Source organism: Tautonia sp. JC769 (genome assembly GCF_040717455.1).
GTDB lineage: Bacteria > Planctomycetota > Planctomycetia > Isosphaerales > Isosphaeraceae > Tautonia.
Window position 1 is genome coordinate 57,672 of the sequence record NZ_JBFEFH010000025.1, and the last position, 52,397, is coordinate 110,068.

Genomic DNA, 52,397 nt, shown 5'->3' on the forward strand with positions numbered 1-52,397 from the left:
AAGATCCACACCGACCTGGCCCGCGGGTTCATCCGGGCCGAGGTCACGGCGTACGACGACCTGATCCGGGCCGGCTCCGAGAAGGAAGCGAAGGCCCAGAACCTCCAGCGCCTTGAGGGCAAAGGGTACATCGTCCAGGATGGGGACGTGATGTACTTCCGCAGCAGCGTGTGACCCCCTCTCCCGGGAGGAGCAACCCATGGACCTTCGATCCGCCCTCGCTTGCCTCGTCGTCGTGCTCGGACCCGTGACTGGATCGGCCGACGGGCCGGAACGTCCGGGGGGAGCCCAGGACTGGCCCCTGGTGGGCATCTCGGACTTCGAGTCGCAAGGGCTCGAGGGCTGGACCTTCACCGACCCCGGCGCCTGGCGGATCACAGAGGTCGATGGTCGGAAGGTGTTGGAGCAGCACAAGCGTAGCGACTATCAGCCCGAGGTCCGATCACCCTTGAACATCGCCCTGGTGGAGGACCTGCAGGTCGGCTCGTTCAAGATGGATCTGGAGGTCCGCTCGACGACCCGAGACTACGGGCACCGGGATCTCTGCCTCTTCTTCGGCCACCAGGACCCGAGCCACTTCTACTACGTGCACCTTGGGAAAGAGGCCGACCCGCACGCGCACAGCATCTTCCTGGTCGACGGCGAGCCCCGCGTCTCGATCGCGAAGGAGCGGACCGATGGGACGCCGTGGACCGACGATTGGCACCGTGTTCGGCTCGTCCGTGACATTGAGGACGGGACGATCGCCGTGTATTTTGACGACATGGAGACGCCGATCATGACCACCGAGGATAAGACCTTCGGGGCCGGTCGGATCGGCGTCGGGTCGTTCGACGACTCGGGGCAGTTCCGGAATATCCGGATCTGGGGGAATAAGGGCGGCCGGCCGGCGGCGGAATGATACCGAATCGCCTGGATCAGTCTTCGCTCGTAGGGTCCGCTGTGCGGACCGATCCCTCGACCCTGCCTGGAGATCGGTCCGCACAACGGACCCTACAAAGGCAACTCTTTCCGGGCGAGTCGGAATGAGACGGTGGTGAGGCCAGGCCACCGGCCCGGCGTTCAGGGCGAAGGGGGAGAGGAGCGGGGGCGGATCGGCCGCCAGTGCTCCCGCCCGTGACTGCGCGAGGAGTCAGGGGTCGCTTCGGGGGCATCGAGGAGCGGCGGAGGCTGCGGGGCCTTTGGGATTGGGCTGGGACGCGCCGTCGCATCGGGTAGGCTTGTGCCCTGCTCGTCGGGCGGGTGCTCCTTGACGGGGAACGGGTCCGCAGTCGGCTCGGTCGTCGGCACCGGGGCTGGGGCCGGGGCCGAGGCGGGGACTTCGGTCGGTACAACCGGGTCTTCGGTCGGGGCGACCAGGGGCGCGGTCGGCGGGGCCAGCGGCTCGGACGGCGCGACCGGGGACGGCTCGGCGACCGGGGGAGGGTCGTCGGGAACGGCGGCCGGGAGGGCCGGGTCGGCCCGGCGGGCGGTGCCGGAGAGGGCCACCGCGGCGACCAGGACGATGGCGAAACTGAGCGGCATGCTCAGGATGGCCTGGCGGCTCATCGGTCTCGACTCCGAAGATCCATCACGGGTGGGCATCACGTCGGCAGCGGGAGCGGGGGGATCGGGCGAAGGACACTCGTCGGGGTCCGATCGCCACCAATGCCCCGTCTGAAGCATACACGCCGGATTGCCCAGATTTCCCGAATCTCCGAGCTTTTCGATCGACAGGGAAGGAATTCGGAGTGATCAGAAGTCTTCTCGCACAATTCGCGGGATTGTGCGTACAATAACCATGTTCTGGATCGAGGGGGTCGGCTACGGGCCGGCGTCCGAGACCGGAGCCCGCCCGTCGGCGTTGGCCATTGGGAGGTCTGCGTCGCGTTGATCGGATCAGGTGGGAACGGATCGTCCCGCCCCACTCGCAATGGTGTTCGTCACGCGATCGTAACGGGAGCCGCCTGTATGCCCCGGATTTCACGACATCGGTTCAAAGGTATTGCGGCGGCCCTCGGGGTCGTCGTGGGCGTCTCGGCGATGCTGGGCGCGCAGGACGCGAAGATCGACCCCTCGCAGGCCGACCGGATCACGGCCCGGATCGTGGCCGAGCTGATCGAGCGGGCCCACCTCTCGAAGCCGGAGATCGACGACGAGGTCTCGGCCAGGTGGTACGAGAAGTACATCGAGTCGCTCGACCGCGGCAAGCTGTTCTTCACGAAGGACGACCTGGCCGAGTTCGAGCCGTTCAAGGACGAGCTGGACGACCAGATCCGGCGCGGGGATCTCTCGTTCGCCCAGATGGTCTTCGAGCGGTTCCGGACCCGGCTCGACGAGCGCTTCGAGGCGATCAACGAGCTGCTCGACGCCGGCTTCGACTTCGAGGTCGAGGAGACCTACATCGACGACCCGGATCTGCTCGACTACCCGGCCGACGCCGAGGAGGCCCGGGAGCGCTGGCGGAAGGAGCTGAAGTACCAGTTGCTGGTGCAGATGCTCAACGACACCGAGTACGACGAGGCCGTCAAGCGGCTGAAGATCCGCTACAAGGATAATCTCTACAGGTACTTCCGCCAGTTCGAGATGCTCGAACTGATGGAGTTCTACCTCTCGGCCCTCTCGCAGTCGATCGACCCGCACAGCGAGTACATGGGCTGGAAGAACCTGGAAGACATGATGAACCAGCAGCTCCAGCTCTCGCTGGAGGGGATCGGCGCGTCGCTGACGATGGAAGACGGCCTGCCGGTCATCAAGGAGATCATCCCCGGCGGCGCCGCCGCGAAGGACGGCCGCCTGAAGGCGGAGGACAAGATCCTGGCCGTCGAGAAGGAAGACGGCGAGATCGAGGACTTCTACGAGAAGAAGATCAGCGACGTCGTCCGGGTGATCCGCGGCAAGCGCGGCACGACCGTCAAGCTGATCGTGCAGCCGGCCGGCACCAAGGAGCGGAAGACGTACGACATCGTCCGCGAGAAGATCGAGCTGGCCGACCAGCACGCCAAGGGTGAGGTGATCGAGGCGACGGCCCCCGATGGCACCCCGTTGAAGATCGGCGTGATCAACCTGCCGAGCTTCTACGGCGACACGGCCGCCGTCCGCCGGGGCGACGCCAACGCCGTCAGCGCGACGGGCGATTGCAAGAAGCTGCTGGCCGAGTTCGAGGAGCAGGGGGTCGACTGCGTGATGATCGACCTGCGCGGCAACGGCGGCGGCCTGCTGCTGGAGGCGATCTCGCTGTCGGGCCTGTTCATCGACACCGGCCCGGTGGTCCGGGTCCGCGACGCCGACGGCATCCTGCCGTACAACGACGAGGACGCGGGCACGGCGTATGACGGCCCCTTGGCCGTCTTGATCAGCCACACCAGCGCGAGCGCCTCGGAGATCTTCGCCGGGGTGATCAAGGACTACGGCCGGGGGCTGGTGATCGGCGATTCGAGCACCTTCGGCAAGGGGACGGTGCAGAGCATCATCGACCTGAACAACTGGCTCCGCAACCCGGAAGGCTTCCCGAACCTGGGTGCCCTGCGGCTGACGATCCAGCAGTTCTACCGGGCCAACGGCATGAGCACGCAGGTGCGGGGCGTGACCCCGGACGTGCACATCCCGAGCGTCGCCGACCACATCGAGAAGCTCGGCGAGGGGGAGATGGACAACGCCCTCGATTTCGACGAGATCGACCCCCTGCCGCACGAGCACTGGGGCCGTGTCTCGCCGGAGCTGGTGTCGCAACTGATCGACCGCTCGGCCAAGCGTCGGGAAGCCGACGAGAAGTTCCAGAAGCAGGCCGAGGCGATCCAGAAGTTCATCGATCGGCAGACCCGCAAGGACCTGCCCTTGAAGAAAGACCTCTTCATCGCCGAATTCAAGAGCGACGAGGACGACGAGGTCGAGGAGATGATCGAGCAGCCCGAGGCGATGGCCATGCCCGGGGCCGACGACAAGAAGGTCTGGAATCGCGAGTCGTTCTACAACAAGGAGGTCGAGAAGATCGTCGGCGACTACGTCACGATCGGCGCGGAGGTGGTGGCCTCGGCCCCCGTCCCCGCGGGCGAGCGTGACGGCAGGAACTGACCCGACGGATCGAGCATTCGCCCTCTGACACGCCCCGCGGGGGAGCGGCTTCGACCGCCTTCCTCGCGGGGCGTTTTGCGTTGGCTTCGGGCAGCACGACGGGGAGCCGAGGCGATCGGGATTGGCCCGATCGGGATTCGAGACCGGTTGAACCGATCGGCCCGGAGGTCATAGCATGGAATCGCGCGGCGGCGGCCCCTTGGCTTCGTCGGAGCGAAGCTCGGGGCGTGCCATCGCCGGCCATTGAAGGAGAGCGACCGCATGACCTTTGGAATTGATTCGCGGGACATCGCCCTGGCGGGGGCCGCGTTGGCCCTGTTGCTGGGGCCGAGCCTGAGGGCGTCGGAGCCGATCGACCCGGGGCGGTTCGAGACGCTCCATCGGACGATCCAGCCGAGGCCGGATGAGGAGCGATGGCTCCAGATCCCCTGGGAGACGAGCCTGTGGGAGGCGAGGCGGAAGGCCTCGGCCGAGGGGAAGCCGATCCTCCTCTGGGAGATGGACGGCAACCCGCTCGGCTGCACCTGAAACAACGGGGTCCTGGGCCGTGCGCTCAGCTTCTCGGATCCGGAGATCATCCGGATGGCTTCAGAGGATTTCATCCCGGTCGTCGGCGACGACTGGTATCAACGGCGGCGGCAGGACGCGGAAGGGGAGTTCCTCCGCAAGGTCGCCGGACAAGGGCCGCGAGGCGGCCAGGGGGGCACGCTCCAGGGGATTTACACGCTGACCCCCGATGGAACCCTGCTCGCCTACAAGAATGCCGGACAGGCCCCGGACGTGATGCGGGAGGTGCTCCGCAACGCGCTCGACGCCTGGAATCGGCTCCCCGAATCACGACGCCGGTCGGCGGCGATCGCCTCGGAGGACCTGGGGACGGTCGACGCCCAGTACGATCGCACCCCTCCCGAAGGCGGCTTGATCGTCAAGGTGTTCACCCGGGCGCTGGAACGGGATGAGTCGGGGGACGATCCCAACGTCTACTCCTGTGCCCCCGGCCGAGGGGGCGAGGCCGCTCGGGATCACCTCTGGCTGACGGAGGAGGACTGGAAGGCCTTGATCCCCGAGGACCCGACCCCGGGACAGATGATCTCGATCCCCGATCGGGTCGTCCGGCGCATCGTCCGCTTCCACCTGGTCGACAATACCCGGGGCGAACCGCCGTTCTGGGGCGACGAGGAGGTCCGGGAGGCGACGATGACCCTGACGGTCGAGGACGTTTCGCCCGATCGGGTGCGCCTGCGGCTCGTCGGGAACGCCTTGCTCGCCACCTCGGCCGACGTCTCGCAGGCCGATCGCGGCTACGACGCGAGCCTGCTCGGCGTTGTCGAGATTGATCGCCCGTCCCGTTCGATCACCCGGTTCGATGTGGTCGCCCTGGGCGATCACTGGGGCGAGGGCCCGTATACCCGAGGGGCCCGGCCGGGGCGGTCTCCGCTGGGGGTGGCCTTCATGCTCGTCGACGGCTCGAACCCGGCCGACCGGATCGCCCCCCAGGCGAGCCGGTTCCTGCCGGGGTATCTGGAGCCGTAACGCTTGGGTTTGAGTGACGATGAGGGGCGATCGTCATCGATCGCCCCTCGTTGGTCAAACCGGGACCGATAACGATTCGCCCGGATCGGTGTCCTGCTCGTAGGGGCCGCAGGGGACCGATCTCCTGACGAGGTCGAGGGATCGGTCCGCACAGCGGACCCTACGAAGGTCACTTTCCCGATCAATGCGGGATGACCTCGACCGGCTCAGCCGCCGGAGAGGCTCTTGAGGTAGGTGATCAGGTCGGCCATCTGCTCGACGGAGACCTGCTCCTCGAGCCCCTCGGGCATGAGGGACTGGCCGGTCGAGACCAGCTCGTCGATCTGGTCGCGGGGGACGACGTCGGTGACCCCTTCGGCGCGCTTGAGCGTGATCGAGGTGGGGGTCTCCGAGGCGATCTGGCCGCTGAGGATGCGGCCGTCGACCGTGGCGACGTTGTAGTTGAGGTACTGGGGGAGGACCTCGAGGTTCGGGTCGAGGATGTGGATGATCAATCCTTCCTCGTCCCGGTTGGTGACGGTGGCCAGGTCGGGGCCGACCTCGGCGCCGAAGCCCTCGGCCTTGTGGCAGGTGGCGCAGGCGGCTCGGAAGACGACCTGGCCGCGGTCGGCGGCGCCGGAGAGGGCGAGGGCCCCCTTGTAGGTCTCGACCACCTCGGCCCGGGAGGAGGAGCCGATGTTGGCCAGCAGCAGCTCGGCCCGGGCCCGGAGCTTGGCGTCCCGGGACTGGAGGAGCTGATCGCGGCGGGCGGGGTCGAGCTGCCCGGCGGGGATGTCGCCGGCCTCGATCGCGTCGAGCAGGGCGACGATCCGATCGGGCCGGGCGAAGAGGACCTCGGTGGCCTCGCGCCGGGCGGCCGGGCTGAGGGCCCGCCAGGCGGCGGTCAGGATCGGGCCGACCTCGGCCTCGGACCGGTCGCCGAGCGTCCGCAGGGCGGCGAGCTGCACGGGGGCGGGCTGGCGGCCGTCGATCAGGTCGGGGAGCACGTCGATCGCCAGGTCGCTCGGGGCGAGGGCGAGCAGCCGGACGGCCTCGACGCGGTCGCCGCCGCCTTCGCCTTCGCCCAGGGCCGTCTCGGCGGCCCGCTCGAAGACGGGGATGAGCGCGGTCCCGGCCTCTCCGGCGAGCAGGGTGGCGGCCGAGCCCCCCGAGCGTCGGAGACCCTCGCCCAGGCCGGTCAGGACGGCGAGGACGACCGAGGGGCGGGCGTCGGGCTCGGCGATCCGGGAGAGCAGGGCGTCGAGGGCCTCCGGGTCGGCCGAGGCGCCGACGAGCAGGGCCAGCTCGCTGATCCAGGCCGAGGACTCGGGTTGATCGAGCACGCCCGGGCGGTCGACCAGGGCGGTGAGCAACCGGTCGGCCCGGCCGGCCAGGGAGCTCATCACGGCCGATCGGGTCCAGCGGTCGTCGATGTCGCGCTCGACGATGGTGGCGAGGGCGTCGATGGCCGAGGCGTCGGCCACGGCGCCGATCGAGAAGGCGGCCTGGAAGCGGACCATCGGGTCGTCGTCGTCGGCCAGGGCGAGCAGGGCCTCGCGGAGATCGGGGCTGTCGGCGACGATCGGCTCGGCGAGCTTGGCCGAGGCTTCCCGGACGCGCGGCTCGTCGTCAGACAGGGCGGGCAGGAGGTCGTCGCCCGCCAGTTGGCCGAGGGCGGCAAGGGTCCAGAGGGCGTGCATCCGCCCCAGGGCGCTCGGGCGATCGGCGGCCATGGCGCGGAGGGCCGGGGCGACCTCGACGGCGTTGCGCTCGATCAAAAGCCGCTGGGCCGTCTCGCGCCACCAGGCGTCGGGGTCGGCGAGCAGGGGGACGAGGTCGGCCGAGGCTGCCTGGCTCAACCGGGGCGGCTCGCGGCGGGTGAAGCCGGCGGGGACGAGGTTATACAGTCGGCCGCGGTCGTAGCCGCTGGTCAGGTCGAGGTGCTTCTTGATCGGCTCGGGGATCGAGGCGGGGTGCTCGATCGTCTCGCGGTACATGTCCATGACGAGCAGGGTGCCGTCGGGCGTGTTGCGGAAGCCGACCGGGCGGTGCCAGTTGTCGGTCGAGGCGACGAATTCGACGTCTTGCTCGGCCCGGGTGGCCTTGAAGGCGGCGCCGTCGACCTCCATCGTCTTGCGGTGGATGAGGTTGCCGCCGACGTCGCCGATGAAGGCGTTGCCGAGGTACTCGGGGCCGTAGGCGGACCCTCGGTAGATGGTCACGCCGGTGGCGGAGGTGAAGAAGCCGGCGGGGACGAGTTCGTTCGGGGGCAATCGGCGGCGGAACTCGGGGTCGGCGGCGCGCTGACGGGTGCGGACGATCCGCCAGGGTTCGACCGGGCTGATCCGGAAGACCGGGGCCGCGGGCCCCTCGACGGCGATGTCGGCCACGGGGGTGCTGGCGGCGTAGTCGGGGTTGCGGGCGAGCGAGTCGGCCGGCAGGACGATCTGGCGGATGTGGTTGCTGTTGGAGCAGGTGAAGCGGTGCCCCCAGTCGTCGAAGCTGTGGCCGTGCTGGCCCCCGCCGGAGATCGGCTCGAAGACCGAGGCGTCGGGCTTGAAGCGGAAGTCGCGGCGGCCGAGGGGGATGGGCGGGTCGTTCGGCCTCGTGTGGTTGACGACCTCCTCGGCGCCGTTGGAGCTGGCCACCCCGTAGATCCAGCCATCGGGCCCCCAGAGCAGGCCGTTGAGCAAGCCCTGGACGTTGCTCAGCCCGAAGCCGGAGAAGACGACCTTGCGGACGTCGGCCACGCCGTCGCCGTCGGTGTCCTTGGCGTAGATGATGTCGGGCGCGACGGTCAGGTAGATGCCGCCGTCGTAGGGGGCGATGCCGGTCGGCCAGGAGATGTCGTCGAGGAAGGTGGTGCCGGAGTCGTACACGCCGTCGCCGTCGGTGTCCTCAATCAGGCGGATGCGGCCGGTGGGCACGTCCTGGGGGTACGGATAGCCGCGCATCTCGACCACGTAGAGCCGGCCGTCGGCGTCGTAGCAGACGTCGACCGGGTCGGTCACGAGCGGCTCGACGGCCACGGGGACGAGCGAGAAGCCGTTTTGAATTTCGAAGGTGGCCAGGGCGTCGGCCGGTTCGGTGGCCGGGAGGCGGGGCAGTTCTCGGGCGAGGTCGTCGTCGTTGACGGCGTCGTCTTGAACAACCGGCGCGGCCGAAACCGCGACGCAGAGCAGGAGGGCCGGGGAGAGGAGGGCCCAGCGAAACCGATGCTGCATCGGAGATCCCTCGGAGGGTAAGGAGGCTCCCCCCGGCTTCAGTTCTCGTTGTGACGGAGAGCAAGGCGGATCGAAGCCGGGGGGTCAACGAAAGGCAGAGGCGGGACGGCCGGGAAGGCCCGGCCAAACGTTGGCGGAGGGCGCTACCCCTGGATCGCGTTGGTGCGTCCCAGGGCGATGTCGAAATCGCTGACCGCCGGGATCAGCATCGACAGCAGGGCGAACGAGTAGACCGCCAGGCTGACCAGGAAGGCCGCCCCGAAGTCTCCCTGCAGGATACTGATGATGCAATAGAAGCTCCAGAAGGGGGTGAGCAACGCCACCAACCCGATCGCCGGCGACGGGTTCTTCGCGCCGAGCGACCCGTAGAGCGCCACGCTGCCCGCCCCGATGAAAACCAGGAAGCTGAGCAACTGCCGGGCGAATTCCTGTCGGCTCTGGATGATCAGGGCGGCGCAGAAGAGGATGCCGAGCATCAGGAAGAAGATCGTCCCCAGGCTGTTGGCCACCGCCTGCCGGCTGTTCGTGTACGTGATGGCCGCGTGCAGGCCGAGCATCGCCGAGAAATGGACCAGAACGGCGAAGTTGATGAGCACGAAAATCAGGGAGTCGAGCTTCATGTAGCCCATCGCCCAGATGCCGATGGCCAGGGCAATGGGCAAGACGACCATCTCCTTGGCGTTGTAGAGCACGCCGTAGAGCTTGCCGTAGATGAATTGCTGCGGAGACAGCTCGGTGACGAGCAGCAAGTCAAGCGCGCCGGTGTCGCGCTCGCTGGTCAACGCCGTCACCCCCTGAGCATTGATGAGGATCAGGCTGAGCACCGCCAGCAAGGCCGGGATGGCCGCCTTGGCCCCGTCCCAGGGGCCGGAACCGGGGCCGATGCCGCCGAAATAGGCCGCGACGCCGAGGGCGAAGGCCAGCACGTAGGCCCCCTTGATGATCAACGGCTTGGTGCCGTAGGCCCGGGTGCGTAGCTCTCGCCAGAGGATCGGGTTCGACCAGACCTCGCGATAGGGTCGGAACTTGCGGACGACCCGGCGATGGGTCCGGCGGGGGACGTGCAGGCCGGTCGACTCGCGCCGGACGTACTGCTCGGCATCGGCATCGGCCATGACGTCGCCCGGGGCGACCGGCCCGCCGACCCCGAGGCCGGGGGAATCGGGGCGATCGCCGCGGGCCTCGGACACCTGCTCGGCGATGACGGCGCCGACGGCCGCGGGGGAGCGTCGGGCCGACTCGGCCAGGGCCTCGGCCTCGTCGACCTCGTAGAGCTGCTCGACGACCTCGACCTCGCCCTCCTCGTCCCCTTCGCGCTGCTCCCGGGGCTCGTTCTTGCCCGGATTCCAGACGCGGAGCTTGACGATCGAGGCGAGGACGATCAGGCCGGCGGCCGCCAGGTAGATGCCGGTGAAGACGAGGCTCGACCCGCCGAGGGGGCCGACGAGGCGCTCGGGCCGGGGTCGGATCGCCTCGGCGATCGCCTGGAACGGGCTGAGGGCCGAGGTGATCCAGACGGTCTCGGGGAGGACTCGGGCGGCGGCCTCGCCGAGAATGAGCACAAGCACGACGAGCAGGACCGTCAGGGCGATCGACTGGAACGTCCGGTCGCGCCAGAGGGCGACGATCATCCCCAGGGCCCCGCCGAAGAACCCGGCGGCGAAGGTGACGAGGAAGACGTCGATCACCTGGCCGAACGAGACGCCGCCGAGCAGCAGGCACAACGAGAAGACCGGCAAGGAGGTGAGCAGTAAGGTCAGGATCTGGAGCAGGCTGGCCACGAGCTTGCCGACCACGATCTCGACGTCGCGCAGGTCGGTCATGAGTAAGAGGACGAAGGTGCGTCGATCCTTCTCGTGGGCGACGGCCGTGGCCGCGGCGATCGGCGCGAAGAAGAGCATCAGGGTCAGTTGGAGATAGGCGAAGAATGAGAACAGGATGGCCCCGAATCGGGAAAGGATGCTCAGCGCGTTCCCCTCGTCCCAGCCGACCAACACCTGCCAGACCGTCAGCATGACGATCAGCAGGCCGCCGGCATAGGACGCCCGGGCGGCATAGTAGCGCGGCGGCCGGGGAGCGGTCAGCAGTTCTCGGGCGATGATGGGTCCGGCGAACAACGCGTGGTCCTCCTCGGTGGGCGGCAGAACGAACACAACAACAGGCGATGCGACGGCTCATTCCCGGCCGTGGGGCGGGGACTGATCGAGGCGGCGCTCGGCCCACCTCATGACCCCCCAGGATAGCATAAGCGCGGCGGGAGGGGTCGAGTCGGTCGGGGCGGATTGCCCAGAATACCGGCCTCGGCCGAGTCGCGGGGCATCGTCGGGCGGGACCGGCCGGGGCGGGGCCGACGGGGTGGCCCGGCCCCGGCGTCTCGGGAATCGTCCTTGACTTCGGGCGGCCGGGTTCGCAGACTGAAGAGTTGTGAGTGCACGTCTTGCCCAAGCGTCTCGTCGAACGATGTTGAGATCGGAGCCGATCCCGGTGCCCGTGCTGACTCCGAAGGCCCGGCACGCCCTGATGCTCGCCGCCCTGCTCGGGTGTGCGCTCGCCCTGGGTCCGGCCCGAGATGCGACGGCGGCCTCGTGTCACGTGGACGATCGGCCGGTCTTCGGCCTCTCGAACGGCCCGAACGAACATCAACAGCAGCACCAGGTGACGATCGCCGACACGGTGATCGTCGAGGCGTCATCGGCTCCCCTCGAACTCGAACGCCGATGCCCTTCGAATGATCCCGACCGGCCGCCGTCGCGGTCCCTAGTCTCGGCCGGAGACTCGTCCTTCCCCTTGCCGGCCCGGATCGACCCGATTGAGCAGGAGCCTTCGACCCTGCTCCGCCCGGGACCGGCATCGGCCCGGCCGATTCGCCGGTGTGCGCGGATCGATCGCCCTCCCCGATCGCGCTGAGACACCGATTTCCGCCCGTTGATGCGATGCGTCGATGGTGGGTGGTCGCCGGCCCCGGCGACGGCCGGCCGCCGACGGCGTCGACGCGGCGCGACCAGGACGCCGGGCGATCGCGGCCCGGCGGGTGTTTCATCTCGTCTCGTCGGGCCGAAGAACGATTGCGAGGCGGCCCAGGCCGCCGGGGAGGGTTTGCCTATGTCTGCGACCGAACGTCCCGCGCCTCGACCGATGCGCGACCGCCGAGGGTTCGTGTACACGCCGGCCATCGGCAGCGGCCTTCGGCCGTTGCTCTGGTCCGTCCTGATCGGCTTCGCCGTGCTCGGGGCCACGGGCATCTACATGGCCAGCGTCACGCTGTTGACCTGGCTCAGTGGGGCGCCCCAGGACACGTATTTCTACATGCTGATGGTGGCCCTGCACCTGTTCCTGGGCTTCGTCCTCATCGTCCCGTTCATCGTGTTCGGCCTGGGGCACCTGGTGACCGCCTGGAACCGGCCGAATCGGTCGGCGATCCGGCTGGGGTACTGGCTGCTGGGCATCTCGGTCGTGGTCCTGGTCTCGGGGGTCGTCCTGATCCGGATCGGTGGATTCGAGGTCCGCGACCCGGTCCTCCGCGAGATCGGCTACTGGCTGCACCTGATCACCCCCCCGCTGGCCATCGTGCTCTACGTGCGGCACCGGTTGGCCGGGCCCCGGATCAAGTGGCACTACGCGAGGCTCTGGACGGCCGTGGTGGGGGTGGTGGTCGTCCTGATGGGGATGATGCACGCCTTCGACCCGAGGGAGACGAACAAGGTCGGCCCCCGCGAAGGGGCGCAGTATTTCTTCCCTTCGGAGGTGAAGACGGCCGACGGCAACCTGATCCCGGCCGAGACCCTGATGATGGATCAATACTGCATGGACTGCCATCAGGATTCGTACGACGGCTGGTTCCACTCGTCGCACCACTTCAGCTCGTTCAACAACCCGCTCTACCTGGCAAGCGTCCGGGAGACGCGGGAAGTGTCGATCACCCGGGACGGCACGACGAAGGCCGCCCGGTGGTGCGCCGGCTGCCACGACCCGGTGCCCTTCCTCTCCGGCAAGTTCGACGACCCGGAGTATGATGACGTGAACGACCCGACCGCCCATGCCGGCATCACCTGCACCTCGTGCCACTCGATCACGCACGTCAACAGCACGAGGGGCAATGCCGACTACACCATCGAAGAGCCGCAGCATTACCCCTTCGCCCAGAGCGACAACGCGGTCCTGAAGTGGATCAACCACACCCTGGTGAAGGCCAAGCCGGAGCTGCACAAGCAGACGTTCCTCAAACCCTTGCACAAGACGACCGAGTTCTGCTCCACCTGTCACAAGGTCAGCTTGCCGTTCGATCTGAACCACTACAAGGACTTCACCCGGGGCCAGAACCACCACGACTCGTACTTGCTCTCGGGGGTCTCCGGGCACGGGGCGAGGAGCTTCTACTACCCCGAGGTGGCGAAGACGAATTGCGCGGAATGCCACATGAACCTCATCCCGTCCGATGAGTTCGGCGCCCGCAATTTCGACGGCGAGGCCGGCCGGGAGATCCATAATCACCTGTTCCTCGGCGCCAATACCGGACTGGCGGCAGCCCTCGGCGATGAAAAAGCGCTGAAGGCCCACACCGAGTACCTGCAAGACAAGAAAGTTCGCGTCGATCTGTTCGGCGTGATCGAGGGAGGCACGATCGACGGGCCCTTGATCGCCCCGCTCCGGCCCGAGCTGCCGGAGCTGGTGCCGGGCGAGTCGTACCTGATCGAGGTCGTGGTGCGGACGCTCGGCGTCGGCCACCATTTCTCGCAGGGGACCGTCGACTCGAACGAGATCTGGGTCGAGCTGACGGCGTCGAGCGACGGCCGGGTGATCGGCAAGTCGGGCGGGATGGGGGACGACGGGCACGTCGACCCCTACTCGCGGTTCATCAACGTGTACATGCTCGACCGCGACGGCAATCGGATCGAGCGGCGCAATCCCCAGGACATCTTCGTCCCCCTGTACAACCGCCAGATCCCGCCGGGGGCCGGGCAGGTGGTCCACTTCCGGATCGACGTGCCGAGCGAGGGGATCGTCGGGCCGATCGAGCTGGAGGCGAAGGTCAACTACCGCAAGTTCGACCGCACGTACCTCGACTTCGTCTATGGCGAAGGCCAGTGGCCCGACCCCGACGGCGACGGCGAGCCGGACCCCTTGCCGGTCATCGTGATGGCCCGCGACACGATCAAATTGCCGGTCGCCGGCGGGCCGACGCCGGAGAATCCGCCCTCGCCCATCGAGCAGGAATGGCAGCGCTGGAACGATTACGGGATCGGCCTGTTCCTGGAAGGGGGCGAGACGGGTGCCCAGAAAGGCTTGCTCAAGCAGGCCGAACCGGTCTTCCGGACCGTGGCCGAGCAGTACGACAAGGCCGACGGCTGGATCAACCTGGCCCGCGTCTATCGCCGGGAAGGCCGGATTCCGGAGGCGCTTGAGGCCCTTGAGAAGGCCGCGGCCGATCCCGAGTTCCGCGCCTCGTGGACGATCAACTGGCTGACCGGACTCATCAACCTGGATCAAGGGAACCTTGATGCCGCCATCAAGAACTTCGAGGACGTGCTCAGCACCCGAGATCCGGCGAGGAAGTTCGATTTCAGCAAGGATTATGTGGTGATCAACGACCTCGGCCGCGCCCTCGACCGCCGGGGCCGGATCGAGCCGCTCGATAGCGAGGAGCGGCTTGCGTACATGAGCCAGGCCATCGCCGCCTTCCGCCGCACCCTGGCGCTCGACACCGAGAATGAGGCGGCTCATTTCGGGATCGGCCAGGCGTATGCCGAGTTCGCCCACAATTCCTCGACGCTCGAACCGTGGGAGGGAGAGCCGCCGTCGCCCGCCTCGCTCGTGGAGCAGGCCGAGGCGATCGCCGCGGACCTGGATCAGGGCGACGGGCGCTCCGTCCTGGCGGAAGGGGAGGCTCGATCGGATCGCTCCCGAGAACTGACCCGTTCCATCAAGGCCTTCGTCGAGGGTCAACGCCCGCCGTATGCGACCCGGGTCGGGATCCTGATCGAGGTGACCGAACACCTCGGCTCGGCCTGGCAAAACGAGACGGATCCCTCCGCGCGATCCGAGCTGTCTCGCGCGCTCGAAACCGCGCACAAGGCCCTGCATAACTTTGTCCGACCGGACGAACTGGCGGTGGGTCGCGCCATCCGGATCGCCCGGGAACGTGATCCCGCGGCCGACATGAACGCGCAACCGATTGTGATCTATGATCTTCATCGTCCGGGTGCCCCGGGGCTGCCTGAACCCGCCGGCCGAACCGCTTCCGATGATTCTCAAACCAGCCGAGAGGTGACGGAATGACTCCCCATTTGAACCAGCACTCCGGCGGGTCGACGCTTGAAATCATGAACTGGGCCATCATCGTCGCGGTGCTGGGTACGATCGCCCTGTCGCTGACCGGCTGTCGGAGCGAGGGGAGTACCGAGTACGTGCCTGAGGCGACGGCTCCCGAGCGGGCCCCCGTGGTGGAAGCCGAGGCGTTGCCTTCGGTCCGATTCGTCGAGATCACCGACGCGAGCGGCATCGACTTCGTGCACGAGAATGCCGCCGAAGGCAAGAAGCTCCTGCCCGAGACGATGGGGTCGGGCGTGGCTGTGCTCGATTACGACACCGACGGCCTGCCCGACCTGCTCTTCGTGAACCAGCTCCCCTGGGATGCCGGAGACGGCGCCGCCGGTGCGCCGACGATGGCCCTGTACCGGAACGAGGGGGAGGGGCGTTTCGCCGACGTCACCTCGTCGGCCGGGCTGGCGATCCCGATGCACGGCATGGGGGCGGTGGTCGGCGACATCGACAACGACGGCGACCCCGATCTGTACATCACCACCGTGACCGGCGGACGGCTGTTTCGCAACGATGGCGGCACCTTCGTCGACGTGACCGAGGGGGCGAACGCCGGGGCCGGCGACGGCTGGCTCACCTCCGGGTCGTTCTTCGACATGGACAACGACGGGTTCCTCGACCTGTTCCTCTGCTGCTATGTGGAATGGTCGGAGGCGTTCGACAGCTCCCAGGGGTTCCAGCTCACCGGGACGGGTTCGGGGCGGGCCTACGGGCCGCCGACCGCCTTCCGGGGGGATCACAACGTCCTGCTCCGCAACAACGGCGACGGGACGTTTACCGATGTGAGCGAATCGGCCGGCATCCGGCTCGTGACCCCCGAGCTGAAGGACCCGATGGCCAAGTCCCTCGGCGTGGCGCCGTTCGACGTCGACGGCGACGGATTCGTCGACCTCGCCGTGGCGAACGACACGGTGCGCAACTTCCTGTTCCGGAACAAGGGGGACGGCACGTTCGAGGAGCTGGGGATCGTCTCCGGCGTCTCGTTCGACCCGTCGGGGCAGGTCCGGGGGGCGATGGGGATCGACTGGGCCCACTTCCGCAACGACCGGTCGCTGGCGCTGGCGATCGCCAACTTCGCCAACGAGATGACGGCCTTCTACGTGGCCGATGACCCGACCCGGATGCAGTTCATCGACCTGGCGAACGTCTTCGGCCTCGGGGCGCCGACCCAGCCGCCGTTGAAGTTCGGCCTCTTCTTCTTCGACTACGACCTCGACGGCCGGCTCGACCTGCTGTCGGTCAACGGCCACCTCGAATCGGACATCGAGAAGACCCAGGCGAGCGAGACCTATCGCCAGTCGGCGCAACTGTTCTGGAACAGCGGCCGGAAGGGCTCGGCCCTGTTCACCCAGGTGAAGGCCGAGACGGCCGGGCCGGACCTGTTCACGCCGATCGTCGGCCGGGGCAGCGCCTACGTCGACCTCGACGGCGACGGCGACCTCGACGTGGTGATGACCTCCAACGGCGAACGCGCCCGGATCTTCCGCAACGACGGGGGAAATGAGAACAACTGGGTGCGCATCGAACTGATCGGGCGCGAGTCGAACCGCGACGGCATCGGCGCCAGGCTGGCGCTGAAGGCCGGGGGGGTCGAGCAGCTCCGGCAGCACTTCCCGGGCAAGGGGTACTTGTCGTCGGTCGAGTTCCCGATCACGTTCGGGCTGGGCGAGGCCGATCGGGTCGAGTCGCTCCGGATCGACTGGCCCTCGGGCGCCTCGACCGAGCTGGGCGACCTGGAGCCGAATCGTTCCTACACGATCGACGAGGCCGAGGGGATCGTCTCGTCCGTCGCGCCGGAGGGCGAGCCGGGCGAAGGCTGACCGTCGCGGGGTGGCCACGCCGGCAAGTCTGATTCGGACGGCCGCGACGGGCCGCCCGAATCAGGCATGATCAATCAGGCCGAGGCCGTCGCGCTGGTGGCCTCGGCGTACACCTCGGACGCGGCCGCCAAAGCGGCGCCCGGCTCGATCGAGACGCCGGAGTCGCGGAGGCAGGTTTCGAGGGCGGCGAGGACGAGCGTGACCGACTCGCGGCGGGAGCCGTAGCCCATCAGGCCGATCCGCCAGGCGCGGCCCTTCAGGTCGCCCAGGCCGCCGCCGATCTCGACGTTCCACTCGTTGAGCAAGCGCTTGCGGACGGCCAGGTCGTCGACCCCCTCGGGGATGGTCACGCAGTTGAGCTGCGGCAGGCGGTGCCCCTCGGCGGTCACGTAGTCGATCCCCATCGCCTTCAGGCCGGCGGCCAGCGCCCGGGCGTTCAGGGCATGGCGGGCGAACCGGGCGTCGAGCCCTTCTTCGAGGACCAGCGCAAGCGCCTCGCGCAGGGCATAGTTCATGTTGATCGGCGCCGTGTGGTGGTAGAAGCGGTCGGAACCCCAGTAGCGGCCGATCATGGTCATATCGAGATACCACGACTGGACCTTGCTCTTGCGGTTCTTGATCGCCTCCATCGCCCTCGGGCCGAACGAGACAGGCGCAAGGCCCGGCGGGCAGCTCAGGCACTTCTGGGTGCCGGAGTAGACGGCGTCGATGTCCCAGGCGTCGATCTCGACCGGGACGCCGGCCAGCGAGGTCACGGTGTCGATGGCGATCATCGCGCCGTGGTCGTGGGCGATCCGGGCGATCTCCTGGACCGGCTGGTGGGCGCCGGTCGAGGTCTCGGCGTGGACGATGCCGACGAGCTTCGGCTTGACCTTCTTGATGGCGTCCTCGACCTCCTGGGGGTCGAACACCTCTCCCCAGGGGCGTTCGATGGCGGTGACCTCGGCCCCGGCGCGCTGGGCGACGTCGACCATCCGGCCGCCGAAGACGCCGTTGACGCAGACGAGCATCTTGTCGCCCGGCTCGATCACGTTGACGACCACCGCCTCCATGCCGGCCGATCCCGTGCCCGAGACGGCCAGGGTCATCAGGTTCTCGGTCCGGAAGACCCGGCGGAGCATCCCCTGCATCTCGTCCATCAGGGCGACGAACTCGGGGTCGAGGTGGCCGACCAGGGGCATCCCCAGCGCCGAGAGCACACGAGGGTGCACGTTCGACGGCCCGGGGCCGAGCAGGACTCGGGGAGAAGGCTCCAGGGACTTGGCGGCGGGTGTCGTCACGGGAAGAGTCCTTACCTTCGGGGAAGAATGGAGAGGTCGGGGGCAATACCGAGGGGATTCGATGGAGGGCGGTACGAGTGCCGCGAGGCCGGCCCGCCGACCCGGCTCACTCGTCCTCGTCCGGGTCGGTGTCCTTGGGCCGGGGGCGGTCCTTGTGCTTGTCTTTCCGCTTGCGGGGGGGGACGAAGTCTCGGACGAGGGCGCTGATGGCCTTGAATTCGGGGCGATCGGCCGTCTCGGCCCACTCGAACAGGACGGCCTCGGTCGTCGTCAGGACGGCCCCGGCCCGCTCCATGCGCCGCAGGGCGAATTCCCAGTCCATCCCGTTCCGGGAGCCGACGGCGTCGGCCGGCACCTGCACCCGGAACCCGCGGTCGATCAGTTCGAGGGCCGTCTGGGCGACGCAGACATGGGCCTCGATGCCGGTCAGCGTGATGTGGCGGACGTCCCGGGCACGCACCTGGTCTTCGAGCCCCGGGACGCCGAGGCAGTGGAAGGTCCGCTTCGCAGGGCGGTCGGGGACCAGATCCTGGACCTCGGGGACCGTCGGGCCGAGCCCTTCGGGATATTGCTCGGTGGCCCAGACGGGGACCGAGAGCAGCCGGGCGCCTTGGATCAATCGGACGGCGTTGGCCACGACGAGGTCGCCGTAACGCATCGTGGCCAGGAGCTTCCCCTGGAGATCGATGACGAGCAGGCCCCCCTCTCGGGCGGTCAGGCGGTCGGGAGAGGACATGGGGTGCGCCCTTCGATTTTTTTTTCCGAAGCCGGCTCACGAGCGGCGTTTCTCGACGGATCTGACGCCGATGCTAAGGGCAGCCGATCGGACGTGTCAAGCAGACGGGACCCGCCGGGGCGGCCCGCCGTCGCGGCCCGGGAGGCCGCTCGGCAGGTGGCTTGTCCGATCGGGCTCGGCTGCGTTAGGATGAGTCCGAACCGGGGGATCCTCTTTTTTTTCCGTTTTCGATCTGCTTGAAGACCATACGCCCAAAGGCGTGCTTTGGCGTCGAGGTTCGAGTGCGTTGCGGTGCCAAGGAGGTCGTCTCGCGTGTCCGAGAAGCCTCGTGTCCTGGTGATCGATCGCGAGTCCGACCCTGCCTGGCTCTCTCGCTCGGCCTTCGACGACTCTTACGAGGTCGTCCAGGCCCGCAGCATGGCCCGGGCGTTGTACTTGCTGCGCGAGGAGCACTTCGAAGGGGTGTTCGTCACGGCCTCGCAGCTCCCTCCCTTGCGGTGGGCGGGGATGCTCCTTCAGTCGGATGAGATCCTCGAGGCCATCGCCGACGGCGTGGCCGTGGTCGAGCCGGAGAGCCAGCGGGTGCTCTGGTACAACCCCGAGTTCCGCAACCTGGTCGCCACCGAGGGCGACCCGATCAACCGGCCCTTCTTCGAGGTCCTGGCATTCCCCGAGCGCTGCGAGCCGGACGTCTGCCCCTTCCTGCAGTCCCAGGTGACGAAGCAGCCGGCCGGTTGCGTCCTGAAACTGGGCACGGGCAACTACTTCCGGCTGAATGTGACGCCGATCCTCGACAACGAGGGGGGGCTCCAATCGCTCATCGCCCTGACCCGAGACATCACCGACGAGGTCCTGCAGGAGCAGAAGGTCCGCGCCATCAACAAGGCCGGCGAGGAGCTGGCCGACCTGACCCCCGAGGAGCTGGCCGCCCTCCGGGTCGACGAGCGCAGCGACGTCCTGAAGTTCAACATCGTGCGCCACATGCGCGACCTGCTCGGCCTGGATTTCATCGAGATCCGCCTGCTGAAGCCCTCGGGCAAGCTCGAGCCGCTGCTCACCGAGGGGATGACCCCGCTGGCGGCCGATCGGGAGCTGTTCGCCTCCGAGACCGGCAACGGCGTGACCGGCTACGTGGCGGCGACGGGCAAGGGGTATCTCTGCGACGACACGACCCAGGACCCGCTCTACCTGGAAGGGGCGGTCAACGCCCGAAGCTCGTTGACGGTCCCCCTGGTGCGGCACGGCCGGGTGATCGGCACCCTGAACGTCGAGAGCCCGAAGCCGAACGCCTTCGATCGGCGCGACCAGCAATTCCTCGAAATTTATGCCCGCAACATCGCCTCGGCCCTGACGACGCTGGAGCTGCTCGAAGCCGAGAAGGTGAGCACGGCCCGGGCCTCGGTCGAGGCGATCGTCAAGGAGCTGGCCCTGCCGCTCGACGACATCCTCGGCGACGCCACGACGGCGCTCGACCGCTACGCCGGGCACGACGAGGACATCGTCAACCGCCTGCGCCACCTGCTCTATCGGGCCAGGGAGATCCGCGGCCTGATCCGACGCGCCGGGGCGACCGTCCTGCCCGAGGGCTCGCGCAACGCCCGGCCGCCGAAGCGCCTGGCCGACGCGAGGGTGCTGGTCGTCGACGCCGACGAGTCGATCCGATGGGCCGCCCACCAGCTGCTCGAACAGCAAGGGGCGACCGTCGAGACCGCCCGGGACGCGCTGGAGGCCATCGCCCTGGCCCGGCAGACCCCCTATGCCGCGGCCCTGGTCGACATCCGGCTGCCCGACCTCGACGGCTACGAGGCGTTCCGCCGCATCCGAGAGGTGCAGCCGGGCGTCCCCGTCATCCTGATGACCGGCTTCGGCTACGACCCGACCCACTCCATCGTCAAGGCTCGCAAGGAAGGCTTGCGCACGGTCCTGTACAAGCCGTTTCATGTCGATCGGCTCATCGACGCCGTCGAGCACGCCGTCCGGTCGCCCGAGCCGATCCCGCCGGCCGACGGCTTCCCGCCGGCCCACGGCTGATGCCGGGGCCCTTCGCCCGATCACGCGGCCGGATCGCCCGAGTGCCGAACCTGTGACGCGTTTGGATCTGATTGGACACGTTTGAGGTCAACCATGATCGATGGCTCGATCCTCCTGGTGGTGGCCGTGGGGCACCTCTGCCTCGCCGTGCTGGCCGTCAACGTCTTCCACGGGCTCGGGGTCCCGGAGGGGACGCCGGCCCGGGTGGTCAAGGGGCTCTGCCTGGGCTTCCTGACCTCCATCTCGCTCGTCCTGATGGGGTTGTTCCTGGCCCTCCCCTGGGGAGACTGGCCGACGATCGCCCGCGCCTATACCTTGCTCTGCCTCTTGATCGGCCTGGTCGGCCTGCCGCTGGTCACGCTGGCCCGGCTCCGCAGGAGGTTGCCGGCGGGCGTCTCGGGGCATTCCCGGTCGGTCGACCTGACCGATTCGGTCGCCCGAGCCGACCTGATCGGCACCGCCTGGGATTCGTTCTGGCTCCGGTTGCCGGGCAATCAGGCGTTCCACCTGACCCTGACCGACTGGCAGATTGAGCGCTCGGGGTTGCCCCGGCCGCTCGACGGGCTCCGGATCCTCCACCTCACGGATTTGCACCTGACGCGGGCCTACTCCGACCGCTTCTTCGATTCGATGGTCGCCCAGGCCGAGGCGTTCGACGCCGACCTCGTCGCCTTCACGGGCGACCTGATCGACGACTCGGAGCTGCTCGACCGGGTCGGGCCGCTGCTCGGGCGCTTCCGAGGACGCTACGGCCAGTTCGCGATCCTGGGGAACCACGACTACCGGACCGACGCCCCGGGGGCGTTCGTGGCCCTGCGATCGGCCGGCTACACGGTGATCGAGGGGGCCTGGCGGCTCATCGAGGCCGACGACGGCGCCCGGGTGGCGATCGGCGGCACGTCGAACCCGTGGGGGCCGCTCCCCGACCCGGCCGCGATGCCCGAGGCCGACGTCCGCATCCTGCTCAGCCACTCGCCCGACCCGCTCGCCTGGGCCGCCCGACAGGGGATCGACCTGATGCTCTCGGGACACACCCACGGCGGGCAGTACCGCCTGCCGGTGATCGGGTCGGTCTTGCTGCCGAGCCGCTACAGCCGCCGCTACGATTGCGGGTTCTTCCGGCGCAACGAGACGCTGCTGTTCGTCTCCCGGGGGATCGCCGCGCAGCACCCGTTGCGGGTCAACTGCCCGGCCGAGATCAGCCGATTGACGCTCCGGGCCTCCTCCCGGGTCGCCCCGCCGGCCTCGTCGCGGGCCCCGGCCCGGGCGATGACCGTGCAGGGGCCCGGCTGATCGAGGCCGCGGCCCTTTTCTCAGATATAAACGCGCCGGTTGTAGACATACCACTCCACCAGCACGAAGCCGAGCGCGGCCATCGCCAGCCACCACCAGCGGTCGAGCCGGGCCGGTCGCGAGGTGCGGGTGCCGGCGACCTCGGTATAACCGATCTTGATGAGATACGGCTCGGCCTCCCGGCCCGTCACGCCCTCGGGCGGGACCCCTCGGGGGGCCAGGTTGCTCTCCCGAGGGTCGAACAGGTTGACGGCGAAGACGCTCCGCTCGATCGCGTCGCCGCTGCCCCAGGAGAGGCGGTAGAGCCCCGGCTCGGTCGCGTTGTTGTAGACGAAGGTCCCCAGGTCGGAGCGGCCGACGTCGCTCGGCGGCCCCTGGGGTGGGTCGATCGTGATCGCGTCGGCCGTCGGGGCGGCCCGCAGGACCACCGGCTGGCCGGGACGCTGCACCTGGTCGCCGAGCCCCTCCTCGACGTTGCCGAGGAAGCGGAGCGTGTTGTAGAGGAAGACCGGGAAGCTGAGCTTCGTGTGCCAGTCGGTGTTCAGGGCCCGCTCCTCGCCGTAGATCGAGAAGCCGACGACCGCGTCGGAATAGCCGTCGCGGGGGGTGATGAAGGCGAGCGGCCCCTTGTCGCTCTCGATCAGGGTCGTCGAGCCGGGGGGAGGGTCGACCACGCGGGCCTCTCGGATCAGGACGAGCGGCAAATCGCGGACGTATTGCAGCATGGGATGGCCGATGTCCCAGTCGAGCACGATCGGCGCCTCGACCAGCCGGGCCTGGTCGAACGCCTCGCCGGGGGGCATGGCGCCGAGATAGAGCGCGTTGCCGACCGGGGGCTCGGCCGGCGCCACCCGATCGAAGACGATCAGGTCGTACAGGCCGGCGAGCAGGGCGCGCCGGATGTCGTCGGTCTCGAGGTCGTCGGGGCGGATCTCGACGACCTCGGCGGCGTCGCCGGCGGTGGCGGTGGTCATGGCGTTGAGCAGGTAACGATTCCCGGACGTGACCACGAGGACCCGGGCCTGACGCGGGCGACCGATCGCGGCATAGGCATGATTGTCCTGCTCGAGGTCGTCCTGCAGGTCGAGCCGGACCTCGAGCCCGACCGGCCCCGGGTCGGGCAGGTCGAACTTGAACGAGCGGGCGCCCCGGGCCGGCAAGGAGACCTCGATGGCGTCGATCAATCGACCCTCGCCGATCGGTTGGTCGAGTTCGTGGCGGAGCAGCCGGGCGACCGCCTCGGCCGGCTCGTCGCGATAGTTCCGCACGCGGCCGAAGAGCTGGATCTGATCGGGCCGTTCCTCGTTGCGGGCCGTCTGCAGGGCGAGGATGGCGACGTTGTTCGAGGGGGGGACGCCCGGATCGCTCGCCTCCTCGGCGGTCGTGCCCGGGGTCGACTGGGCCTCGCTCGGCGGTTCGCCCAGCACCACGATTTCGGGAATCAGGTTGCCGAGACTGAAGCCCTCCACGTCGGGGAAGCCGCCGTCGGTGTAGATCATGAGCCGAGGCGGTTGGACCTCGCTGGCGATTTCCCCCTCGCCGAATTGCTTCGACGGGTTGGCCAGCCCGGCGGCGACCTCGAGGGCGTCTCGCAGCGAGGTCCCCGATCGGGCCGGGCGGACGGAGGCGATCCGGTCGCGGAGCTGGGCCTTGTTCCCCGTGTAGGTCGAGACGACCCGGGCCGACTCGGCGAACGCGATCACCATCGCCAGGTCGTTCGACCCCATCGAATCGACCAGTTCGAGGGCCCGCGCCTTGGCCTCGTCGAGCCGGTTGGGGCGGACGTCGGTGGCCGACATGCTCGCCGAGGTATCGAGGGCGATCACATACCGCTGGCCGACGCGGGTGCTCCCCTTCATCTGCGGCCCGAGCAGGGCAAGCATGACGAGCAGGACCGCCATCAGTTGCAAGAAGAGCAGGAGATTCCGGCGCAAGCGTTGAAAAAGACTGTTGACATGAAGATCCTCCATGCTCCGCTTCCAGAGGAACGTGCTGGGGACCTGGACCGGCTTGCGGCGCAGCTTGAGGAAATAGAGCAGGATGATCGTGACCGGCACCCCGACCAGGGCCATCCAGAAGGTCGGCCCCCAGGCCGACGACCAGGGGACCGGGGGGTCGAACTGGAGGTTCAGGCCCCCCACCGGGTTCGCCTGGGCCAAGGGCAGGAGCATCGGGCCAATCTCCGCGATCGTCGTCACTTGACAAGCCCCCGCTCACGCAAGTAATTCAGGATCAGCTTATCGAACGGCGCGTGATTGGTCGTGAAGATGTGCGAGATGCCGCGCCGGGTGCACCACTCGCGGAAGCCGCCGACGTAGGCGTCGAGCGTCTCCTTGTATCGCTTGATGAGCGGGGCACTCACCGTGATCTCGGCCTCGTCGTCGTCCTCGCAATCGACCAGGCGGAGGTCGCCGGTCAGCTCCGGCTCGACCTCCTCTCGGCTGAGCACCTGGACGACGTAGATGTCCATGTCGCGGGCGAGGAGATAGCGTAGGGCATCTTCATAACCGCGCTTGTCCATGAAGTCGGAGATGACGACCACGATCCCCTTGCCGGGGTGCTTGATGGCGAACGACCGGGTGGCGGCGGTCAGGTCGCTGCCGCCGTGGGCCTGGAGCTGGTCGAGGTACTGCACCACGCGCCACATCTGCGACCGGCCGCGGACGCTGGAGAGGCCCGGTTCGAGGGCGCTGCTGAAGGAGTCGAGGACGATCCGGTCGTGGTTGACCAGGCCGATGAACGACAGGGCGGCGGCGACCTGCTTGGCGTAGTGCAGCTTCGTCGGGTCGCCGAAGTCCATCGAGAGGCTCGTGTCCACGAGCGTGTAGAAGTGCAGATCCTCTTCTTCGAGGAAGAGTTTCAGGAAGAGCTTGTCGAGCCGGCCGTAGACATTCCAGTCGATGTGGCGCAGGTCGTCGCCGACGGAGTAATTCCGGTGATCGGCGAACTCGACCGACGAGCCGCGCCGCCGGCTCCGGCGCTCGCCCTTCATCCGGCCGACGAAGATCTTCCGGCTGATCAGCTCCAGTTGTTCCAGCTTCGTGAGGAACTCGGGGTCGAGCAGCGGGGAGGGGGTCGCGGTGGACATTCGAGGAACCGCCTGACTCCAAGGGGTGTTTTCGTCGCATGCCTCGCCAGCTTGAGGGCATGCTCACGCGGCGATGTCCGTCAGCACGAATAGCCCGATCATCAGGGCCGCCGCCAGGCCGAGGCAGACGACCCAGGGGACCAGGGCCGCGAGGATGATGACCACGCGCTGCCAGGTCTGGTCGGTCGGCCTTCGGGACAGGAACCCGAGCGCCGTGTACCAGCTCTCCAGGACCACGAGCGACCCGCCGATGAGGACGAGGATGCCCAGCAACGCCTCGAACAGGAACGCCACCGCCGTGCCGATCAGCACCAGCGTCCCCAGCACGAGCAGGCACGCCAGGTCCGACCGGGTGAAGGTGAGCGGCTCGCTCCTCGGCGGCAGCCAGGAGGTCCCCGAGGGGGGCGGGTCGTAGATGTCGTGCTGGCTGGTCATCGGGGCAGGGTTCACGCGGGGGTGTCGATCGGGGATCGCCGGGGTGGCCGGCTCAGGCCGCGGCGACGGGGTCTTCCGCCTTCTCGGAGACGGCCCCCAGCACCTTCAGGAGCAACTCGTCGGTGTCGATCCCCTCGGCCTGCGCCTCGAAGTTGAGCAGGACGCGATGGCGGAGGCTCGGCAGGTAGACGCGGCGGATGTCCTCGAAGCTGACATTATACCGCCCGTCGAGCAGGGCACGGACCTTGGCGGCCAGGACGAGGGTCTGCACGCCTCGCGGGCTGGTCCCCCACCGGATGTAGCGGTTCGTCACCTCGACGGCGAAGGGGCCGTCGGGGTGGGTCGCCAGGGCGAGCCGGATGGCGTAGTCCTGCACGTGGGGGGCGATCAGGACCTCCCGGACGAGCGCCTGGCACCGGATCAGGGTGTCGCCGTCGATGACCTTCTCGGCGTGGGGCGTCTCGCCTCGGGTCGTGCGGTCGAGGATCGTGGCCAGTTCCTCCCGGGTCGAGTAGCCGACGACGAGCTTGAACAGGAAGCGGTCGAGCTGGGCCTCGGGCAGGGGGTAGGTCCCCTCCTGCTCGATCGGGTTCTGGGTGGCGAGCACGAAGAACGGCTTCTTGAGCTGGTGGATCGTGCCGCCGACGGTGACCGACTTCTCCTGCATCGCTTCGAGCAGGGCCGACTGGGTCTTCGGCGTGGCGCGGTTGATCTCGTCGGCCAGGATGATCTGCGAGAAGATCGGCCCGCGCTGGAATTCGAACATGCGGCGGCCGTCGGGCGTCTCCATCACCACGTTCGTGCCGAGGATGTCGGCCGGCATCAGGTCGGGCGTGAACTGGATGCGGTTGAAGTCGAGCGAGACGGCGTCGGCCAACGTCCGGACGAGCAGGGTCTTGCCCAGGCCCGGCACCCCTTCGAGCAGGGCATGGCCGCCGACGAACAGGCAGGTCAGGACGCCGTGGACAATCTCGTCGTGCCCGACGATCACCTTGCCGACCTCGTCCTTCACGCGGCGGTAGGCCTGGCGGAAGGCGTCGGCCCGGGCTTCCATCGAGTCGTTCGTCGCGGTGTCGCTCATGATGCGGTTCCGGTTGCGGGGTCGGGCTGAGTGGGGAATCGGGGCCTTGATGGTCCGCCGGGGCCTGGTGGGGCGGCCTCACGACTCGGGGCGCTTGTCACCTCGGCGAGTCCTGATCCTTGCCCCTGTCCTGATCGCGTTCTTCCCAGACCTTCTTCTTGGCCTTGAGCAGGCGGTTGGTGTACGTCTCCTCGCCCGGCTTCGGGGGCGTGGCATCGACGCCCAGGCCGCTGCCGGGCCGGGCCTCGCCGGCCGATCGGGGGCGATCGCCGGGCCGGTCCGGCCGCGATCCGGGGTCGGCGGTCGGGCGGCTCGCGCCGGTCGAAGGGGGGGGCGGCACGTCGGGGGCCTCGAACCGGGTGGCCCCTCGCGACCGGTCGATCTGCTCGCCGACCTCTCGCTTCCGGCTCCGGAGCTTCTCGATATATTCGTCGCGGGGGGCGACCTCCTGGCCCCGGAGCGTCCTCAAGGCGTCGGCGACGTTGCGGCGCATCCGGGCGAAGTCGGGGGCGATCCGGCGGACCCCCACGTCGCCGACGAAGACGATCGCCGCGGTGAAGAGCATCCAGTGCCAGATCGGCCGGTAGGTCCGCGGGGGCTGGACGTTCGGGTCGCGCCGGAAGACGTCGGCCCGGGCGGCGGTCCGCTCGCCGCTCGGGCGGCCGTCGGGGCTGTTGATCCACGAGAAGACCTCGCCCCCGGTGGCATCGGCCAGGCTTTCGAGCAGGACCGGGTTCGAGCGCAGGTCGCGGTACTCGTCGGAATAGGGGACCGAGAGGCCGGTCGTCAGGACCCCCTGCGCCCCGTCGGGGCCGCGATAGCCGAGGGTCACGAAGTAATTGCCGCGGGCCTCGGCGTTCTCGACCGTCCCTTCGTACTTGCCGGGGGCCACCTGGACCAGCTCGACCGATTCCCCCGGGGCGTTCAGCTCGCGGTTCGGCCGGTTGACGATCCCCTGGAACTGGAGGAAGTTGAGGAAGTCGTTCTCGGCGTCGACGGCATCGACGACCACCTTGATCCGCCCCTCCTCGCGGCGGAGCGAGACGGTCAGGTTCCCCCGATCGACCGGACGGAGCGCCCAGCGGACGACCTGCGACCAGAAGGCCGAGTAATTCTCCCAGCCGGCCCACTGCGTCGCCCACTTCTGGCCGGCGTCGGAGGTGAACGCCACCGATCGCCCCAGGCCGTAGTTCCAGTGGGCCAGGACCGGGTTGAGCTGGCCCGTCGGGTTCGGCGAGACGATCGGGACCTCGACCAGCTCGTTCTCCTTCACGCTGCTCAGGACCAGGCCGCTGATCGGCGGCAGGTCTTGCGGCAGGCCGAGCAACGGCTCGCTCTGGTAGACCATCGTCGGCGTCCAGGCCGGGGGAGGCCCCTCGAAGATCAACGGCCGGGAGATCAGGCGCGCTTCTTTCTGATAGATCCGGGGCAAGGCCTTCGGGTTCGTCACGTTGTAGAAGCGGCCGTTGGTGGCCTCGGCCAGTTGCTGCATGACCTGGAGCGACCGCAAATCGTTGCCGTGCGCGGCGGTCAACACGGTCGTCACCGTGATCTTCGCGGCCTTGAGCTGATTGACGACCTGGGCCGTCGGCGCCGCCGGGTCGCCGTCGGAGATGACGACGATGTGCTTGGACATCGCGTCGGTCTTCTGCCGCAAGCCACGCAGCGCCATGACGAGCAACGGGTTGAAGTCGGGGGCGTCGCCGGGGGTCATGCGGTCGATCGCCCGGAGCATCGCCGGCTTCGACGGGCCGATCTCGCGGAGGGTGAACAGCCAGGCTTCCTGCCCCGACCAGTAGGTCAGGCCGGCGTAGTCGTAGCTGGAGAGGGTCTTGAGCGCCTCCTGGGCGACGACCGCCTGCCAGTAGTTCCCCTCGGGGATCTCGCTGGCGTGCATGATCATCACCATCGCCGCCTTCCCCTTGACCTTCAGGGAGGGGATCTGCATGTCCACCGGCAAGGCTTTTTCGATCGGCGTGTTCATCCAGCCGCCGGCGCCGAAGGAGCGGTCGCCGCCGACCATGATCAGGCCGATCCCCTGGTCCTGCACGGCGGTGCTGATGAGATCCTGCTGCTGATCGGTGAAGGCGTCCTTGGGGACGTTGGCGAGGATGATGGCGTCGAACTTCTGAAGCTCGGACAGGTCGGTCGGCAAGGGGTCGCCCCCCACCAGGCCCGCCCCGGTCACGTCGCCGGCGGCCAGGGTCGTGACGGCCAGCTCCTTCGACCGCAGGGCCTCGACCAGCGATTCATGCTCGTTGGCCGTCCCCTCGATCAGGAGGACGTTGGCCTCCCCTCGGTACTGGGTGAACGCCTCGGCCATGTTGTTCATGGCGCGATCGGCCCGGTAGCCGCGGCGGAGGTCTTCCTCGGGGATAAACTGAGCGAGATACGTGTAGAAGTTCGGGTCGGTGATGTCCTGCTTGATCCGGAAGACGTTCACCCCGCGCTGCAGTTGGACGTCGTCGAGCGTGTCGATCGGGATCGTCGAGTTGTCGGCCTCCTGGTAGACCTCCAACCGGCCCCGGGCGGGGGCCGAGGCCCGGACGACGACGTTGATGTTGACCGTCTCCCCCTTCTTCACGTCCGGGGGCAGGGCGATCTTCTCGACCAGGATCTCGCGGTCGTAGACGTAATCAACCGGCAAAACGTCGATCTGCACGTCGAGCCCGGCGGCGGCCAACGCCTGCTCGTAGGCGGAGCCGCGGTTCTCGTTGCCGTCGGAGACGACGACGATCCGCCGGGCCGAGTCGTCGGGGAAGGTCGCCAAGGCGAGCTTCAGGGCCGAGCCGAGGTCGGTGTACTCGGTGTCGATCGTGCTCTGGATGCCGGTCAACGTCTCCGTGTACGGGGCAGGGGGGCTCTCGACCTTCGACTCCTTGCCGAAGACGACCACGCCGGCGCGGTCGCCGGGCCGCTGGTGCTGGCCGACGGCGCGGTTGATGAAGTCGAGCATCGGCCCCTGCAGGTCTCCCGGGATCGACCGGGAGGCGTCGAGCAGGAAGATCGTCGTCAGCGACTCGTTGCGCCGGACGAGCTGCGGGTCGGCCAGGGCCAGGGCCAGCAAGGTCACGACGCTCCCCCGGAGCAAAATGGCGATCAAGCGGCGGACGGAGCCGAGGCCCGACAGGCTCCTCGCGCTGAGCAGGACGAGCGGCGGCAGCAAGACGGGGATCAAGAGCAACCACCAGGGCTCCAGGAACGTGAGCCGGAGCGTCCCGAGGCTGTCGAGCATGGCAAGAACCCCTCTCGTCGTCGGTCAACATCGGCCGAGGGCCGGTCGCGGCGCGGTCAGAACCGGAATCGCTGGACGCGGTGGTTGTTCGAGTCGATCACCGAGACGGCCCCGAGGCTGTCGACGGCCAGGGCCCACGGGTTGTTCAGCTCGCCGGGGCCGCGCCCGGGGCGTCCCCAGGTGCCGAGCGACCGGCCGTCCTTCGTGAACTTCTGCACGCGCGAATTCGCGTATTCGCAGACACACAGGTGGCCATCCGGCCCGATCGCCACGTCGTAGGCGTAGTTGATCTGCCCCGGCTCCGAGCCCCGGGAGCCCCAGAGGTCGATCAGCTCCCCCCGGGTGTCGAAGATCTGGATGCGGTGGTTGCAGGCGTCGGCCACGTAGAGGCGATCGTCCTCGTCGATGTCGAGCGCCGCCGGCCGGACAAACTGGCCGGGGCGGTGGCCGTGCCCGCCCCACTGGCGGAGCCATTCCCCCTCGGGGGAGAAGACCTGGATCCGGTCGTTCTCGCCGTACTCGCTCACGTAGAAGCAGCCGTCGCGGTCGATCACGACGTCGGTCGGGTAGTCGAACCGGCCGGGGGTCGACCCCTGGACGCCGTCGCCGATCTGGAACAGGAGCGTCCCGTACCGGTCGTAGACCAGGACCCGGTAGAAATGCGTGTCGGCCACGAGCACGCGCCCGAGGCGATCGACCGTCAGGCCGCTCGGGCCGTCGATGTTCAGGTCGGGCGTCCGCCAGTGGCGCAGGAAGGTGCCGTCGCGGTCGAAGACCTGGATGCGGTCGGTCAGGTCGGCGATGTACAGGTGGTCGTCGGCGTCGAAGGCCGCCACCCGGGGCTTCTGCAACCAGCCGGGTTTGGTCCCGTGGACGCCCCAGACCAATTCCGGGTACGATTCCCGGCCGAGGTCGCACCCCGAGACCCAGGGTGTCGCCGCCGAGGCGAGGAGGCTCCCCAGGAATCGGCGGCGCGACGGCATGGCGTCCTCAACGAGGCGGGACATCGTACGAAGGGATCGTCACGCCCCTTACGATACCGAAGCCCCGGTCGGATCAGCAACTCCGAAGCGTTTCGTTCTTCCGAGAATCATCGGCCCGATCCCGGGGGCGGAGACCTTGGCACGTCCGCTGGCCGTCTGTCGCGTCGACGAGATTCCCGAGGGTCGCGGCCGGGTGGTCTGCCTCGACGATCGGCCGATTGCCCTGTTCCGGGACGGCGACCGCATCGTCGCGATCGACGACCGCTGCCCGCACGCCGGGGCCTCGCTCGGTCGCGGCTGGATCGAGGGTGGGGCGGTCGTCTGCCCCTTGCACCGCTGGCGATTCTCGCTGGGCGACGGCCGATGCCTCTGGGGAGGGGGGCCTGGCGATCGCGTCCCCCTCCTCCCGGTCGAGGTCCGCGAGGGCTGGGTCTGGCTGGTGGAGTCCTCAGGGGGCGACCGCTCGTGACGCCCCCCGATCGGGCCGGTCTGGTACGGGCCGTCAGAGCCAGATCTTGACCCGGTCGCGGAGCCCCTCGGGGAGGGTCCGGGAGACGATCTTCTGGATCAGGTCCGGGTGCAACCGGGTCGAGAAGTGCGAGGCGATGATCCAGTCGTTCTTGAACCGGTCGGCGCGGGCCACGAAGTCGTCGAGGTGCATGTGGCCGTACTTGTGGATGCGGTCGGGCCGTTCCCCCTTGGCCACGAAGGTCATCTCCAGGATGAGGATCTCGGCCTCGAACGCCTCGGGGTGGCCGTCGAGCCCGGCCGGGTTCGTGTCCCCCAGGTAGGCGAGCCGGGGCAGGCGGATCTCCCGCGTCACCTCGGTCCCCGAGAGGCGGAGGTCGCGGATCTCGGGGCCGGACAGGCCGTGGTATTCGGGCAGGAGCTTCTTCCGGCGCTCCCAGACGACGTAGCCGAGCGACGGGATCGTGTGCTTCGTCTCGACGGCCGAGACGATCACGTCGCGTCCGAGCTGCACCTCCTCCCCCGGCTCCAGGCCGACGAGGTTCGCCAGCTGCTTCCCCCGGTCGAGCCGCTGGCAGGCGCGGAGCAGGGCATGGGCCGGCTCGACCACCTCGGTCGGCATGTAGATCGTCGGCGGCTCCATCTTCATCAGGCGACGGCGGGAGACGTACACCGGCAACGCCGCGATGTGGTCCAGGTGCCCGTGCGACACGAACCAGGTCGGCGTGCTCATGAAGCTCCACGGCTGCAACCCGAGGTCGAACCCGAGCTTCAGCTCCGGGACCCGCCAGTAGGTCTGCACGGCGGCCCTCGAGTAGCCTTCGATCGTCATCCCGTTGTGGGCAAAGGACCGCACCGGCGCATTGTCGACCGGGTGCTCCAGGTCCTCGGGGGCGGCCCCTTCGAGCACGTCTGCCACGTTTGTCCCGTCCTTCGATCGCAATTCCCTGAGTGAGGTTTTCGTGAGATGATAGCACGATCGACCCCGACCTGGCGATCGGTGCGCGATCGGGTCGCCCCGGGGGGAATGGTCCCGCAACCGAGGTGCTCCCTTGATGCCGCGTCGCGTGCTCGTGTTCGGCCCCGCCTACCTCGACCGCGTCCTCCGGGTCGATCGCCCGCTCCTCCCCCCCGGACTCGGGGCAGGGCCGCTCGACCTGAGCGTCGGGGGGCGATGGTCGGCCGGGCACTCCCCGGATGCAAGCCTGATCCTGACCGATCCGCTCGGCGTCCGACTCGTCATCACCCTGCCCGAAGGCTGGCCGGCGGGGCTGCCGTCCGAGATCGAGTTGGATCGCCCCTTGCTCCAATCGTCGGAAACCGTAACGCACGAGGTCCGGGGGATCGACTGGCAGGACGACCTCGGCGGCATGGGGGCCGGGTTCGCCGCGGCGCTGGGCGGGTTGCTGGTCAGCGCGCTCGGCCCGGAATCGGACCCGACCTCGGGGCGAGTCGCCTCGATGCTGGCCGAGCAGGGGATTCACCATCATCCCATCCGCGTGCCCGAGACCGAGGCCGACTGGACCCTCTTGATCTCCAGCGGACCTCACGGCGACAAGCTCCCGGTCGGCTTCCGAGGATGCCACGCGGCCCTCTCGACCTATCCGGGGCTGGCGACCGAACCCGTCGACGTGCTGGTCGCCGCCTCCTTGACGAACCGCCTGGTGCGATCGGCCTTCGAATCGGTCCCGGCCCGCGTCCGGGTCTTCGCCCCCACCCTGAAGAACATGACCGACACCGCCCCACCCCTCTCCGCCTTCGCCGATCGGGTCGATCTCCTCTGCTGCAACCGCCACGAATGGGAGGCGCTCGCCGACCGGGACGCGGTGGCCCGGATCATCCCGGTCCTCTCGATCACCGACGGCCCGAACGGCGGGATCGTCCGTTTCCAGGACAGTTCCGGCAGCCTTCGAGAGCACGTCGAACCGGCCTTCCCCCGCGACCATCCCCCTCAGGACACGAACCGCGCCGGCGAAGCCTATGCCTCGACCCTCTTGACCACCGTGCTCGAGTCCGGATGGCGAGGCGGGCCGGTCGAGGCCGAGGTGATTGAACGGGCCGCTCGGCGGGCGGCCGCGGCCGCGGGCCTGGTGATCGGGCACAAGGACTTCCGCTTCCCGACGGCCGGGGAGATCGACGACGCCGTCCGGCTCGGCCGGATCGGCTGATGCGCCCCGTCGCGGTTGTGGCGTCCGGCGGCTCGGGCTGCCGATCGAGGCCGAGGCCCCTTACAATGGACCATTCGGCGTTTGTCTCGCCGCGAGGGCAAGGCGGATCGATCCTCGGTGTTTCGGATTGCGGAGTCTGTGGCTGATGGGACGACCGATGATCGAAACCGCATTCCTGCTCGCCCAACAGGCCGCCGAGGCCGGCGGAGGCGGAGGAGGCCGAAGCTGGGGATGGCTGGCCGACCCGAGGACGACGGTTTTGTTCGTGCTCGGCTCGATCGTCCTCATCGGCGGCGGCCGTCGGCTGGTGATGGCCCACCGGGCTCGCAAGGCGGTCGATCGCCTGGCGGAGCCGGACGTCACCCCCGAGGAGATCGTCGCCGCCGCCGAGCACGGCCCCCTCGGCATGATCGAGTTCTTCCGCCTGCTGGCCGAGGGCCAATCCCCCGCGATCCGATCGGCCGCCGGCCGCGCCCTGGCGATCGTCTGGGCGAACGACGACCTGATCCCCGAGCAGGAGAAGGCCGTCCTCACCCGGGGCTTCGACGTCCGCTGGCGTGCCCGTCGCCGCTATCCGAGGGCCATGACCGCTCCGATTCCGATCGAAGTCACTTACGGCCTGCCGTTCCTCGACGAGGGCGGACCCGGCATCCAGCCCGACGACCTCGAATGGTCGCACCGGATCGCCGGGGCCGAGCGGGCCGCCCTCGAACGGCCGAGCGACTGGCGGGCCGGGCTCGGTCGCGCCTCCTTCACGATCGACCCCGGCGACTTCCCGACCAACGGCCCGCATCGATTGGTGCTCAAGGCCACCGGACGCACCGGGCCCCGGCTCACCTCGAACTGGGAAGTCGAACCCCCTCATGTCCCCTTCCAGATCGAGTTCGACCCGAGGCTTGCTCCCGAGGCCCTGTTCACCGCCCCCGACGCCGCGAAAGGGGACGCCATCGCCGCGGCCCTCCGGCTCTCGGCCCCGGAAACCGGGGACGACGACGAACCCCGCTTCCTCGACCTGCCGGGCGCGTTCGTCGTCCGCGATCCGCCGGTGCTCCGGATCCAAGGTCCGCTGCCGAGCGACCTGGCCCACCGGATTACGATCGAGTTCGAGGGCATTCCCGATCGCGCCGAGGCCGGTCAGGTGGTCGTAACCTCGGGACAGGGGGATTCTGGCCCATCCCGCTCGCCGATCGAGGTCGCGCTCGGCCCGGTGATCGGCTTGCCCCCCGAGACGTTCGATCGGCCGGGCGAGGTCCGCCTCAGGATCGTTTTGGAACCCGACCCGGACCTCGGCTGGGCCGATCCCGACGTCCGGTCCCTCTGGCCCGGGGCGATCACGACCGATTGGTTCCCGGCCCGGCTCATCCGACGCTGAGCCTCGGCCGGGCCAGTTGCGCCGCGACCCGGACGGCGGCGATCAGGCTGTCGGTCCGCACGATCCCCAAGCCGGCGATGTCGAAGGCGGTGCCGTGCGCGACGCTCGTCCGGACGATCGGCAGGCCGAGCGTGATGTTCACCGCCCGGTCGAAGCCGATCGTCTTCAATGCCACGTGCCCCTGGTCGTGATACATGGCGACGACGGCGTCGAATTCTCCCTCAATCGCCCGGGCAAACAGGGTGTCGGCCGCGATCGGCCCCTCGACGGCCACCCCCTCGGCCGCGGCCCGGGCCACCGCCGGCGCGATGATCCGGATCTCCTCGTCCCCGAACAGGCCGTGCTCCCCGGCGTGCGGGTTCAATCCGGCGACCGCGACCCGAGGGGCCCGGCCGTCGAGCAACGGCCGCATCGAGTCGGACGCGAGCAGGATCGTCTCGCACACCCGCTCGACCGTCAGCAAGTCGAACACCTTGCGCAAGGGGACGTGCAAGGTGGCGTGGATCACCCCCAGGCCCCCGGTCGATTCGCCCCGAGGCGGCAAATACAACATCATCGCGTGCTGAGGCACCCGGCAGCGATCGGCCAGGATTTCCGTGTGCCCCGGATACGGCACGCCCCCGGCGTGCAGCGACTCCTTGTTCAGGGGCATCGTCGTGATCGCGTCCACCCGGCCGGCCAGGGCCAGGTCGATCGCGGTGACGAGGAACTCATACGCCGCCCGACCGGCCCGCGCATCCACCCTCCCGAGCGGCACGCCCGCCACGTCGACCCCCGGGACCTCCAGGCACGGGATCACCCGATCGCTCGGCCCGGCCGCCTCGGGACGATCGACCCGGCTGACCTCCAGGTCGAGGCCGCACGAGCGCACCGCCCGGCCCAGCGCCTCGGCGCAGCCGATCACGACCGGCCGGGCCAGGTCGCGCAGGGGGGAATCGGGCCAGGCCCGGGCAATCACCTCGGGGCCGACCCCGGCCACATCCCCCATCGTCAGGGCCACCAGCGGCCGGTCGTCCTTCACGGGCTCCTCCTCGGCACGTCTCATCAGTGCGTCTCAATCCGACGAGCTCCCGGTGCGATCGGGATCGGCCCGCCGTCCGGCGCCGAGGCCGCGTCACCGGGCGCGACCGGCTCGGAGAGCGGGGTCTGATCGGGGACATCCGCGCAACCGGCCGACACGATGAACGCGGCCCAGAGGACTGCGGGGCGAATCATGGCGAATCGTCTCCAGGAGTGGCAAGGCCCCGACGACCCGGGGGGAAGGGGCCCGGTCGCCGCGACGGGTCGGGGTCGCCGCGACCGGGCCCGACTCGTCCATTCTAGGGGATCGCCCGGCCGGCGGCGATCGCCCGGTCCGGTCCCGGGCTCACGAGCAATTCGCTTCGGGGCTGGCCTCGCCGCCGGGATGGGGGGTCGAAGGGCCGGCGTCCATCGCCCAGGAGCCCGCATCCGGGTCGCCGAGGGCGGCGAGGGTCCGGCGAATCTTCGACTCCATCGAGGCGCGATCCGAAGGAGCCGACACGCTCCGCCCGGCCAGCTCGGCAATCGCCCCGACGTGCCGTCGGACCGACCGCCGCCGGTCGTCGTCCCGGGTGAAGACGCAGATGGTCGTCATCGCGGTCAGCATCACGTCGAGGACCGCGACATTCCCCTCGGCATTGCGCCTGATGTCCTCGAAGGACAGGTCGAGGATGCTCTCGAAGGTCGGCTTCTCGGCGATCACCCGCAAGCAGCCGTCCTTCGCCCGGTGCCGGGTCTCGATCTTCCGGGAGGCGAGCCTGGAGTTGATGTCGGTCAGGTGGTGGATGCACATGATCGCGGTCGTCGTGTCGTTGACCCCCGGCGAGAGGGCCTTCAGGGCGATGTCGACGATCTGCTGGACGCCGAAGCCGACATCCTGGGCGATCGTCCGGTTCCGGCCGAAGCTGTACAGGTCGTTCAGCTCGTCGGCGATCCGACCGATCCTCGCCTCGTCGTCCCGATGCTCGCCGTCGACCGCATCCAGGATCGCGCGTCGGTTCAGGGCGTCGATCATCGGGCAGGCCGTCGCCGGGCCGGCGGCGAGCGACGCGAGGGGCATCCCCGCGACGCAGTAATCGCCCGGCGAATACTCCATCCGGAGCACCGCGTCGTAACGTTCGGCCAGGTCGATCAGGCGAGCGGTGTCGACCAGGCAGAGATAGCCGGATCGCTTGGCCGGGATCGGCAGCCACGCCGTGGCCTCCAGGAAGCCGGCGATCCCGGGCTTCCGGTCGTCGGGGAGCGGCTCACCCATCGGCTCGGGGAAGAGGTCGTCGATCGCGTGGAGCGTCTCGTGGGACGCCTCGGCGATGATCCTCCCCGACTGGATCGACGCGATGATGTGGTGGATGAACCCGATCAGGACCGCCACCCCGATCAACGCCAGCACGACGCTGACGAAGACCGCCAGCGACGGGACGAACTCGTCCCCCCCCGACCGGATCGTCCGGACGACCACCAGGCAATAGGCGAAGATCCCCACGAACGTCCCGAGCACGGCCTGGTTGAACCGGTCTCGCATGAAGTTCGGCAGGATCCGGGGCGAGTACTGGTTCGCCGTCTGCGACAGGACGACGATCGTGATCGAGAACGTCACCCCGGCGACGGTGATCATCGACGAGGCCACCGCCGTCAGCAGTCCTCGGGCCCCCTCGGCCCCGGCGCCGAGGATCTTCGGGAAGGAATCGACGACCTTCTCGTCGATCGTGCCGACCCCGTAGACCAGGACGATCGCCAGCGCGATCAGGCCCGAGACGATCAGGCCCGGCACGAACCAGAGGCTCGACCGCAGCGTGTGCCAGAGTTGGAGCACGAGGTTCGATGGCGTTCTCATGGGACTCAGAATTCCTCGCCGTAGGCGGCCTTGCGGAAGACCTTGGCGGCCTCCTTGACGGCCAGCCCCTTGATCTTCAATCGGCCTTTCTCGCTCTCGTTGCCGATCGGGATGAACGGCGCCCCCAGGCCCAGCTCGGCCGCCTGGCGCAGGTGCTGCACCGCCAGGGTCTCGAAACCGAGCAGATACGCCCCGACCGAATCGACCGACACGGCGTTCCGGCCCGCGATCACCAGCCCAGTCTCGACCGCCTTGCCGCCGATCGGCCCCTTGCCGATCATCGCCGGATGGCCGGTCACGATCGCCAGGTCGATCGGGAACCGCATCAGCATCCCGACCAGGAACGCCTGCTTGTCCTGCAAGATATTATGCGGATGCCGCTCCTGGCTCACCCTCGGATACCCGTAAAATTCGGCCGCGGGGAAGCTCATGGCGATGTTCTTGATCGCCATCGTCACGCAGGCGGTCGAATGCACCTTCAACTGCGCCAGGGAAACCACCTTGTCGTACTCGAGGACCCGGGCATTGACCATCACCCGCCGCTGCGGGCCGAACGGCAGGTCCACGGCGACGAACGGCGGCTGATTGTGGTCGTGGTACTCGACCCCTTCCGACTCGATCACGTCGGAGTAGCCCATCACCTTGTACACCTCGTCGGCCGTCTTCGCCCCGGGCCCGGCCGTGACGACGATCGACTTCGGGTGCAGGTTCTTGACGAACTGGATGGTGGCACGGAGCGCCTCGGCCGGCGTGCAGGCGGTCTTGTCGTCCTCGGTGGCGGTCGTGTCGTTCGGGTGGATCGCCACGACCTTGTCCTTGAAATCCTCCAGCGGGATCTCGTCGAGAGCCTCTCGGATGGCCTTCTCGATGTCGTCCGGCCGGTTGGCGATGGAGACGGTCAGCGAGGTGTCGGGGTGCATGAGACCGGTTCCCTGTTCTCAAGAGGCGTTCGAAGCGTAAAGCGAAAAAAAGCGGGAATTGCGAACACCGCTCTGGAGTTCCCGCGACCGTCCCGATCCTTCCGTTGCATTCCTCGCGCCAAATGCTCCCCGACGCTCGCCGAGGGAGCACCGCCCCCTCGTGCCCCCGGTCCGGGAACTGTCCAAACCCAGGCCCTGCCGGGTATGATGGAGCCGGAGCAAAGGGGATTGCCCGCGACTCGCCCGATTGCGGATCGACCCGATCGGAGTGCGCCTCACGCCCGAGGCCCCTTGAGCCGCCCTCCCTTGCCCCAATCGACCCCTCCGCGGCCTCGCCCCGCCGCGCACCTTGGACCGCAGCGAAGCACGATCACGATGTTGAACACGCCCCTGAAAGACCTCGTGACCTCCCGGATCCTGCCCAACGTCCAGATGCCGGCGCAATACCTCGGTGGCGAGCTGCACAGCGTGCGCAAGGACCACCGCCGCTGCCGAGGCTCCGTCTGCATCGCCTTCCCCGACACCTACGCGATGGGCATGAGCCACCACGGCCTCCAGGTGCTCTACAGCATCATGAACGACGCCGGTTGGGCCTGCGAACGCGCCTTCACCCCCTTGCCCGACTTCGAGGCCGCCCTCCGGGAGCACGGCGTCCCGCTCTACGGCTTGGAGACCTTCACCCCGCTGAACCAATTTGACGTCCTCGGCTTCACGCTCCAGTACGAGATCAGCTACTCGAACATCCTCACCATGCTCGACCTCGGCGGCATCCCCCTGCACGCCGAGGACCGCGGGCCGGACGACACCCTCGTCATCGCCGGGGGCCCGGGCGCCCAGAACCCCGAGGTGATTTCCCCGTTCATCGACCTGTTCGTCCTCGGCGACGGCGAGCCGAGCCTGCCGTTCGTCAGCGAGCTGTGGAAGGCGATGCAGGGCTCCGGCCTGAGCCGGGCCGACAAGCTCGCCCGGATCGCCGGCTCGGTCGACTGGGCCTACGCCCCCCGCTTCTACGAGCCGATCTACAACGAGGACGGCGTCCAGGTCGACACCGTCCGCACCCGCGACGACGTGCCCGACTCGATCCGCCAGTGCGTCGAGACCGACCTCGACGCCTCCCCGTTGCCCACCCGGCCCGTCGTCCCCTACGTCGAGACGGCCCACGACCGCATCGCCATCGAGATCATGCGCGGCTGCCCCTGGCAGTGCCGCTTCTGCCAGAGCACGACCATCAAGCGTCCCTTGCGGTATCGATCGGTCGAGACCATCGTCAACGCCGCGCTCGAGACCTACACCAACACCGGCTACGACGAGATCAGCCTCCTCTCGCTCTCGACCAGCGACTACCCGAAGTTCGAGGAACTCGTCACCCGCATGAGCGAGGTCTTCACCCCGCTCGGCGTGAAGATCTCCCTGCCGAGCCTGCGGATCACCGAGATGCTCAAGAAGATCCCGGCGCTCTTGCAGGAAGGCCGACGCAGCGGCCTGACCCTCGCCCCCGAGGTCGCCCGCGACGACATGCGCGAGCAGATCCGCAAGCCCGTCAAGAACCAGGATCTCTACGACGGCTGCCGCGAGGCCTTCCGCCGCGGCTGGCGCAAGGTCAAGCTCTACTTCATGTGCGGCCTGCCCGGCGAGCGCCCGGTCGACCTCGACGGCATCGTCGAGATGGCCGAGATCATCTCCCGGATCGGCAAGGAGGAGACCGGCCGCTACGTCGAGGTCACGGCCAGCGTCTCGAACTTCGTGCCCAAGTCGGCCACCCCTTATCAATGGAACGGCATGCAACGGCGCGAGTACTTCGAATGGGCGCACAAGTACCTGCGATCGAAGGTCTCGATGCGATCGGTCAAGGTCAAGTGCCACGACATCGACACGAGCATGCTTGAAGGGGTCCTCACCAGGGGCGACCGCCGCCTCGCCCCCGCCCTCGAAGAGGCCTGGCGCCGAGGCGCCCGGCTCGACGCCTGGCGAGAGCACTTCAACCCCCAACTCTGGTGGCAGGCCTTCGAGGATCTCGGCATCGACCTCGACTTCTACGTCCACCGCACCCGGGGGGTCGACGAGGTCCTCCCCTGGGACCTCATCCGCATCAAGAAGGGCCGCGAGTACCTCGCCAAGGAACAGGGGCGCTCCGTCGTCCAGCTCGACGCCATGGCCGGCGCCGTCTGACCGACTTTGAAGCCTCCCTCCCGAACCGAACGCCCTCCCCACCTTTGATCTCTCCGGAGCCGACCGATGGCGACCGAGACCAGACCGAGCCTGATCACGGCCGAACAGTTCCTGCAGATGGACCTCGGCGACGGCCAGCACGAGCTGATTCGAGGGGAGATTGTCGAGGTGACGCCACCAAGTCCCGGTCACGGATTCGTTTGCGCAAATGTGACCTATCTCCTGAGCAAGTACGGCCGGGAAACCGAGGTCGGCTACGTGCTCAGTAACGACACCGTCGTGCTGACCGAGCGAGCCCCTGATTCGGTCCGCGGCGGCGACGTCCTCTTCTACCGGAATGATCGATGGCCGAAGGCGCAGGTGGCGGGGTCCAAACTCCCCCCCGTCGTGCCCGATCTCGTCGTCGAGGTCTATTCCCCGAGCGACCGCCCCGGCAAGCTCGGCGAGAAGATCTCCGAGTACCTTAACGCGGGGGTCCCCATGATCTGGGTCCTCTACCCGGACCGCCGGACCTTGCGCATCGACCGCGCCGACGACCCGGTCCCGCGCATCCTCGGGCCGGAGGCGACGGTCGGGGATCTCCCCGAACTCCCCGGCTTCCGCTGCGTCGTGGCCGACTTCTTCGTCTGACGGATTCCCTCGATCCGACCGCTCCCGGAGTCTTCCGTCATGGCCGATTGGGTGAAAAAGCCGCTCCGCCTCGAGGACGAGCACGGCAGGGAAGCCCGCACGGGGAGGAACGTCGTGGTGACCAACCGGAGTGCCGTGCCGTTCGACTACCCGGACGACTGGGTCGTGATTCCCGACGACCACGGCACCCTTAGGCTGCACGATCGCGAGCCCCCCCACGACGACTGCACCCTGCAGATGACCATCTTCGACCTGAACCCGGACGTCGACTGGAGCCGCCTGCCGCTGGCGTCGATGATCGAAAGCCTCCTGGACGAGGAATCCCGCTTCGTCCTCGATCGGAGCGAGGTCGTCGCCTTCCGGCGCGGGCCGATCGAAGCCGCCTGGGCCGAGATCCGCTTCATGGACCCGAACGAGGCCCGGCCCGCCTTCTCGCGCACCTGCCTCGCTCGCTGCGGCAACCTCCAGCCCCTGATCACCTTCGACTTCTGGGAGAACGACGCCCCGCGATGCCGAGACGTCTGGGACACCATCCTGGCCACGCTCCGGCTCGACATCGCCTCCATCGAGCCGGACCCCGGCACCTCCCGGCGCGCCCCGCGATCCAACCCCAAACCCAGGCGTCGCAAACCCCAGTAACCCGGGCGATTCCAGCGATCCGGCTCGCCTCGACCGCGACCATCGCGCACCGCGTCGTGAACCCTCGATCCTCAACCATCCTCGCCCGCCCCATCCTTTCCATCGCTGCGGCCCTCCTCGAATGACCACCCCCAACGCCCCGCCTTCCCCCGTCCGAACCCCTCGATGGCCCTGGCTCGTGCTGGCGATGGGCCTGATCTGGACCTCGGTCGTGCGGATCCCCCTGATCCTCAACGCGGCCGACCACCTCGACAGCGACCTGGCCGTCGACGGCCTGACCCTGCTCGACGCCCTCGACGGCTCCTGGCGATGGCACTACCCCGGCACCCCGCACATGGGCATCCTGCCGGTCTTGCTCTCGTATCCGCAAGCCTTGATATACGGCGCGAGCCCGGCCACCCTGGTCAGCGGCGGCCTGGTGGCCTGGCTCCTGGTCATCACGGCCACCTTCGTCCTGGCCTGGCGAGCCTTCGGCGCGGGGGTGGCCTGCTGGGCGATCGTCCCCCTCGTCTTCTCGTCGGTCGGCACGGTCTGGCTCTCGGGGCGGATCACCGGGGGGCACCTGCTCACCCTCGCCTGGCACGCGGCGGCCTTCGCGGGCCTGGTCGGATGCCTGACCAGAGGAGGGGCCTGGCGATCGGCACTGCTGGGCCTCTGGTGCGGACTCGGCCTCTACGTGGATACGATGTTCCTCTTCACCCTGGCCGGCCTGATTCCCGCGGCGATCGCCTCGTGGTCCGGCCGGGGGCGTTCGAAGGCCGGAATCGTGGCCGCGGTCGTCTTCAGCATCGGCCTGATCCTCGGCGCGGCCCCCCGAGAACTGGGCAAGCACGCCGACCCGTACGACCCTTATGGCCAGCAGTTCTCGCCCATCTTCCTGCCCGACGTGGTGGCCGATCATGCTCGGATTCTCGTATTGGAATGCCTTCCCCGCCTCGTCGTCGGCCACGAGCTGCCCGACCTGCAATCGACCCCGGAAGCCCTGACCGAACTCGGCCGTCCCGCCCGCAGGGGCCCGGACGACCCGACCCCCGCGCTCGACGCCGGACCGTACGCGACGGCCCTGGGCCTCTTGCTCCTGATCGCGGCCGTCACCCGGCTCGTGCTCGACCCCTCGCCTCAGGGGTCCGCAGCCAAGGCGGTGCGGCAGGGGGTCTTGATCTCGGCCGGCCTGATCATCCTCGCATTCCTGATCAATCGAAACATCTTCAATTCCGACAATTACCGATACCTGATTTACCTGCTCGTCCCCTGGTCGCTCGGCTTCGGCCTCCTGATGCGGTCGGTCGCCGAGCGGGGCGCGGCCGCCTGGGCGGCGACCCTCTTCCTGTCCGCCGTCTTCGGGGCCGTCATGACCGCGAGCGTCGTCTCCTGGTACGTCGGCCTCGGGTGGCTGAGCGCCGATCTGTTGCGCGGCACGGCCGTCTCGCCCGAGGGGCTGGTGGTGTTCCGGGATCACGTCTCCCCGGCGACCGACGAGGATCGGGAGACCGCCCCGAACGGCGTCACCGTCTTGCCCGCCGGCACCTCGCACGTCTTCGGCGACTACTGGAAGGTCTACCGCATCGCCTTCCTCTCGGGCGGTCGCGTCGTCGGCGTGCCCTTCCCGACCTACCCCAACCGCTTCGAAGGCTGGTCGGAGGGCCTGGCGCCGGGGGAAGGAACCCTGTTTGTACTCGACCCGGCCCCCGACTGGCGGGCGATGTTGCTCGAATCGTGGCGTCGCGAGGGACGCGACCCGGACGAACTGGAAGACGTCACCGTGATCACCCCGTGAGACTCCACGACCGTGGCGACCGAACCGATCGAAGCCGACCGGCCACCGCAATCCGCCTGGACTCCCGCACCTCCCCGGCTCGCCTGGGGGGACGGCCTGGCCCTGCTCGTCTGGACGGCCGCCGTCGCGGCCTTCTTCTGGGACGTGGTCGCCATGAAGGCGGCCCTCTTCTACTTCGACGTGACCGAGATCAACCTCCCGTATCGCGACTTCTTCGCCGACGAGCTGAAGGCCGGCCGCTTCTCCCGATGGTTCCCGGGCCTCTACTGCGGGATGCCCCTCTACAGCGAGAGCCAGGCGGGCTATTTCCATCCCTTCAAGTACCTGTTCTATCCCTGGATGGAAACCTGGAAGGCGTTCGGCCTCGATACGGTCTTCTCGATCTGGCTGACCGGCGTGGGCACCTTCGGCTGGCTCCGGCGTCACGTCGGGCCGATCGGCGCCCTGACGGGCGGGGCGATCTTCGGCCTCAGCGGCTTCATGTGGGCGCATTTGATCCACACGAGCATGGTCAACGCCCTGGCCAGCGTCCCCCTGGCGGTCTGGGCGCTTGAGTGTGCCTGGCAAGGCGGCCGGCTGCGGGCCGTCGCCCTCGGCGGCCTGGCGATGGCCTGCCAGATCTTCGCCGGCCACCTCCAGGACTTCCTCCTGACGAGCATGTTGCTGGGTGTCTATGGGCTGTACCGGGCCTCGATCGAAACAGGCACGCGCAATCGCCTGTTTGCGCTGGGGGTTGCCGCGGGCATCCCGGTGATGGGGGCGATCCTGTCGAGCGTGCAGTGGATCCCCTCGAAGGAGCTGCTCGACCGCTCCCCCCGCGCCGAAGGCTTGAACTGGGAAAGCCTGACCTACGGCTCGTGGAGCCCCGAGCTGCTGCCCACCCTGGTCCTCCGCGAGTCCTACGGCACCCGGGCCCGCGACACCGACTGGATGGACGGCTTCTACCCGTATCACGAGATGAACACCTACATGAGCGTGCTCGGGATCGTCCTGGCCGTGGTCGGGCTGTCGGGCCGCCGCGACCGCTGGGGCGCCTTCTGGCCGATCCTGGCGACGGTCGGCACGCTTTTGATGCTCGGCCGGTTCACTTTCCTGATGGATTACGCCCACAAAATTCCCGTCCTGGGAAGTTCTCGGATCCCGGTGCGCCTCCACCTGTGGGTGTCGCTGGCCGTTGCGGCCCTGGCGGCGATCGGGGCCGACCGGCTCGCCCGACCGGGGCCGGTCCGGCTGCGCTGGGGCGTCCTGACCGTCCTGGCCCTGCTGCTCGCCTCGGTGCCGATCATGACCGTCGTCTACGCCCCGGCCTTCGCCGTGCCCGACCCCTGGCCGAAGCCGTACCATCAGGACCGCTATCAATGGCTCGGGGAGGAGCTGACCCGGGCGGGCTTCCGGACCGGGCTGCTGACGCTTCTCGGCGTGCTTCTGGCGGCCTGGGCGGCTCGCGCATCGGGCATCCGAAGACGCGTCCTGACGGCGGCCTTGCCCGTGCTCATCATGGCCGACCTCTTCGGCTCGCACTGGCACGATGCCCCGACCATCGACCCGAGTTACTGGACCGATCCGCCCGAGTCGGCCGAGTTCATCCTAGACGACCCCGACCATCAGCGCGTCTCCGGGTTCGGCCGCTTCTCGGCCGGAGAGCCGGGTTATGCCTCGTTCCCGATCGACTTCATGCCGGTCCGGGATACCCTGGCCTGGAGCCTGGCGCCGGTCTTCGGCCTGGATTCGTTGATGGGGGAGACCCCCATGATCCCCTCGCGCTGGAAGCGGTACATGGACGCGACGGTCGCGGTGGTCGAGCAATCGACCGTCGCCGGCGTCTCGCACCTGCTCTACGGGTTCTCGGGCCAGGTGGCCGGCTGGCCCCCGCCGGAGCAGGTCGGCACGGCCTACGTCTTCTCGAACCCCGATCGCCTGCCGCGCGCCCGCTTGATGGGCCGCCCCGTCTACGCGAGCGACGAGGACGAGGCCGTGGCGATGCTCGGCCGACTCGGCCCCGCCATCCGGGATCGACTGGTGGTCGAGGACCCCGACCGCCCCTTGCCGACCGACGCCGAGCCGTCGGGGACCGCCACCATCGCCGAGGAGATCCCCGAGCGCGTGGTCATCCGCACGCAATCGAACGACGATGCTTATCTGTTCCTGGCCGATACGTTCGACCCCGGCTGGTCGGCGACGCTCGACGGCCAACCGGTGCCGATCCGCCCGGCGCACGTCAACTTCCGGGCCGTCTTCGTTCCCGAGGGGGACCATGAGGTCGTCTTCCGCTACCGACCGGCCGGGTTCGTGACCGGCCTGGTCGTCTCGACATTGGGAGCCCTCGTGGCGCTGGGGATGCTCGTCGTGCGTCGCCCGATGGTCCAGCTTCAATCGGACCACGGGGCGACCGGCTGGCGGGGGTGGTGGCCGTGGTTCCTGGCGATCGGCTTCGCGGCCGTCGTCGGGGCCTCGGCGGTGGCGATCGGCCCGGAAGGGGTGACGACCCACTCGCGATGGTCGGCCGGGCTGCACCGCTTCACCTGGGGAGCGGGCCTGGAAGCGATGCAGCGGCAGCCGATCGTCGAGAATCGTTGAACCGACCGGACGAAGCCGATCGTCAGTCGCGTGTCACTCCCAGTTTCCGGGCCACGACCTGTCGCATCAGGTCGTCCGGGGCATTTTTGCCGGTGAACAGGGTGAACTGAAGCGCCGCCTGACGCACGAACATATCCACGCCGGAAATGGTCCTGCACTCGCGCTCCCGGGCGAGCTTCAGGAACATCGTGTTCTCGGGGTGGTAGATCGTGTCGAACACGACCATCCCCGCGCGGAAGGCGGCGGGGGGGACCGGCGACTCGTCGACGTTCGGGTGCATGCCCACGGGAGTCCCGTTGATCAGGATGTCGCACGGGGTGCTGGCCCGGGCCGCCCAGGAGATGTGGCGGCACCCGACCTCGGCCGCGACCCGGGCCGCGCGCTCGTCGTCGCGGTTGGTGATGGCGACGCCGGCACCGCGACGGGACAACCCGTAAGCGATCGTCCGGGCCACGCCTCCGGCACCGAGGATGAGCACCTGCTTGTCCATCAGGACGCTGACCTCGTCGCTGGTGGCGCCGCCGTAGGCCTCCTCCAGCACGCCCATGGCCGCGTGGTAATCGGTATTGTGCCCGGTCCAGACCTTGTCCTTGATGACGACGGTGTTGCACGCCTTGAGCCGATCGACGGCGCCGTCGGCCTGGCGGAGCATCGGGAGGATGGCCTCCTTGTGGGGGATCGTGACGCTCATCCCCTTGATGTCGAGCCAGGAGAGGAGGTCGAGCGAGTCCCTGAGCTTCCCGTTCGGGATCAGGAGCGGCACATAGACGGCGTTGATCCCCAGCTTCTGGAAGGCGGCGTTGTGCACGGCGGGGCTGAGGCTGTGGGCGATCGGGTCGCCGAGGACGGCGTAGACCTCCGTCTGCGCGTTGATCCGCTCGTAGCCGTAATCGCGCCTCAGCTCGTCGAACTGGAGCATGCCGGGGGCGAAGATCCGCTCGGGGTTGAAGCCGGCGAAGGTGAACGGGGCGCCGAACTTGCGGCCCAGAACCCGGGTGAAGACCCCGAGCGGCCCCATGGCGATGCCGACCGTCGGGACCTTCTCCGACGACCGGGCCGCGGCCTCCAGGATCCGGCTCGCGTCGGCGACCGACTTGGCCATCGTGGCGATCTTGACCACGTCGGCATTGGCCTCTCGGGCCTGTTCGGCAATGGTATCGAGGTCGGCGGGGGTCTCGCGGAAGTTGTGGTAGCTGACGATGCGTTTGGTCTTGCCGAAGCGGGGGATCGACTTGGCGATGTCCAGCTCCAGGTCGACGTACTCGACGCCGGTGACGATGGCCTCGCGGAGCAACAGCAGGCGCTTCTCCTCGTTACCTCGCCAGAGCCCGCCGTCGGCCCCCCGGCGGACGGTGAAGACGATCGGGGTGCGGCGGTCGGTCAGGAGGCGCTTGAGGTTGATCTCGCTGCGGAGGCAGTCGATCCGCAGTTCAACCAGTTCCGCTCCGGCCTCGGCGGCCTGGCCCCACTCTTCCAGCAGCGTGCGGTGCCGGCCTCGGCCGAGGGTGACGCAGATCATCGGGAAACGCTCCGGCTCGGTCAGTCTTCGGGATAGAAACGTCGGATCGGGCGATCGGTGTCGAGGGCGACCCAGGGGGCCGGCACCGCCGCCCGGTCAGGGCATGATGGTCTCATCATACGACGGCGAGCGGAGGGGCGAAAGTGATCGGAGAGGCTCGCCCCGCCGCGCCGGTCAGACGCGGCCGAACTGCTTCTCCAGCTCCTCCTTGGTGAAGATCAAGGCGGTCGGCCGGCCGTGGGGGCAGTGGTGGGCGTCGGTCACCAGGTGGCGGCGGGCGAGCAGGGCCGCGACCTCGTCGGGCGAGAGCCGCTGGCCGGCCTTGATCGCGGCCTTGCAGGCCATGAGGCTGAGCACGTCGTTGAGCACGGCATCGGCCGAGGGGGGGACCGGGCGGCCGACGAGCTGCTCGGCCAGGTCGCGGAGCAGGCGAGTCGGGCTGACCGGGCCGAGCATCGCCGGGACGCTGCCGACCAGGACCGTCCCCCCGCCGAACGGCTCGACCTCCAGGCCGAGCGTCGCCAGCACGTCCCGGCGTTCGAGGACCTCGGCCGCCTCGTCGGCCCCCAGCTCGACCGGCTCGGGCACCAAAAGGCGCTGCGACTCGACCCCGCCGCGCCCGACCCGGGAGCGGAACTCCTCGAACAGGATCCGCTCGTGCAGGGCGTGCTGGTCGATGACCACCATGCCGTCCTCGGTCTCGGCGATCAGGTAGCTGTCGTGCACCTGGATCGCCCGGGGGGGCAGGCCGCCGACGTCCTGGACCGGGACGCCGGAGCCGGTCGCCGCCGGAGCGACGGGGGGAGGCTCGGACTCGGAAACCGAGGGGGGAGGACTGGCCGAAAGGCTCGCGGAGTCCTCGGCGAACTCGTCGAACGAGGGAGACGGGGTCGGGGCCGGGGGCAGCGACCTGGCCCACTCCGGCTCCTCGCGGCGGGGGAGGTCGGGGAGGGGTGCCGGGCGAGAGGGGGGCGACGACCCCTCGCCGGTCGCGGGGGGGAACCAGGAGGCGACCATCTGCCGGTCGATCGGATCGGACCGGAGCGCGAAGCCGGGGTCGCGGGACGGGGTGCCGCCGTCCGAACCTGGGTCGGCGGGGCCGGGGGGCGAGGGTTCGGGGCGGCTCGGGGGGGCCTGGAGCCGGCTGTGCAGGTCGCTGGTCAGGAAGGTCTGGCGGACCGTGCGGAGGAGCTGCCCGTAGATGCGCTGGGAGTCTCGGAAGCGGACCTCGACCTTGGTGGGGTGGACGTTCACGTCCACCTCCTCGGGGGGCAGGTCGAGGTGGAGGAAGGCGACCGGGACGCGACCGACCATGAGCAGGCCGCGGTAGGCCTCGGTCAACGCGTGGCCGAGGGAGCGGTCGCGGACGAATCGGCCGCCGACGAAGAGGTACTGCCCCTTGGCGCTCGACCGGCTCTGCGAGGGGTGGGCGACGTATCCCCAGAGGTGGAAGTCGTCGATCTCGCTCTCGACCCAGAGCAAGGAGTCGGCCAGCTCGCGGCCGAAGAAGACGGCCACGCGGTCCTTCAGGCCGGTGACGGGGGGCAGGTCGTGCAGGGTCTTCGAGCCGGAGCGGAACGTCAGGTGGATGGTCGGGTGGGCCAGGGCGATCCGGGTGAACATCTCGGCGACGTGGCCGGCCTCGGTCGAGTCGCTCTTGAGGAAGGTCCGGCGGACGGGGGTGTTGAAGAAGAGGTTGCGGACCTCGATGACCGTGCCGACCGGGCAGCCGCAGTCGCGGATCTCGGCGTGCTGTCCCCCCTCGATCGCCAGCTCCGAGCCGACCTCGGCGTCGGGGGTGCGGGTCTGACAGCGGACCCGGGAGATCTCGGCGATGGCGGCCAGGGCCTCCCCCCGGAAGCCGAGGGTCCGGATGCGGTGCAGGTCGTCGGCCTCGGCGAGCTTGCTCGTGGCGTGGGGGCGGAAGGCCAGGGGCAGATCCTCGCGGTCGATCCCGGAGCCGTTGTCGGCGATCCGGACGAGGTCGCGCCCCCCGCGCTCGACGGTCAGCTCGATCCGGGTCGCCCCGGCGTCGATCGCGTTCTCGAGCAGTTCCTTGACGACGCTCGCCGGCCGCTCGACCACCTCGCCCGCGGCGATCTGGTTGACGACGGACGGCGAGAGTTCCCGGATCATTCCCATCGCGATCGCTCCTCCGGACGCAACACCTTTGCTTCATTATACCTTGTGACCAAACGAACAGCACGAGCAGGACCGAGGGGGCGATTCCTGGTGGGTGGCGGGAGGAGCCTCGATCGGCCAAGAACCGGGGGGCTCGGCTGTAAGGATGGGCCGGGGACGGGTCTAATCCGGGGCGGGTGACGTCGACCGGCTCTGCCGCCAGGGGGAGGCGATCGGCGGCCTTCGTGTCACATGAGGGCCGGCAAATTGCCATGGGGAGATGGAGAGACAGTGCGGTCGTGACTGACGATCGGTGTGACGCGTTTGGAGGGGACGGGAGGCGGAGGAGCAGGAGAGGTTGTTTGGCATGAGGGGTCACCTGATTTGATGCGAGGGGGTGATGATGATGTTGTCGAATCGAGGACGAGGGTGTGAGGGTCCCGGTCTCGGCGGCCCGGACGAGGCTCGCCGCCCTCCGGGGCCGACCGGGAGGACCGGCCGGGTCCGCGTGCTGACGCAGGGCTGGATGATGTGCGTGGTGATCGTGGTGGTGGTGTTGTGCGTGATGACCGACCAACGGAGTGGGCACGCGTTGAAGGAGGTTCGCCGCCTGCAGGAGCCGTCGACCCCGATCGCGTCGCTCCATTTCTCCCCGAGTTCACCCTGGCTCGCGTCGTGCGAGACGGGGGGTCGGCTGAGCCTTTGGAAGCTCCCGGCCACCGCCCCCGTGCAAGAGTGCGGCGGGGAGGACCGGAAGATCAAGTGCGTCGCCTTCTCGCCCATTCGGGAACAGGTGGCCTGGGGGGATTGGGACGGGACGATCGTGCTCTGGGACCTGCGGACCCGGACCCAATTGGAGGTGCTGCAGCTCGGCGAGGCGTCGATCTCCGCCCTCGAATTCTCGCCGGGGGGCACCACCCTGGCGGCGGGGGATGCCTCGGGGGCGGTCGGGCTCTGGGACGTGGAGGAGGGTCGTGTCATGGGGGTGTTGGAGACGCAAGCCCGGCTGATCACGGCCCTCGACTTCTCGTCCGACGGGCGATTGATCGCGGCGGCAGGGGTGGATGACTCTGGAGGACGGCTGATGACCTGGGAGGCTCCCGGCGGCACCCCCCGGAGGCAGTTTCCGCTGCCCTCGCGGAGTCTCGTGCGGACGATCGAGTTCCTGCCGGGCGATGATCGGGTGCTCTGGCTCGATGTCGGGCGTCAACGGCTCGGGAGCTGGGACCTGGCCCGGGGGGAGTCGGACGTGATGCTGGACGAGCGCCACCGATTGACCTCGGTCGCGCTGTCTCCCGACGGGAGGACCCTCGCATTGGGGACCTCGGAGGGGGGCGTCCACCTGAGGGACCGGGAGACGTTGGAGGTCACCCACCGCCTGAGGTCGCAACCGAATCCGATCCAGAGCCTCGATTTCAGCGCCGACGGGAGGCTCGTCGCGGTCGGCGGGGTGGTGGCCGGGGTGCTGGTCTGGGCGCCCTGAGCGCCCCGCCCCGCTTCCCGGCTCGCCCGCACGGGACCGCCCACGATCGAGGGGCGATCAGCGATGCCGAACCGGCCGGAGCGACGGGGGCCCGGCCGGGGGGTCGGGGCGAGGGGGGGGCGCGGCCCCTCGATCGCCGGCCGGATTGCCGGGTTCGAGGGGGGTTCGCGGGGGATCGGTGCGCTGAGGTGCGCCGCGAGAGGGCGAAAGGACGCCTTGCGACAACCTTGTGTTTTCATGGGAGTTGCGCCGATCGATCGGGGGACGCTCGGCGGAAGAAATGGGTTCGCTCCGTCGTGAAGGATCGTGGGGTGGACGCGGATTGGGATGATCGGGCCTGGTCGGATCGGGGGCAGTTGGACGAGGCGGGGAAGAGGCTGGGGAGGTGTCGTCGGGGGGGGCAGGGGGTGCGGAAGGGACCGGGAGGGAGACGCCGAGGGGTTGGGGGGAGTCGACGGCGGGGACAAGGCCGGGCGAATGAGGTGCGTAACGCAGCGTAAGCTCCGAGCGTGAGCCAGGGTGTTCGCCTGGGTACGCGGGAGAGTCGGCCCGCTCGCCCGCCCGGTGACCACCTGCTTCCGCGGATAGGTCGAGGGTCGAGAGCACTCGTT

37 protein-coding genes (1 of these 37 only partly in view) are annotated in these 52,397 nt (G+C 68.8%); 19 read left to right on the top strand and 18 right to left on the bottom strand.

Annotation, left to right across the window (positions count from 1 at the left end):
* Together AB1L88_RS21060 and AB1L88_RS21065 are read left to right on the top strand one after the other, a co-directional pair.
* Positions 1–174 carry the 3' end of a DUF933 domain-containing protein gene (locus AB1L88_RS21060; RefSeq protein WP_367098667.1) on the top strand. 852 nt of this gene lie to the left of the window's left edge, so only the last 174 of its 1,026 coding nucleotides appear in the window; the start codon falls outside the window, past its left edge; its stop codon occupies positions 172–174.
* 25 nt (positions 175–199) lie between these two features.
* Positions 200–901 (top strand): hypothetical protein, encoded by a 702-nt coding sequence (locus AB1L88_RS21065; RefSeq protein WP_367098668.1) that lies wholly within the window; start codon positions 200–202, stop codon positions 899–901.
* Positions 902–1,062: 161 nt separating this feature from the next.
* On the opposite strand, the gene AB1L88_RS21070 is transcribed toward AB1L88_RS21065, so the two are convergent.
* Complete coding sequence (locus tag AB1L88_RS21070) at positions 1,063–1,548, bottom strand: hypothetical protein (RefSeq protein WP_367098669.1); 486 nt, start codon at positions 1,546–1,548, stop codon at positions 1,063–1,065.
* A 402-nt stretch (positions 1,549–1,950) separates the two neighbouring features.
* Here AB1L88_RS21070 and AB1L88_RS21075 point away from each other — a divergent pair, with 402 nt between their 5' ends.
* From AB1L88_RS21075 to AB1L88_RS21085, 3 genes are all read left to right on the top strand, one after another.
* Positions 1,951–4,053 carry a carboxy terminal-processing peptidase gene (locus AB1L88_RS21075; protein WP_367098670.1) on the top strand — a complete coding sequence of 701 codons (2,103 nt, stop codon included), beginning with the start codon at positions 1,951–1,953 and terminating at the stop codon, positions 4,051–4,053.
* A gap of 261 nt (positions 4,054–4,314) precedes the next feature.
* Positions 4,315–4,581 (top strand): hypothetical protein, encoded by a 267-nt coding sequence (locus AB1L88_RS21080; protein WP_367098671.1) that lies wholly within the window; start codon positions 4,315–4,317, stop codon positions 4,579–4,581.
* 54 nt (positions 4,582–4,635) lie between these two features.
* Complete coding sequence (locus tag AB1L88_RS21085) at positions 4,636–5,586, top strand: hypothetical protein (RefSeq protein WP_367098672.1); 951 nt, start codon at positions 4,636–4,638, stop codon at positions 5,584–5,586.
* A gap of 206 nt (positions 5,587–5,792) precedes the next feature.
* Here AB1L88_RS21085 and AB1L88_RS21090 read toward each other — a convergent pair whose 3' ends face one another.
* Both AB1L88_RS21090 and AB1L88_RS21095 read right to left on the bottom strand, forming a co-directional pair.
* The gene (locus AB1L88_RS21090; protein ID WP_367098673.1) at positions 5,793–8,789 is read right to left on the bottom strand and encodes a PVC-type heme-binding CxxCH protein; all 2,997 of its coding nucleotides are present in this window, start codon (positions 8,787–8,789) and stop codon (positions 5,793–5,795) included.
* A 143-nt stretch (positions 8,790–8,932) separates the two neighbouring features.
* Complete coding sequence (locus AB1L88_RS21095) at positions 8,933–10,906, bottom strand: hypothetical protein (RefSeq protein ID WP_367098674.1); 1,974 nt, start codon at positions 10,904–10,906, stop codon at positions 8,933–8,935.
* A 367-nt stretch (positions 10,907–11,273) separates the two neighbouring features.
* Here AB1L88_RS21095 and AB1L88_RS21100 point away from each other — a divergent pair, with 367 nt between their 5' ends.
* The 3 genes from AB1L88_RS21100 (at position 11,274) to AB1L88_RS21110 (ending at position 16,927) form a co-directional block, all read left to right on the top strand.
* Complete coding sequence (locus tag AB1L88_RS21100; RefSeq protein ID WP_367098675.1) at positions 11,274–11,696, top strand: hypothetical protein; 423 nt, start codon at positions 11,274–11,276, stop codon at positions 11,694–11,696.
* Positions 11,697–11,891: 195 nt separating this feature from the next.
* Positions 11,892–15,065 carry a tetratricopeptide repeat protein gene (locus tag AB1L88_RS21105; RefSeq protein ID WP_367098676.1) on the top strand — a complete coding sequence of 1,058 codons (3,174 nt, stop codon included), beginning with the start codon at positions 11,892–11,894 and terminating at the stop codon, positions 15,063–15,065.
* A complete protein-coding gene (locus tag AB1L88_RS21110) occupies positions 15,062–16,927 on the top strand; it encodes a CRTAC1 family protein (protein ID WP_367098677.1) in 1,866 nt (621 codons plus the stop codon). The genes AB1L88_RS21105 and AB1L88_RS21110 overlap by 4 nt, the downstream gene beginning before the upstream one ends.
* 74 nt (positions 16,928–17,001) lie before the next feature.
* Here AB1L88_RS21110 and AB1L88_RS21115 read toward each other — a convergent pair whose 3' ends face one another.
* On the bottom strand, positions 17,002–18,207 hold the full coding sequence (locus tag AB1L88_RS21115; protein WP_367098678.1) for an alanine--glyoxylate aminotransferase family protein: 1,206 nt from the start codon (positions 18,205–18,207) through the stop codon (positions 17,002–17,004).
* A gap of 106 nt (positions 18,208–18,313) precedes the next feature.
* Positions 18,314–18,943 (bottom strand): hydrolase, encoded by a 630-nt coding sequence (locus tag AB1L88_RS21120; protein WP_367098679.1) that lies wholly within the window; start codon positions 18,941–18,943, stop codon positions 18,314–18,316.
* Positions 18,944–19,255: 312 nt separating this feature from the next.
* Here AB1L88_RS21120 and AB1L88_RS21125 point away from each other — a divergent pair, with 312 nt between their 5' ends.
* Both AB1L88_RS21125 and AB1L88_RS21130 read left to right on the top strand, forming a co-directional pair.
* Entirely contained in the window at positions 19,256–20,974 is a 1,719-nt protein-coding gene (locus tag AB1L88_RS21125; RefSeq protein ID WP_367098680.1) for a response regulator, read from the top strand.
* Between the two features lie 93 nt (positions 20,975–21,067).
* A complete protein-coding gene (locus tag AB1L88_RS21130; protein WP_367098681.1) occupies positions 21,068–22,267 on the top strand; it encodes a metallophosphoesterase in 1,200 nt (399 codons plus the stop codon).
* 20 nt (positions 22,268–22,287) lie between these two features.
* Here AB1L88_RS21130 and AB1L88_RS21135 read toward each other — a convergent pair whose 3' ends face one another.
* From AB1L88_RS21135 to AB1L88_RS21160, 6 genes are all read right to left on the bottom strand, one after another.
* Positions 22,288–24,438 carry a VWA domain-containing protein gene (locus AB1L88_RS21135; RefSeq protein WP_367098682.1) on the bottom strand — a complete coding sequence of 717 codons (2,151 nt, stop codon included), beginning with the start codon at positions 24,436–24,438 and terminating at the stop codon, positions 22,288–22,290.
* 23 nt (positions 24,439–24,461) lie between these two features.
* Entirely contained in the window at positions 24,462–25,355 is an 894-nt protein-coding gene (locus AB1L88_RS21140) for a DUF58 domain-containing protein (RefSeq protein ID WP_367098683.1), read from the bottom strand.
* A gap of 63 nt (positions 25,356–25,418) precedes the next feature.
* Positions 25,419–25,805, bottom strand: a complete 387-nt coding sequence (locus tag AB1L88_RS21145; protein ID WP_367098684.1) for a hypothetical protein — start codon at positions 25,803–25,805, stop codon at positions 25,419–25,421.
* 37 nt (positions 25,806–25,842) lie between these two features.
* Positions 25,843–26,871 carry an AAA family ATPase gene (locus AB1L88_RS21150; protein WP_367098685.1) on the bottom strand — a complete coding sequence of 343 codons (1,029 nt, stop codon included), beginning with the start codon at positions 26,869–26,871 and terminating at the stop codon, positions 25,843–25,845.
* A gap of 97 nt (positions 26,872–26,968) precedes the next feature.
* On the bottom strand, positions 26,969–30,106 hold the full coding sequence (locus AB1L88_RS21155) for a VWA domain-containing protein (protein ID WP_367098686.1): 3,138 nt from the start codon (positions 30,104–30,106) through the stop codon (positions 26,969–26,971).
* A gap of 56 nt (positions 30,107–30,162) precedes the next feature.
* Positions 30,163–31,113 (bottom strand): NHL repeat-containing protein, encoded by a 951-nt coding sequence (locus AB1L88_RS21160; RefSeq protein ID WP_367098687.1) that lies wholly within the window; start codon positions 31,111–31,113, stop codon positions 30,163–30,165.
* A gap of 112 nt (positions 31,114–31,225) precedes the next feature.
* Here AB1L88_RS21160 and AB1L88_RS21165 point away from each other — a divergent pair, with 112 nt between their 5' ends.
* Entirely contained in the window at positions 31,226–31,558 is a 333-nt protein-coding gene (locus tag AB1L88_RS21165; RefSeq protein ID WP_367098688.1) for a Rieske (2Fe-2S) protein, read from the top strand.
* Positions 31,559–31,591: 33 nt separating this feature from the next.
* Here AB1L88_RS21165 and AB1L88_RS21170 read toward each other — a convergent pair whose 3' ends face one another.
* On the bottom strand, positions 31,592–32,389 hold the full coding sequence (locus tag AB1L88_RS21170; RefSeq protein ID WP_367098704.1) for an MBL fold metallo-hydrolase: 798 nt from the start codon (positions 32,387–32,389) through the stop codon (positions 31,592–31,594).
* A gap of 223 nt (positions 32,390–32,612) precedes the next feature.
* Here AB1L88_RS21170 and AB1L88_RS21175 point away from each other — a divergent pair, with 223 nt between their 5' ends.
* Complete coding sequence (locus AB1L88_RS21175) at positions 32,613–33,725, top strand: PfkB family carbohydrate kinase (protein WP_367098689.1); 1,113 nt, start codon at positions 32,613–32,615, stop codon at positions 33,723–33,725.
* 145 nt (positions 33,726–33,870) lie between these two features.
* Entirely contained in the window at positions 33,871–35,097 is a 1,227-nt protein-coding gene (locus AB1L88_RS21180) for a hypothetical protein (protein ID WP_367098690.1), read from the top strand.
* Here the strand turns inward: AB1L88_RS21180 and pdxA are convergent.
* The 4 genes from pdxA to AB1L88_RS21200 form a co-directional block, all read right to left on the bottom strand.
* Positions 35,084–36,142, bottom strand: a complete 1,059-nt coding sequence (gene pdxA / locus AB1L88_RS21185) for a 4-hydroxythreonine-4-phosphate dehydrogenase PdxA (protein ID WP_367098691.1) — start codon at positions 36,140–36,142, stop codon at positions 35,084–35,086. The genes AB1L88_RS21180 and pdxA overlap by 14 nt on opposite strands.
* Positions 36,142–36,312: a hypothetical protein gene (locus AB1L88_RS21190; protein WP_367098692.1), complete on the bottom strand. Its 171-nt coding sequence runs from the start codon at positions 36,310–36,312 to the stop codon at positions 36,142–36,144. The genes pdxA and AB1L88_RS21190 overlap by 1 nt, the downstream gene beginning before the upstream one ends.
* Positions 36,313–36,463: 151 nt before the next feature.
* On the bottom strand, positions 36,464–37,951 hold the full coding sequence (locus AB1L88_RS21195; RefSeq protein WP_367098693.1) for a DUF2254 domain-containing protein: 1,488 nt from the start codon (positions 37,949–37,951) through the stop codon (positions 36,464–36,466).
* Positions 37,952–37,956: 5 nt separating this feature from the next.
* Positions 37,957–38,871, bottom strand: coding sequence for a DUF362 domain-containing protein (locus AB1L88_RS21200; protein ID WP_367098694.1), 915 nt, complete (start codon positions 38,869–38,871; stop codon positions 37,957–37,959).
* Between the two features lie 375 nt (positions 38,872–39,246).
* Between AB1L88_RS21200 and AB1L88_RS21205 the strand changes: the two genes are divergently transcribed.
* The 5 genes from AB1L88_RS21205 (at position 39,247) to AB1L88_RS21225 (ending at position 46,663) form a co-directional block, all read left to right on the top strand.
* Complete coding sequence (locus AB1L88_RS21205) at positions 39,247–41,040, top strand: TIGR03960 family B12-binding radical SAM protein (protein WP_367098695.1); 1,794 nt, start codon at positions 39,247–39,249, stop codon at positions 41,038–41,040.
* Positions 41,041–41,106: 66 nt separating this feature from the next.
* Positions 41,107–41,670, top strand: a complete 564-nt coding sequence (locus tag AB1L88_RS21210; RefSeq protein ID WP_367098696.1) for a Uma2 family endonuclease — start codon at positions 41,107–41,109, stop codon at positions 41,668–41,670.
* A gap of 39 nt (positions 41,671–41,709) precedes the next feature.
* A complete protein-coding gene (locus AB1L88_RS21215) occupies positions 41,710–42,309 on the top strand; it encodes a hypothetical protein (protein ID WP_367098697.1) in 600 nt (199 codons plus the stop codon).
* A 121-nt stretch (positions 42,310–42,430) separates the two neighbouring features.
* Positions 42,431–44,086 carry a hypothetical protein gene (locus tag AB1L88_RS21220; RefSeq protein ID WP_367098698.1) on the top strand — a complete coding sequence of 552 codons (1,656 nt, stop codon included), beginning with the start codon at positions 42,431–42,433 and terminating at the stop codon, positions 44,084–44,086.
* Positions 44,087–44,098: 12 nt separating this feature from the next.
* Entirely contained in the window at positions 44,099–46,663 is a 2,565-nt protein-coding gene (locus tag AB1L88_RS21225; protein ID WP_367098699.1) for a YfhO family protein, read from the top strand.
* A gap of 22 nt (positions 46,664–46,685) precedes the next feature.
* Here the strand turns inward: AB1L88_RS21225 and aroE are convergent, their stop codons facing one another.
* Positions 46,686–48,182, bottom strand: coding sequence for a shikimate dehydrogenase (gene aroE / locus AB1L88_RS21230; protein ID WP_367098700.1), 1,497 nt, complete (start codon positions 48,180–48,182; stop codon positions 46,686–46,688).
* A gap of 174 nt (positions 48,183–48,356) precedes the next feature.
* Positions 48,357–50,324 (bottom strand): DNA mismatch repair endonuclease MutL, encoded by a 1,968-nt coding sequence (mutL, locus tag AB1L88_RS21235; RefSeq protein ID WP_367098701.1) that lies wholly within the window; start codon positions 50,322–50,324, stop codon positions 48,357–48,359.
* A gap of 487 nt (positions 50,325–50,811) precedes the next feature.
* On the opposite strand from mutL, the gene AB1L88_RS21240 reads away from it, so the two are divergent.
* On the top strand, positions 50,812–51,786 hold the full coding sequence (locus AB1L88_RS21240) for a WD40 repeat domain-containing protein (RefSeq protein WP_367098702.1): 975 nt from the start codon (positions 50,812–50,814) through the stop codon (positions 51,784–51,786).
* The last annotated feature ends 611 nt before the right edge of the window (positions 51,787–52,397 follow it).

Bases quoted from the DNA above. Each gene is read 5' to 3' on its own strand.
- AB1L88_RS21065 (WP_367098668.1), top strand. From the start codon at position 200: ATGGACCTTCGATCCGCCCTCGCTTGCCTCGTCGTCGTGCTCGGACCC.
- AB1L88_RS21070 (WP_367098669.1), bottom strand. From the start codon at position 1,548: ATGAGCCGCCAGGCCATCCTGAGCATGCCGCTCAGTTTCGCCATCGTC.
- AB1L88_RS21075 (WP_367098670.1), top strand. From the start codon at position 1,951: ATGCCCCGGATTTCACGACATCGGTTCAAAGGTATTGCGGCGGCCCTC.
- AB1L88_RS21080 (WP_367098671.1), top strand. From the start codon at position 4,315: ATGACCTTTGGAATTGATTCGCGGGACATCGCCCTGGCGGGGGCCGCG.
- AB1L88_RS21085 (WP_367098672.1), top strand. From the start codon at position 4,636: ATGGCTTCAGAGGATTTCATCCCGGTCGTCGGCGACGACTGGTATCAA.
- AB1L88_RS21090 (WP_367098673.1), bottom strand. From the start codon at position 8,789: ATGCAGCATCGGTTTCGCTGGGCCCTCCTCTCCCCGGCCCTCCTGCTC.
- AB1L88_RS21105 (WP_367098676.1), top strand. From the start codon at position 11,892: ATGTCTGCGACCGAACGTCCCGCGCCTCGACCGATGCGCGACCGCCGA.
- AB1L88_RS21110 (WP_367098677.1), top strand. From the start codon at position 15,062: ATGACTCCCCATTTGAACCAGCACTCCGGCGGGTCGACGCTTGAAATC.
- AB1L88_RS21120 (WP_367098679.1), bottom strand. From the start codon at position 18,943: ATGTCCTCTCCCGACCGCCTGACCGCCCGAGAGGGGGGCCTGCTCGTC.
- AB1L88_RS21130 (WP_367098681.1), top strand. From the start codon at position 21,068: ATGATCGATGGCTCGATCCTCCTGGTGGTGGCCGTGGGGCACCTCTGC.
- AB1L88_RS21135 (WP_367098682.1), bottom strand. From the start codon at position 24,438: ATGCTCCTGCCCTTGGCCCAGGCGAACCCGGTGGGGGGCCTGAACCTC.
- AB1L88_RS21140 (WP_367098683.1), bottom strand. From the start codon at position 25,355: ATGTCCACCGCGACCCCCTCCCCGCTGCTCGACCCCGAGTTCCTCACG.
- AB1L88_RS21150 (WP_367098685.1), bottom strand. From the start codon at position 26,871: ATGAGCGACACCGCGACGAACGACTCGATGGAAGCCCGGGCCGACGCC.
- AB1L88_RS21155 (WP_367098686.1), bottom strand. From the start codon at position 30,106: ATGCTCGACAGCCTCGGGACGCTCCGGCTCACGTTCCTGGAGCCCTGG.
- AB1L88_RS21160 (WP_367098687.1), bottom strand. From the start codon at position 31,113: ATGTCCCGCCTCGTTGAGGACGCCATGCCGTCGCGCCGCCGATTCCTG.
- AB1L88_RS21170 (WP_367098704.1), bottom strand. From the start codon at position 32,389: ATGACGATCGAAGGCTACTCGAGGGCCGCCGTGCAGACCTACTGGCGG.
- AB1L88_RS21175 (WP_367098689.1), top strand. From the start codon at position 32,613: ATGCCGCGTCGCGTGCTCGTGTTCGGCCCCGCCTACCTCGACCGCGTC.
- AB1L88_RS21180 (WP_367098690.1), top strand. From the start codon at position 33,871: ATGGGACGACCGATGATCGAAACCGCATTCCTGCTCGCCCAACAGGCC.
- pdxA (WP_367098691.1), bottom strand. From the start codon at position 36,142: ATGAGACGTGCCGAGGAGGAGCCCGTGAAGGACGACCGGCCGCTGGTG.
- AB1L88_RS21190 (WP_367098692.1), bottom strand. From the start codon at position 36,312: ATGATTCGCCCCGCAGTCCTCTGGGCCGCGTTCATCGTGTCGGCCGGT.
- AB1L88_RS21195 (WP_367098693.1), bottom strand. From the start codon at position 37,951: ATGAGAACGCCATCGAACCTCGTGCTCCAACTCTGGCACACGCTGCGG.
- AB1L88_RS21200 (WP_367098694.1), bottom strand. From the start codon at position 38,871: ATGCACCCCGACACCTCGCTGACCGTCTCCATCGCCAACCGGCCGGAC.
- AB1L88_RS21205 (WP_367098695.1), top strand. From the start codon at position 39,247: ATGTTGAACACGCCCCTGAAAGACCTCGTGACCTCCCGGATCCTGCCC.
- AB1L88_RS21210 (WP_367098696.1), top strand. From the start codon at position 41,107: ATGGCGACCGAGACCAGACCGAGCCTGATCACGGCCGAACAGTTCCTG.
- AB1L88_RS21215 (WP_367098697.1), top strand. From the start codon at position 41,710: ATGGCCGATTGGGTGAAAAAGCCGCTCCGCCTCGAGGACGAGCACGGC.
- AB1L88_RS21220 (WP_367098698.1), top strand. From the start codon at position 42,431: ATGACCACCCCCAACGCCCCGCCTTCCCCCGTCCGAACCCCTCGATGG.
- aroE (WP_367098700.1), bottom strand. From the start codon at position 48,182: ATGATCTGCGTCACCCTCGGCCGAGGCCGGCACCGCACGCTGCTGGAA.
- mutL (WP_367098701.1), bottom strand. From the start codon at position 50,324: ATGGGAATGATCCGGGAACTCTCGCCGTCCGTCGTCAACCAGATCGCC.